The organism is Neobacillus cucumis (assembly GCF_016908975.1).
Classification (GTDB): domain Bacteria; phylum Bacillota; class Bacilli; order Bacillales; family Cytobacillaceae; genus Neobacillus; species Neobacillus cucumis.
Window position 1 is genome coordinate 114,914 of record NZ_JAFBEX010000007.1, and the last position, 57,671, is coordinate 172,584.

Consider the following 57,671-nt stretch of genomic DNA (forward strand, 5'->3'; position numbering starts at 1 on the left):
TGATTTTTGAAAAGAAACCCTCATAGTTTCAGCAACTTGATGAAAAGTTGGGTGTGTTAATACATGATCTACTGCTTCACGAAGTTGATTTTCACTCAAGTTTTGCATTTGCAATTTAATTCCGGCTCCGATATTGGCCACTTGACTAGCTATGATCGGCTGATCCGCGCTTTGTGGGATGACAATTAACGGTACCCCGTAGTAGAGACCTTCATTGGTACTATTCATCCCACCATGTGTGATAAATAACTTCGTGTATTTCAACACCTCAGTTTGTGGAACATAATTTTTCACCATGAAGTTTTTAGGAATTTCCCCCAACTCTGATATTTGAGTTTTTTCTCCAATGGACATGACAACAGTATGATCCGTGTTCTCAAAAGCCTTAAAACAAAGCTTATAAAAATCAATTGCTTGATTAAAGACTGTCCCTAATGAAATGTAAATTAGGCTTTTACCCTTGATAGCAGTAACGTCGAAGTTTTCTTTGGTTGATCGTGTAGAAATGGATGGACCTACAAATTTGTAAGTTTCATCAAATGTTTCTCCAAACGGTTGAAACTCCTTACTTGTATAAATTATTGTAAGTGGTGCAGGGTTACAAAAAACTTCATAGGGAGAACCAATCTCAACTTCATATGTCTCTTTTATTTTTTTTATCAGTTTTTGAAATTCATCCGTTATCGATTTAAGCATTTCTGTTGGGATATTTTGTGATAGCTGTTCCAATGTGTTCTCAAATGATGCCTTTGTCTGTGCAAAAGAAGTACAAGAATTAATGGCTGGAAGTTTCAGTATTTGTGCAAGTAAACGCCCACATCCAAACATCGAATCGTGGATGATATAATCAAAATGTTCCCCTTCGATTTGCTCTAGAACACTAGGAATCATTATATCAGCCGTTCGCAAAAGACCGTTAATTCGTTCGAGTAAATAATTTCTTCCACCTGAAATAAAAGCTTTTATAAATTTTTCACCATCAAATGTTCGAACCGTAGCGCCTGTTTTCTCCATCCGTTCTCGAAAAGCTTCTATCGTAAAATACACTACCTCTTCTCCACGCGAAATAAGCTCATGTACAACAGCAATCGTAGGGTTGACATGTCCTTCAGAACCCCCATTAATAAATAAAACACGTGCCATGATAAACACTCCTAAAGTAAAAAATTCTCTAGATTAGTAACAGTTTTATCATAGACCAATATTTAGAAGTTTCCAACTTTTAATAACACTCACTCCTTTTTCCTAAACCGAGTTACCAGCGAAAGTGAAATAAACGGAGATTTTCCGGTTAAATGTAGCATGGAGCTCGTTTCGGAGTAAATAAGCGGAGGATTTCCGGTTATGCAAGGCAAAATTCCTTGTTTGCGCATTTTTCGAGTCAATAGGCGGAATCTCTCCGTCTATCTAAGCTGTTTTTTATTATAATTATTAATTAAGCGAAATTTTTCCGTCTATTTATTAGATCGGGTGCTTAACCTGATCCCCCAACCGATAAGTGCGGCCCCACTCGATCCTTGATGCCGGAATCAGCAGCTAAAGATCAATAAAATGGGTACTCAAAACGGCACTGCAAACGACCCACTTTTTTTATTGTACAATACTTATTGTCCATTAAAATAATGATGTTAAATCCTATGTCAAAGTGAATGAAATTTCGTAGAAAATCTTGATAAATAAAGCAAAAGACGTATGCCAATTCATACGTCAATTCTTGTGTCTTTTAATAAGAAAGCACCCGAAAACGGAACCCTTTAACAGCTACTTAGGATAGATTTTTTTCAAGCATATTGATTGGTCATGATTTAACCATTTCCATTTACCGCTTTTGCATCATTTGCTTTCCAATAATAATCAGCAAGTATGTCTGAAAAAACATCGACTGTATTATCGAGTTCATTCAAGTTATTATCCACCCCGCCAATTTCGATCAGCATGGCTTTACTGGAAATGTCTTGATTATATACCCCATTCCCTTCCTTATATGTTTTAAGGAAGACACCTCTACTAACTCCCGGATATTTTTTTTCTAGCTCATTGTTCAAGGCTTTCGCCACTTCGAGATTGTCTAAATAATTTTTGTTTTCTCGACCTACTACAAAATAAAGCCTTGCGTAATTGACACCATTAATCGTTTTCGTCGTGAGTTGTTTTCGCGCTGAGTCACGGTGAATATCGATAAAGTACTTTAATTCCTTATCTTTGGTCGCCGCCGCTTCAACGATTTGCCTCGATTCGGTATAGGCTTGTGTTGATTGCCATCCTTTCTTGAGTAACTCTTGCGTCATATTTGTTTTATCGTGGTCAACCCCAATTCCTTTACGCATTAAATTCGTAGCTAATCGATCTCCTAAGCCTATGACATTTACTCTTTCGTCAGAGCTGATAGCGTCGTTCGGGTTTGTCGCATCTTTTAAAAGGGGCAGATAAGATTCCCAACTATGGGTGTGATAAATAAATACGGTTTTATGTTCAGGGTTGGTTACAGGTTTATTGTTGTTAGTCGTTTGATTCTGTTTTAATGAGTCCTCAGAAGCTTTGCGGGCATTTTGTAAAACCTCATTGGGAGGAGCAGATTCAGATGGAAGATTCGTTATGTTCGTCCCTTCACCAGCAATGACGATCTCCGTGTCATACGCTCCTAAACCAGGAATTTCATTTCCTAAAAACGTTCTTGCATCTGTGGGTTTAATCGTGGTTCCTATTTGGAATGCTAGATTGGTCATTTTTGAAAAGGTGATAACCGACTTGTCCATCTCTGGAAAAAAGGTATGATTCTCAGATTTGAAAAATTGTAGAAAGAGTTTTTCACTACTTAATATCCCTATGGAATTATTCATTTTTAATGAGGAAATACTCATTTTCGAGAAAATCACCAATGAAATAATTAAAAACATAAAGATAACCATTAGAATAGATTGATAAGTAAGTTTTAGCGTAATGATTTTTGTCGATTTCATTGAAAACCTCCTTACCTCATTTATATGAGCTAAAAAAGGTTTTATGGCAAAATCCTTGGTTAATCTATTATTCTTTAATATTTTGCCACTTATGCCACGGATTGATAAAAAAAAGCTCTAAACTCTATTAGAATAGTAGAGTTCAGAGCTTGTTTATTTTACCCTATAAACTTAGTTTTAAGATAAGAATATACCCCGTCTTCATCACATGTGAAATCTGTTACGTCATCTGCCACTTCTTTAATACTATCAGGTGCATTTTTCATGGCAACCGCATAATTTACCAGACGGAACATCGGCAAATCATTATCGCTATCTCCGATGGCCATAGTTTCTGACTCAGTCAAACCAAAGTGCTTTAACATTTGCTGGATTCCTGTCGCTTTGTTTACGTTCGCCACCATTAATTCAACGTTATGCTCAGTTGAGATGGATGTCGTAAAGTCGATTTCTTTCTTTAATTGATCCAATTCTTCTTTCCAGCGATTGATCTGTTCCTTCGTTCTCGCAAAGAAATAGAATTTAGAAAATGCATCTCCCACCACTTCGTCCGCCCATGAGATTTTTTGGGCAATCGATTCCTTACGAGAATCCCATTCATTGATGCCCACACTTTCGGGCTTTGGATCTCTTATTTCATCTTCAACATATGATTGATCCTGTTTTAATGTGATGCGAGGAGAGCCATACGGAAATAGCTCATAATAAACTTGGTTCTCCCTGGCCATTTTAATAACGGTTTCCACAAGCTCCCGCGAAAGAGAATGTTTAAAAATCACATCATTGCCTACGTATCCCACCATTCCATTGGAGGCTACAACCCCATCTACTTGAAAGCCGGGAGGTGTAAGCTCCTCTATTTCCTCATATGCACGACCAGTAGCAATGAAAACTTTGATGCCGCGTTTTCTCACTTCTTCAATGATTTCCTTCGTATATGTACTTACCTTATTTTGATGGTTTAAGATGGTACCATCCATGTCTAAAAAGATTGCTTTTGTTTTTGTAATCACATCTGTTCCCCCTGTAAGTAATAAGAATTCATTTAGTAAGTATACACTTTATTTGTATTTCCCTCTATACTGCTATCTTCCTACCTCAATCTTCCGTTGGATTCCGATATTTTGAGAGTAGTAGATGGTGATTGGCTTATTTTTCTGGTGTTTTGGCTCATTATCGAGGGACTTTGGCTCATTTCGGGCATGCATTGGCTGATTTTCCCCCATTATTGGCTCATTTTTCAGCCACATTGGCTTTTTTTCCAATCACGCCCAATTTCATCCGCGATAAATCAAATAATAAAAAGAAGTCCCCTTCTTTTACGAAAGAGACCTCCATATTGGTAACAGGCACCTTTTGGTATTATTTACCAGTTAAAGCAGTATACGCATTCGCTTCTCCGAATCCATAGAGTTCATCATGTCCTGGTTTACCATAATCAAGTGCGGTTTTTTCGATTAGGGCCTCGACTTGAGATGGTGTATAATCAGGATGAGCCGCCTTAATGACTCCAGCGATACCAGCTACTTTTGGCGCTGCCATCGATGTTCCATGTAAGTAGGCGTAGCCATCATTTTTTTGCATCGTAAAATATGGTTCTAGGTATCTAGGCCACGTTGACAGCGCTCGATAGGTGAAATCACGTTTATTTAAATCTTCTGTTGCCGCATAGACTGGTCCATTATCTCCTCCAGGAGCCGCTACATCGATAAAGCCATTTCCATAATTTGAATAGAAAGCAAGCTGATCAGTTGACCATTTATTCGAGGACGAAACGTTAATGACTCCAGGCGTACTGCCAGGCACCTCAACCGTAACACCGCTATATTTGATTCCCAAATCTGCATATGAAGCATTCATATAATCCGTAAGTGCCTTTTTATCTGCATAATTAAGCGATTCATTTCCTGCAGACACTACAACGGTTACATTTTTATTAACGGCATATTGAACAGCCTTTTTCCAAAGGAGTACGTCTGATATATCACTATAACGAGTGCCTTCATAGTAATATTTCAAACTATCATATCCCCCAATGGACATGTTAATGACATCGACCCCATCGTTGGCCGCTTGAACCATCGCCGCTACGATAGGTCCTGTTGGAGCACTGCCGCTGGCATCAAAAATACGGTAGGCACGGATTCCTAAGTCAGGACCGACCCCTTTCACTTTGCCATTGCCGGCGATCGAACCGGCTACATGTGTTCCGTGGCCGTTCGTATCTGTGACATTACTGGCAATCCCTTTCTCCTCTGGCACATCCCCATAATAACCACCAGCAGGAACAAAGTTTTTACCCCCGATAAAGTTCGCTTTCAAATCTGGATGTCCTGCATCGATACCTGAGTCAATGATTCCGACTACCGCCTTATGTTTAACCCCGCTCGCTGTTATGGTACCACCCGTTTCAAGGGCGTATGACTTCCCTCCATTTGTTAAATGTTGAATATCCCATTGAGAACTCCAATATGTACCATTGGGGTCCTGTTTTAGGGCAACAGGCTGACCATCAGCCCCCTCTGGGTTGTCATCTTCCAGTTTATATGATTTCTCTAAATTGGCAGCTACTATAGAAGTGGAGTTCAGCTTGTCTAGAAAGCTAGGATTTGCAGAGCGTACCTCTACTGCCCCAATCTCAGGAATCGTTCTTACTACTGTTCCTCCTGCATTTTTTATTTCCGTTTGATAGTTTGCTGGCAATGACTGCTTATAAGCAATCAGATAGTTTTTGCTTACAGCTTGTGTAGAGCTAGTCTGTGTTTGAGCCGATGTGTGAAGACTAGTTGAAAAAGATAATAGTGACATAGCTAAAACACTACTGGCTGCCACCGCCATTCCTCTTTTCTTCTTCATGAGAAAAACCTCCTCTATTTATATTTCTTAACATTCCTAATTTTAAGACTACTAATAAAGAAAGAAAATAAATACTTCTCTCTATAAAACGACATAAAGTTGCCGGACTTGATTAATCTTGTCAGAATCATGTAAATAAGGACTATGACTGTCAAAATAACAGTCAAATAAGACTAGATTTTCAAAAAATTACTATTTATACAAATTCAATCAATATTAAAAAAATCGTCTAGCAAAAGTCTAGACGATTTTTTGATATATACTTATAAAACATCTCTTTTAAACGCACTTTTAATCAGCTTAATCTCCCCATTTTTCGGGATTAATTCACTGATATTTTCATATTTTTCTATAGAGTGACTTTGCTCCTCCACCACATACTCCTTAAAGGAGCAGCAAAAGAGCTTACGTGCTACTCTACCTTTTTCACCAATTAAGTTAAACCAACTTTGTCCAACATAAAAAGGATTGGTTAGTAATTTATCAACAATATAAGCAATTCGATCCTTTTCTTCCCCCGGATTAATTTTTGTTTTTGAAGAAAGGGCCAAGATAAAATAGTTTTTAAACCGATCTAATTCTAATAATTGCAAATGGTAGTTTTCATGCTGTTTTTGATTGAAATCCCTTAGGACGGTTTTGATGCTTTTTTCAATATCAATTTCAAATTTATTCGCATCCTTCCAGGTCGATAAACGGGAATCAAAAATGGACAGTGTTAAGATATAAAAAGCAGCATAGTTTTTGGGATCATATGCTTCATTTAGATGCCGTTTTTCATCTACCGGTTCAACAATAAACTTTTTATAGTCCGCAAAGAAATTTTCAATCATTTTGCATACCTTCCTTCATACCTTGATAGAATGGATGATTAAAATATGGCATTTCTTTATCTATCTAACAGCTATTTGCATGATGAAAAAACATTCAGGGAGATTTACTCATTACCTTTTTTCTATGGTTTTACTCGTAATCTAAATAATCTGACTTCTTTAATTCAGTGATTGGTTGTTTTATATAATATATTCCTCTTTAATACCAAAAATCCTGCTTTTTCTTCCAAAAATCCACAGTATTCAACGTTTTTGATGAAAAAGTCCTATAACCGTTATTGAAACTTGTCGTAACCTGGTTTTTTAATTGTGCTAAAGATGCCAGATGACACGATTCTATCTGTTGATTTCCCTAATCACTCGTACCATTTTGCCATAAAAAAATCAGGATAAACTCCTGATCTTTCATTCTTCCTATTTACTATATAAAAGGATTGAATCAACCTTTTCCTTTTAAAACAACTCTTTTATAGCAGGGTCCTTTTTTTCTAGTTCTTCAAAATTCTTGTTAAAACGGTTTGCTAATTCCAATGCTTGTTGATCATAGGCTTCTTTATTCGTCCAAGTGTTTCTAGGAATTAATAAGTCATTTGGGACTCTCGGACAACAATCCGGAATTAATAACCCAAAAATTGGATCAGGTGTATAGTTAAATTTATCCAATTCTCCTGTAATTGCATCTGTGATCATTGCACGAGTGTAGTTTAAATCCATCCGTTTGCCCACCCCATAAGGACCGCCACTCCATCCCGTGTTCACTAAAAATACATCGGTTTCATATTTGTCAATTTTTTCTCCCAAAAGTTTTGCGTAAACACTTGCTCGTAATGGCAGAAAAGGAGCCCCATAACAGGTGGAGAAAGTAGCTTCTGGTTTTGTTATTCCTCTTTCAGTACCCGCAAGTTTGCTAGTATAACCGGACAAAAAGTGATACATTGCCTGTGTTTTTGTAAGTTTTGCAATTGGCGGTAGTACTCCAAAAGCATCCGCTGTTAAAAAGATGATGACGTTAGGATGCCCGGCAACACTAGGAATTAACGCGTTTTCCATATATTCAATCGGATAGGCAGCTCTGGTATTTTCAGTTAAACTATGATCATAATAGTCAGGCTCTCTCGTATTCTCTTCAATCATGACATTTTCGAGAACAGTCCCAAATCGGACACTACGATAAATCTGCGGTTCTTTTTGTTCTGAAAGATCGATACATTTTGCATAACATCCTCCTTCCATATTAAAAATACCAGCTTCACTCCAACCGTGTTCATCATCTCCAATTAAAAGTCGTTTGGGATCAGCAGAAAGGGTCGTTTTTCCAGTGCCGGATAATCCAAAGAAGAGTGCTACATTGCCTTTCATATCCGTATTGGCGGAACAATGCATAGTGAGAACATTTTTGGGAGGTAAGAGCGTATTCATAACAGTAAAAATGGACTTTTTCATTTCTCCAGCGTATTCAGTACCGCCGATTAACACAAGTCGTTTTTCAAAGTGGATAATGATGAACGTTTCGGACTTCGTTCCATGTATCGCCGGAATCGCATGAAATCCTGGGGCAGAAACAATCGTAAAGGGTTTTGTATCAGTATTCATGATGTCTTCCACTGGTCGAATAAATAGTTGGTGAGCAAATAAATTATGCCATGCATATTCATTAACAACCGTTATTGGCAGTGAATATAGATCCTCTGCCCCCGCATAGCCGTTAAATAAAAACAGTTCTTTATCACTTAAATAATCAAGAACGTCCTGATAAAGATTGAAAAATTTGTCCTGGTCAAAAGGCTGGTTCACATTTCCCCATGCTATTTTATCAGCAATAGTTGGCTCATAAACAATGTATTTATCTTTAGGAGACCGACCGGTATATCTTCCTGTCGTTACTTGCAGTGCTCCAGTGTTAGTGAGTTTGCCCTCTCCTCTTTTAATCGCAGCCTCTACCAGTTCTGGAACAGTCAAATTTCGGTAAACCTGAGCACTAGTTAAAATATCCTGAATAGATTTTAAACTTTTAATCCCCATATTGATCACACCTTTTTAAAAATTTGTTTGTGATGTATTTCACATTATTTACACCTTTATTTTAGCAAAAGAGCGGATGATTAAACATCAAATCCATCCGACTCATTTAGGTTGAATAATACATCATTCGATCAAATCACTTATCTGTTTTTAGCTCTCCCCCTTTATTATGATGGGAAACTTCCAATTTATGTCGAAAAATAAGGTAAAAAAGACTGAAAAATATGTAAATATTATGAATTCTAGTTCTGGTGGATTGATGATGTGCACCAAACCTTTTTAAGACTCAAAGTACATAAAAAAATCCATCCTAATACTTCGCTTAGGATAGATTTTATCGTGATTGCTGGCAAGTCAATGCCCAGCAAACTTTATTTCGACCTGTTCTTTTTGCTTCATATAAAGCTTCATCCGCCTGATGGACCAAATCCATTGGTGATTCTTCTATTCGAGAATTTGTGACCACTCCGATTGAAATGGTCACTTTTAATTGTGTTTGATCAGGTAAAATATAAGTACTTTTTTCTACCGAGATTCGGACCCGTTCAGCGATTTGAATCGCTTCTTCTAGGTTGGTATTCAAAAGTAAAACCGAAAACTCTTCCCCGCCATTACGATATACTTTATCCTGCTTTCGCACAGAACTTTTTAATAATCCGGCAACTTCTTGTAGAATCAAATCACCTGCAGGGTGACCATATCGGTCGTTAATTTGTTTAAAGTAATCAATATCAATAAAAAGAAGCCCGATGGTGTCTTGCTTTATGTTTGGATTAGAAAAAGCTTCTGTTAAATGTAAATCAAATTGCCGTGCATTCTTAAGACCTGTTCGGTAATCATAAGTAGCTTGTAATTTATAATTATAATATAAAAAGTTGTGAAGCTTTAAGAAATGAACCAAATAAAAAGTGAATAAACCGCCAATTAGAGATAATGCCCAAAATTCTTGCAAAAACAAAGCAAAATGCTCCAAATGTCGGATTCGGTAATATAACACGATCGAATACAAAAATGTGCTTAAAATAATCATGAAAAGCCATTGATAAAAAGGAGGAATTTTTAATCTTTTAATTTCTCCTACCAATAAGCCAACCAGAATCGTAATCATTGTTATAGCCATAATCATATTATTTATTTCTGAATATAATAAACGGACGACTCCAATGATAATGGCAGCTGTAAGACTTGCCGTCGTTCCTCCTAAGAAAGCTGCTGTCACAATGGCGATATGACGTAAATCAATAAATGTTCCCTTCTGTATGCCAATACTAAATTCCATTAAAAGAACACCTAACAAACCTGTCAATATCCCCATGATGATCTTTTTTCTAAAATTCATGATCGATGGATTGTTCCTAAAAATCAACGAACCTGAAAATATAAAACTAACGAGAATACATACGTGAACAAAAATATCCTTAAACATCCTAGAACACTACACATCCCAATAATCCAATATGTTGATTCTACTATCATTCACTCCATCCACTTATTTAAAACGATTACTGGTTTAAAGGAAGCTTTTTAAGCTGCTTTTTTTTCTTGATTAACAATTGTTTAAATTCGACTTCCATTAAAATAATTGAAACCATAATGAGCATTCCTCCAACTGCTAACTTTTGCGTAAAAGGTTCAAAACCAAAAGCAATCGAAAAAATGCTTCCAAAAACGGATTCAAGCGTCATGATCAGCCCAGCAGATGTTGCTGATGTGTGTTTTTGCGCTAAAACCTGTAAAGTTTGACCTACAAATGAACAAAATACTCCCATGTATACTAATGGGATAATGGCATCAGACCAATGAACATCCGATAACTGTCCCTTCTCTACTAAAAGGCAAAACCCTAGTCCCCCTATTGCTTGGATAACTGCAAGCATAAACGCTACCACACTATAATGGGTAGTACTCGTACTATACCCAAGGTAGGCAATGGAACCTGCATAGAAAAATGCACAGATAAGGGTATATACGTCTCCTATATTAATGTTTATATCTTCGTTTGATATTCCTGTAAGAATAATCATTCCCATTAAACAAACAGCAATAGAGACCAAACTTTTTATTTGAAGCTTTTTCCCATAAAAGATCAAGGCTATAAAAGGCACAATCACTACATATGCAGCGGTTATAAAAGCATTATTTGAAGGAGTTGTATACATAACACCAATGGTTTGAGTAATAAATCCGCCAAAGTTAAGCAATCCGGCGATTAGTCCTACTTTAAAGTCGTTGAAGGTCATTTTAACTATTTTTTTATGAAAAAACAGTAGCACGCAAACAACAAAGAGAAAGCCTCGAACAAAATTTATCAACCCTGCCGATACGTTTGCATCTAATGCCATTTTCGTTACCACAAATCCTGAACCCCATAATACGGTTGTAATCAATAGCAAGATATTTGCCATCGATTTTGTCATTTTCATTTGCCAATCTCCCCTTTTGTATAACACAATAAAATCCAACTCTTCCCTCAAAGAGTTGGATTTATTTCCCCATCTACTGTTTACAACACTCAACTAAATGGAATTTTAGCAAGGTTTCACTTTTATGTACGGTTTTTATCCTTTAAATTATACACATTTTCTTAATAAAATAAAACAGAAATCTTTGATTAGAAAAATTGAAATACCTCATACAACACGGTTATTTTGCCCCTGTCAAATCAGCCTTCACTAACATTTTATATAGGAGTAGCATTCGATACTTATTATGTCAATAAAACATTAGGAAGGGAGGAATTAAGTAGAGAATGATTATTAGTTTTGATGTGGGTGGGACAGAAGTTAAGCATGGACTACTTTTAGAGGATGGAACCATTCTTAGAAAAGATCGTTACAATACGAGGAGCAAAAATTTAGAAATGTTTTTACAAGATATGATAGACACGATTGATTTGTATACAAAAGACCATACTGTAAGCGGTGTTGCAATTAGCTTGCCAGGGATTATTGATCCCAATACAGGTTATTCAAAACAAGCGGGTGCTGTAACCGCACTGGACAAACAAAATCTTAAAGAGTTGTTAGAATCGAGAATTCCCCTTCGGGTTGAAATTGAAAATGACGGAAACTGTGCGGCAATAGCTGAAAAAGTAAGTGGTAATGCCATAAATTGTACCGATTTTATTTGTCTCACCATTGGAACTGGAATTGGTGGTGGTATTTATATTAACGGGAATCTTTTACATGGTCACAGCTTCCAAAGCGGTGAATTCGGTTTTATGTTAACCCCAGCTAGTTGGGATGGCAGTGTATTGAATAACAATGCTTCAACTACTGGTTTAATTCATTCCTATAAAAAACTTAAGGGTAAAAAAGATAAAATTAGTGGAGAGACCGTTTTTTTAGAAGCTGTTAAACATAAATCGGTAAGAAAACTAATTGACGAATGGGCCAAAAACATCAGCTACGGCATCTATAACCTAGCTGCGACCTTAAACCCACAAAAAATCTTAATCGGTGGTGGAGTGACCGCCCAACCGGATCTATTAAATAAGATTAATCAACAGCTTGAGCAATTTTATTGGTGGAAAGCTATTAAAGTTCCGGTTGAACGTTGTCTTCATCAAAATGACGCAGGAATGCTTGGTGCTATGTACCATTTTATTCAAAAATCATCTGAAAAGACCTTAAACCCACCGGTCCAAATATCGACTGAGATGAATTTAGATCCATCGATCCAAATATCGACTGAGATAAATTTAGAACCACCGATTCAAATATCGGCTGAGATAAATTTAGAACCACCGATCCAAATATCGGCTGAGATGAATTTAGAACCACCGATCCAAATATCGGCTGAGATGAATTTAGAACCACCGATCCAAATATCGGCTGAGATGAATTTAGAACCACCGGCCCTTAAATTGGCCGAGAAGAATATTGACACACCGGTTCAAATATCGGCTGAGATGAATTTAGACTCACCGGTCCCTAAATTGGCTGAGGAGAATATTGACACACAGGCCCAAAAATTGCTTGAGAAGAATTTAGACCCTACGATTCCTAAATCGGCTGAGGAGAATATTGACACACAGGCCCAAAAATCGCTTGAGAAGAATTTAGACCCAACGATTCCTAAATCGGCTGAGGAGAATATTGACACACAGGCCCAAAAATCGCTTGAGAAGAATTTAGACCCAACGACCCAAATATCGGCTGAGGAGAATATTGACACACAGGCCCAAAAATCGCTTGAAAAGATTTTAGACCCAACGATCCAAATATCGGCTGAAATGAATTTAGACCTACCTATACAAGATCATAGAATTTCTGATTCCGATAAGCCACATTCCTAGTAATTCTTAAAACATGTTCTTCCCCTGGAAAATGCACCGGGTTTACTTTTGTTTTATTATACAATTCAATAACATCCATCGCATCTAAAGATAATTCCAGAATATTAATCAATCCATACATTCTTGGGGGAAGAATATAAATTGGTTTATCAGGGTTTAGGTTATCAATCATTCGTTTTACATCAAATCTTAAATGAGGACAACATACCACTATATCAAACTCGGCCATTTTTTCTTTTGCTAGACTAAATGGAGAAAATTCGATATAAAAATCGTTTTGCAGGTTATTTTCGACTATATCCTTTCCAACCTTTGTGGCTAAAGCACTGGAAGAGAAACCGCCGCCACAACATAAAAGAATTCTGATCATTTTTTTTACCTCTCTTTAAAAAATATGCGATTAAGAATCTGTATTTCTATCATACCATCAAATCACGAAAGCGGTACCAAAAAAAGAATGAAAAATCATCAGCGATTTTTGGCTTATTCTTTTTCCATCCTTTACCGTCTTAGTTAGCCTGATTCAATGAAAAAACGCCCTTGTATTTTAGGAGCATTGGGTAAACTGATAATAAAGGAGGGTGTAAAATGGATATCAATCAACAATATCAACCAGCAAAATTATCTCATTCAGAGCTAGAAGAAGTACAAACATTAGAAAATCGATTACGAACAGAAACGGATGAGGAACTAATTGTCATTGCCTATACGAAAAAGAAATCTCAAGAAAATTAACCCTTAAAAATGAAAAACTCATCCTATAGGGTGAGTTTTATTGTTTACATAATAATATTAACGTTAAGTTAAACGGCATTACCTTTTATTTTTCCATTTTTCCTAATTATTTGGTTATTTCCGATTAAAGCAATTTCAGCAAACTGATTTGATTCTCCTAATTGAACATTTGCCCCAATAAAAGAATCACTGCCGATGATGGATCGATTAATGACCGCATTCTCACCTATAAATGAATTGGGCAGAATAACGGAATTCTTAATCACTGCACCCTTACTCACCGTCACGCCATGATAAAGGACCGAATTCTCCACTTTCCCAAATACCTTACAGCCTTCTGAAACTAACGACCGGCTTAATATAGCTTTTTCATCTAAATAAAATGGTTGGTGTGACGTTTCACGCGTATAGATCCCCCACTCTTCGTGCTGCAAAATAGGATTAGTTTGATACGAAAGTAAATCCATATTTGCTTCCCAAAGGCTTTGGACGGTCCCAACATCTTTCCAATAGCCGTTAAAACGATAAGCATAAACCCGGCGGTTATCTAGAAGCATAGAAGGAATGACATCCTTACCAAAATCCTTAGATGAAAATGGATTTTTTTCTTCTTTTTCTAAATATCTTTTTAACATTTTCCAATTAAAAATATAAATCCCCATTGATGCCAGATTTGATTTCGGTTGTCTCGGCTTTTCTTCAAAATCTAACACTCTTAGGGTTTCTTTATTCACATTCATAATTCCAAACCGATTCGCTTCTCGCCATGGAACATGGATTACAGATATAGTGGCTTCCGCTTTTGTTTCTTTGTGCTGTTCAAGCATTTTATTATAATTCATTTTGTAAATGTGATCACCTGAAATAACAAGAACATAGTCTGGGTTATGGCTTTCAATATAGTCTAGGTTTTGATAGATTGCATGTGCCGTACCTTCATACCATCTTTCACCATTCTCAATTTGAAAAGGAGGAAGAATGGTAATGCCGCCGTTCTTTCGCCCTAAGTCCCATTGTCTTCCATCGCCAATATAATTTTGAAGAGTGTGAGGCTGGTATTGGGTCAACACGCCAACGGTATCAATCCCAGAATTGCTGCAATTGCTTAAGGAGAAATCAATAATTCGATATTTGCCGCCAAAAGGGACAGCCGGTTTTGCAATCGTTTTGGTTAGCTCCTTTAATCGAGAGCCTTTTCCTCCAGCTAAGAGCATGGCAATGCACTGTTTTTTTATCATAACTTCCTCCTTCGGTAAGATTTTCTATCTCACTTTATTGTTTATCTTTATTGAATTTTCATACAATCTTTTCAAATGGAAATGGGTCCGTTTAGTACTTAAGTTATAGGTACAACCTATGTTTCGACAAATGGATTGTTTTTTAGGGGGATATATGATTGGAAAAAAGAGGACCATAATTGGGTTTAATTTTCCCTATAGATACATCATAATCTAAATATTCAGAAAAACAAGATTGTCGTAAGATTTTCTAACTAAGTTATTGTGAAATATTAAGAAGGCGGTTTCAAGAAGCTTGAAACGTATTTATGCCCCGTTGTTGATTTTGCATCTGTTTATTTTCAATTAATTCTGAAATTAATTCTTAATATGAATTCAATAGAAATGTAAAAATATTAACTCGAATATATGTTACATTAATGGTAGTTCTGTTATATAATAAAAAACATCATAATATCATTTTTTATATTTAATAACTTAAACGATTAGCTGTTTTAGCCTATTTCTTTAGAATGAGGGATTATTATGTTGACACGTTACAAAAAAATGTTTAACAAAATTGCCATGGGACTTTTATCATTTATGCCTAATGAAAAAGACCTGCAACAGCTTCAGATGACCATGTCAAAATATGAAACAGAACAAAATCGACAGCTTTTTTTATGGAAGGAACAGGAAGACATTATTGGGTTGATTGGTGTTTTATTTGTTGAGAAGGATATAATGCAAGTCCTACATATTTCCGTAAACCCGTCTCATCGAGGACAAGGAATTGGGAAAAAAATGATTAAAACCTTAAAAGAACTATACCCAGATCCACATATTATTCCGGATACACATACCAAAGCGTTTTATATTAAATGTGATACGGACTCCTTGCAACCAAGTTTATCAGAGAGTCTGGCGTGAGCCTCAAATAATACATAACATAAGTAGTGGTAATCGAAAAGATTACCACTACTTTTTGCGTTCTTCCATATAAGGTATTTTTTTCTTAAGTGAATAGAACAATAAAGTTAACCTAACTTCTGGAGGAATACATATGTGGACTATTTTTTGGCAATCTCTTCTATTAGCATCTGTAGGTACTCTCATCCTTCGATTAGGAGGTCGTAAATCCATTTCACAAATGACCACTCCTCAATTAACCATCATTATCTCCTTAGGTGCGATCCTTGGAGGTGAAGTAAGTGCACAAGGGATTGGGAAAACCATTTTAGGGGCTGCCACGTTTGTTGGCTTTCTTGTAATGACGGAATGGATTACTCTTCACTGGAATCGGGCAGAAAAAGTTATAAAAGGTGAAGCGGTTCCTGTCATTTCCGAAGGAAAACTATTGGTAGATAACCTTAAAAAGCTTCGACTCTCCGTCGATGACTTAGAAAAACGACTACGAATGGCAGGAATAAGTAAATTGGAAGATGTTCAGGTTGGAACGATTGAGGATAATGGTGAGTTTGGATTTACTTTGATGCCACATGCTAGACCCCTAACCATGGGCGATTTAGAAAAGATACTAAAAGCAAATTTCCCACAAATGAATATACCTGATTCAACAAATCAGGATAACATTTTTACAGAAGTTATGACTGGTTCTCATACGAATAAAGTTCCCAATCAACTGCATTAAAGATCATGTGGTAAGAATATCTTCAGAAATAAAAAGGGACAGTTTTTCCCTGTCCCTTTCGATTCAGTTCATATAACGATATTCCCGAAGACTATTCAAATTAGAGATTTCCTTTAATAATTCCTCTCCAATATTCGTTTCTTTGACCATTTTTCGCTCTAATTCTTTATCTACCAATCTTTTCACTGATAAAACATCGGTTCCGTTTAATAAAACTTCTTCTTTGGAATTAAACTGTTTATGGGCGACCAGCTGCATCCCGTAGGAATTATATAATAAAGTGTATCCCGCGATGCCCGTTGTAGATTGATAGGCTTTAGAAAAACCACCATCAATGACAAGCATCTTTCCATTTGCTTTAATTGGATTCTCTCCTTCTATTTCTTTAACCGGTGTATGCCCATTGATAATATGACCCTGATCTGGATTAAGATTAAACTCCATCAAGATTTTTCGGCAAACATCCTCATTTTCACGTAAATAGTAATATGGGTTCTTCCTCTCTTTATGGGTTTTTTTATCCTTAATGAAATACCTCTCAAAGGTTGTCATTTCTCTTTTTCCAAAAAGTGATGAATATTCCCCTGTCCATAAATACCAAACCATATCTGTCGCAAGATCATCCGTCTCTTCCGGATGTGCAAACGCATATCGTAAATAATGTTCAAATTTATCCAGTAAATCACGGCCTGCATAGGTTTTATTTTCAATCACCAATTTTTCCATATTCCCTTCTTCATCTAAAGGAATACAGCCATGAATTAATAAATTTCCGTTATATTGTAAATAAAGACTGCCCTTCTTCATTAAAAAATTCATATGTCTTGCCAACTTCTCGGAATGCTGGACCGAAAATAACAGTCTTTCCATCACCTGCTCTTCTTCCTCTAAAAGTTGTTCGGGCTGCTCAGGATTAACCGTTGCAAAGCAGCTATTATCAAGTTGGTATGTTGTCCCATGTATGGTTATTTCGTTTTTGTCATAATCAATTTTCTCAAGTAAAAGCCTTTCTGACATATTAAAGTCTGGCCGCCTCTTGATGATTGGCATTTCCAGTTTGAACTGAATCATGGCAATGGCTTGATGAATTTTCGTAATTTGTAGTCGTTCATATTCAGATACCTTTTTATCAGCGTTTATCTTTGGTCTAAAGGCTGGATTATCTGTATAGTATTTCTCCGCAAGATTTAATAGCGGTCTAAGATTGATTCCATAGACATCTTCCAAAATATCGAGATTGTCGTATCTAGCACTGATTCGAATAATATTAGCAAGACAAACCTTTGAACCAGCAAATGCACCAAGCCATAGGACATCATGATTTCCCCACTGAATGTCAACAGAATGGTAGTTGATAAGGGTATCCATAATTTTATCAGGTTGGGGTCCACGATCATAAATATCTCCTACTACATGGAGATGGTCCACTACTAATCTCTGCGTCGTATAGGCAAGACCAATAATAAGCTTATCAGCCTGACCTAAGGAAATGATTTGCTGGACAATTTTTTTATAATAATGTTCCTTATTGGCGGATTCATCCCGTTTGTATAAGAGCTCTTCAATAATATAAACAAATTGGTTTGGCAATGCTTTACGTAATTTTGAGCGAGTATATTTAGATGAAGCATAAGAGATTAGCTTTATCAAATGCCCTATGATTTCTGTATACCATTGGTTTAAGTCTTGTTGATTCCCAAAATTATTCTTGATTAACTTTAATTTCTCTTCAGGATAATAGACCAATGTCGCAAATTCGATGATTTCTTTTTCAGATAAAACATCTTTAAAAAGATCTTTTATTTTCTCCTTTACATTCCCCGAACCATTTCTTAATACATGTTGAAAGGCTTGGAACTCTCCGTGTAAATCACTGACAAAATGTTCGGTCCCCTTTGGCAGATTTAGGATGGCTTCAAGATTAATGATTTCAGTGACGACTTTTTCTTCACAATCATACTTCTGAGATAGCAAATCTAGGTATTTTGTGTTCAAAATTATGTATCCCCTTTCAGAATCCACTATTATTTTTTCCATTTAATAGATTGAGAATTCAATACTTCTATTATAAGAGAAAAATAATATGAAAGTTATAACTATACTTAATTTTTTATTGTCTTTTTTTACAACAATATTCGACATTTTTAGTTTTTGGGGGTGCAATATTTTTTGGAAAGAGGAAAATTGTGGATTCGTACCCTCAATTGTAGGTATGAATATACTGCAGGTGGAGGTGGGAATCGTGCTAAGAATTTATATAGATGATCCCTTAGGTCGCAGTCAACTAAAGGACTGGGAAAGGACTGCTCTAGAGAAATTCTCAGCTAAAATGACTGACAAAGAAAAACCGTTTCCGTGCATCCCAGCAACTATTGGATTCTCGAAAAATCAACTTCGGTATAGCTTTATTGGGGATCCGCGGGAATCCTCAACTTTATCTGAACTTGCAGATTCGTTGAGTCGCTATACAGAAATTTCAAGGGAGATTGGCCATTACACATCGTTGATTGTTTTTTATGAAACGCCAGTGGATATGAGAGAAACGTATACCATCGATGATTATGAACAAATTTTTTGGAAGCATCTTAGTGAATTAAGCAACATGGACCAAATGGATTGGCCCAAGGATATACCCTTAGATCCCCATCACTCGGCATGGGAATTTTGTTATAATGGGGAGAAATATTTTATGTATTGTGCAACACCTGCCCATATTAATCGAAAAAGCAGACATTTTGATGAAATGATGCTTGCCATCACTCCACGCTGGGTACTACAGGAATTTAACAAGTCTTCTCTATTTGCGAAGGAAATGAGAAATCAAATTAGAAAAAGATTAACAAACTACGATTCTGCTCCCATCCACCCCGATTTAAACACCTATGGATTGGAAGATAATTTTGAGTGGAGACAATATTTTCTGCGGGATAATGAGACTTCATTGTCCAAATGCCCCTTTCATCGGGATTCTTAGTATTTGATGAATCAACGCAGGAAAACCCGCCTGCGTTTACATAGGTTTGAGGACTAGCGATTGGATTCCACCTGTTTTCTTTGTTTTTTCCGCCAACCAACAAAAAAAGAATGCCCCAAGATTCAGGACACTCTTCACAATTTAATTTTCTGCTAATTTATTAACTACTTTCTTAGCCTTTGTTTCTTCTGGATCTTCTGCTTGTTTCGCTCGTTTAATAAAGAAAGCAAGAACTAGCGCAATGCAGGCAATTCCGACTGAAACAAGGAAAGCATCATTAATTCCTTCCAACATCGCCCTCATGGCAATTTGCTGCTTCATTTCAGCAGTAAGTAGTCCATGGTTATTTTTCATCATCGGAGTAGCGAGATCGGTCGCATGTGTTTTTGTGCGATTGGACATAATCGTGATCAAGAGAGCCGAACCGATAGCACCAGATACCTGCTGTAGCGTATTGTTCATCGCCGTTCCATGTGGGTAGTAACGTGCCGGCAGCTGGTTTAGACCGTTTGTCATAACTGGCATCATAACCATGGACATACCAAACATACGTGCTGAATATAAAAGAATTAATTCAGTATAAGTCGTATCTAATGTTAATTTACTGAACATAAAGCTTGTAAAGGTAGTAATCGTTAAGCCAACAATAGCAAGAACCCTTCCGCCAAACTTATCAAATAATTTCCCTGTAATAGGACTCATGATCCCCATTAATAACGAACCAGGAAGCATTAATAAACCGGATTTAAACGGTGTAATCCCGCGAATCGTTTGCACATAAATCGGTAAAAGCAGCATCGCTGAAAACATCGCCATGGCAATAACAATGGAAATGACAGATGATAATGCAAACATCGGATATCGATATACTTTGAAATTCAACATTGGTTTTTCAAGTTTGTTTTGACGAAGAATGAATGTAACTAAGCTGATTGCTCCTACAATAATCGTTACATAGACCTGTGGGCTATCCCAGCCTTTATCCCCTGCTGAACTAAATCCATATAGCAAACCACCAAATCCAATACTTGATAACACTAAAGAAAATAGATCGAGACGAATATCCACTTTGCCTTTTTTATCTTTTAATAAGAACATAGCAATCACTAGGACGATTGCGGCAATTGGTGATACTAAGTGGAATAAAATTCTCCAGCTGTGATGCTCAATTAAATAACCTGAAAGTGTTGGTCCAACGGCTGGAGCAAAAATGAAAACTAATCCAAATAACCCCATCGCTCCTCCCCTTTTTTCAGGCGGAAAGCTTGTTAACATAACATTCATTAATAATGGCATCATGATTGCCGATCCAGATGCTTGAACCATCCTTGCCACTAATAATAATGGAAATACATGGGCAAACCCGGCAATAATGGTACCTGCCGTAAATAAACTCATCGCTGTAAGGAATAATCCTCTAACCGTATATTTTTGAATTAAAAACGCTGTTGCTGGGATCATAACCCCATTGACTAGCATATATGCAGTGGCCAGCCATTGAACTGTTGATGCATTGACATCTAAATCCTTCATAATAGAAGGCAATGCCACATTTAAAAGTGTTTCATTTAACATGGAAATAAACGCGCCAATCATCAAAATAGCGATGATTCCATAAGGCGGACGATTATATGTTGTAGGTGATTCCATCTATATTCCCCCTTGTAAACTAATGGTACATTTTTTTGTACTGTTATTCTGCATAAACATTATCATAAACCGTCGGTTCATTTTTTGCAACAAATAAATTTCAAAAAAGGATCTTTATTTGTCTAGTAGGCGAAAATAAGGTACAATATTTTTGTACTATCAGTCTAATCAGAAAATAAAGGTGATTATTATGAACGATAGAAAACAGCATGTTATTACCAAAGCACATCAATTGTTTGTCGAAAAAGGTTTCCAAGCCACTTCGATTATCGATATTCTAGATTACAGCGGTATCTCGAAAGGTACCTTCTATAATTATTTTTCCTCCAAAAATGAACTCCTGATGGCCATTTTTACATCCTTGGGTCAACAGATTGATCAGGAACGAAATAAACTGTTGATAGGACAAGACCCTGCTGATATTGAAATCTTCATTCAACAACTAGAACTACAAATGGACTTTAATCGGCGCAATAAACTGTTAACGCTTTTTGAAGAAGTATTTGTCTCCAATGATCCAACTTTAAAGCAGTATCTGAAGGGATTCCAATTAAGGCATCTTCAATGGATCTACAACCGCTTTTTAGACCTATTCAAAAAAAGTCATCATCCCTACTTGCTAGATTGTGCGATTATGTTCCTTGGGATGCTGCATCATAATATTCATTATCATTTTATGGTTCAAGAAAAGGACAGCAGCCTCAAGGCTGTGATTCGTTTTACAGTAGAACGGGTAGTAAAAATGGTGGATGAGGTGGAAAGCAGCAGAGCTCAATTATTAAATCCAGAAATTCTCAACAAATGGCTTCCAGATTGTAATAAGACCGGACTGGCCTATGAGAAAAAACTTCATCACATCGTGTCTGCTTTAAAAAAGCATATGAATGAAGGCGCAGATCAACTGGAACATGTGGAGTTATTGGACTTTATCCAAGAGGAAATTATTCATTCCAAGACACCAAGGAAATTTCTTATTAAAAGTGCGCTTTCCACTTTAATAGAAATTTCAGGCGAACATTGGCAAACAGACATTCAAAGACTACAGGAGTTCATTGAGGAATTTCTTTTAGAAAAATCATACTCTTAAAAGTGCGAATCGATTTCGCACTTTTTAGTTCTCTCATTCATCGACATGGATGACATCCGCAATGAAGATGGAGTCTTCTGAAAAGATGCAATACAGATTTGTCACATTCTCATACATACTAGTGTTATGAATTAAAAATCCCTCATAACCTTGTTTTTGAAGATTTTGACGAAATGCAGCATTAGCTTCTTCTTTATTTAAAAGAATTGCTTGGTCTTTCCAAGTAGGGTTCTTTTTTTTCGTTGCTAAATAATCACAATATTTATCTCGGTCAATCATAAATAATTCATAGTTTGCGTATTTCTTTAGGTTTTGTTCATCCATATATACTCTATAGATAAAACCTTGAACGGGCTTCTCCATTTGCACCACTTTTGGTTCGCCATCATCCCAAAATTCTGTTTTGGATTTTTCAATAATGGTTTCGGTCCCAATTGCAAATGGTCTGGCTGAATCGATGTCAGCCGTAAGCCAGATACCGATTGTATCTATATGATCAGGTAGGTTCTGAACTAAAGCCTCTTTTTTAAAGTGATCGAATTTTTTTATGGATCCGTGATAAACAATCATAAACAGCCCTCCTTTATTAGTATACCCACAGGATTGGTTAATCATTTGTGAACCAAAAACAAAAAGACCGCCTATGACGGTCTGATTTGGAAAGGAACACTGTCCCCCATTTATCGATTATGATTTTTTTGGGCTTTAATTGCCACTTTTTCAAGGCCATTTTCTCCGGCAAATTCTACATTAGCCTCTGATACACCTTTTCTATTTTTAGAAAATTTACTTTTGTTTTTTGTCATTTCTATGCACCACCTTGGTCTTTGATTGATTCCAGTAAGGATGCTAATGCAACATCCACATTTTTAGTTTGCATTGTTTTTTGACTGCTATGCTTAATCCTGAAACATAGAAAAAATGACGTATAAATTTACACGTCATTTTACTTAGTCCTATCGAACATGCATCTCGTTCGGTTGTGGACCTTTGCGTCGATTGCGGTTGATTTCATTGATGGCATTCATTTCATCTGGAGTAAGTTCAAAATCAAAAACTTCAAAGTTTTCTTTGATTCTGGCGGGCGTAACAGATTTTGGAATCACAATCGTATTGTTTTGTAAATGCCAGCGCAATACGGTTTGAGCTGGTGTCTTGCCATGCGATTCAGCAATTTTTTGAACCACTTCGTCCTGTAGGACTTCTCCACCTTGATCTAACGGGCTCCAGGCTTCCACAAAAATATTATGTTTGGCACAAAACTCTTTTAATTCCGTTTGCGCTAAGTATGGGTGGCATTCAACTTGATTTAACACAGGTACGACTTCACATTCATTTAAAAGGCGCTCCAAATGTTCGATTTCAAAGTTACAAACACCAATCGCCTTCACGCGACCCTCATGATAAAGCTTTTCTAACGCTTTATAGGTATCCACATACTGATCAAATTGTGGTGTTGGCCAATGGATCAAGTAAAGATCGATATAATCAAGCCCCAATTTTTCTAAGCTTTCATCGAAAGCACGCAATGTATTTTCATAACCTTGGTCACTATTCCACACTTTTGTCGTAATGAATAGATCTTCACTAGGGATAGAAGATTCTTTCAGCGCTTTACCTACGCCTACTTCATTTTTATAAATCATCGCTGTATCGATAGAACGGTATCCTACTTCTAAAGCGGTAGCAACCGCAGCAGTCGCTTGATCATCTTTTACCTGCCAAACTCCAAAACCAAGCTGTGGCATTTTTAGGCCGTTATTTAACGTAACATAGTTCATATTTTTTGCTCCCATCCTGTTTATTTTAGCGATTTGGAAATCCTCTAGTATATTGTCTTGGCAATTCTATTTCTTTATGAAGCACTGTTGCTGCTTCTAATGCCCAATAAGGGTTTCTAAGCATGGCTCTTCCTACGGCAACTAGATCAGCATCTTCGTTTCCAATTACAGCGTTTGCCAATTCTGGTTCATCCAATCTTCCGACTGCTATGACTGGTACATTCAATGCTTGTTTAATAGCTCTTGCTAATGGCACTTGGTAAGCCACATGTGTCCCAGGTCTGCCCGCCGCAGCGATTGGACCTTCTCCACCAGCACTTACATGGAATATATCAACGCCTGCTTTTTGGAATTCTCTTGAGAATTCGATTGCATTGTCGATTCCATACCCGCCCTCTACGTACTCTCTTCCGGAAATACGCATAATTAATGGCATATCTTCAGGCATTTCACCTTTTACAGATTCAATGACTTCTTTCCCAAACTTCGTTAATTCTTGTCCATATTCGTCTGTTCTCTTATTTGTATATGCTGATGTAAATTGATGAATCAAGTACCCATGGGCACCATGAAGTTCAATCACATCCACTCCTGCTTTGATGGCGCGCTGAGTGGCCAGGCGGAATTTTTCTACCATTTCTTTTACTTCTTCAGTTGAAAGGGCTCTTGGTGTTTTAGATTTATCATCAAAAGGAATCGCAGATGGTGCCACTGGTTCTTCGGCATCTTCCGCTTTGCGTCCGGCATGGGCAATTTGGATGCCCACTTTGGCTCCGTGCTGATGACAAGCATCTACAATCCGTTTCAGTGCGGGGATATGATCGTCTGACCATAAGCCTAAATCATAATCTGAGATGCGCCCATCTGGTTCTACATCGGTCATTTCAATAATGATTAAGCTGGCACCGCCAATTGCGCGGCTCACGTAATGCAAGTAATGCCAATCCGTAGCAATCCCATCTTTATTGGTGACTGAGTATTGACACATTGGTGGCATTACAACACGGTTTTTCAACTGCAGCCCTTTTAGCTTATATGGCGTAAATAGATGTTCCATGTGAACACTTCCTTAATGTACTTGTATAGTTTTAAATGCACATATTTCGTGATTTTACATCGTTAGCGTCTACTTCTTTTGCTCATTTAACCACGTTAATTTTGCATCCATAGACACTCTATTTATAAAATGTATGTGCATGCATATAAATTAGCATATCGTAAAATAAACCGTCAAGTAACATGATTCCACCTAAAGACAGCAAACAAAACTACTGTAAAGTTACCTAGTCCCCTTCTCGTTTAATTGGCCGATTAGTTGGTGAAGCTCTTCAACGACTGCTTTTTTGGAAAAAGTATTTTCAAGTGTTTCATGGAACGTCATCATCGCCTGTTTAAGCTTTTCTTCTCCTTCAGTTGTTAAAGAAGTAAAAATAGCCCGACGGTCGTCAGCACAAATATGCCTTCTTAATGCACCACAATCCCTTGCTTCAAAACGGCTGACGAGTCTAGACATGGCGCTTTGACTTAACCCTACCATATTCTGAAGCTGCTGTAATTTTAACTTTTTTTCAGAAGCTTCGGATAGAAATAAAAGAACGTAGAATTCATTTAACGATAATTGGTGTTTTTGTTGTAGGTTGCTTTCTAATTCATTTGAGATTTTCAATTGGAAATTTGAAAAAGATAGCCAATTAGTTATCAGTTGTTTTTGCGGAATTGATTCCATTCGTACCACCTAATAAAGGCTAGTTATGCCTTTCAAATGTATTTATTACCCTAATAGTAACAAGTAATGATTTTAGTAGTCAAATGTACTTGTTGATATCATACTAAAGTCTCACACCCTGCCCCAAGACCCCCTATAGAGGTCTTGACAATTAAGGCACTTGATTTTTCATAACTTGGTTCACCAGGTTTTGCGTTGCATCATTGGTTTCAGCTGCGGTATTTTCAATTGCTGATTGCACATAGTTTAAAGCGGACTGATTCATGTTTTTAAATGTTTGCATTTTATTTTCCGGATTGTTCTGATTTTGATATCTTTCAACCATTATGGATTCCTCCCATTTCTCATTTCAGCTTTTATTTTTTGTTTATTATTGAAAAATATCCCTATTAGAGAATCATAGTAAAATTTACTCATATTACAAAATTTTTATAATTTTTCTTTCATTTCTTAAACAACTCTTATATACTGAAACAAGTTAAATAAACATAACTAGGGGAGTCCAATAGTTTGGGCTGAGAGAGAAACACGTTTAAGTTTCTTGACCCTTCGGACCTGATCTGGATCATACCAGCGTGGGGAAGTTGACAAACATCATTTTTGATATTAACTTCTACATACATTTTGCCGGGTCCATCCATTTATGGACCCGGCTTTTTATATGTGCTTCATTCACCCCATCCATTTGTTCTGGATCTCGTCCTTTCAAGGCTCTGTTATATTTGATTGTTGATTTCCGCTCCAGGCGCTCAGCAAACCCGCGGGCGTGCAGGGGAGCCTCCTCGGCGCTAAAGCGCCTGTGGGGTCTCCCCTGCCCCGTACTCCCGCAGGAGTCGAACGCCTTCCGCTCCAATCAACAGAAGTATAAGAACCAACAATATGTCCTTTAACAGAGTCATTAAAAAAAAGGGAGAGATTAAATCATGGTATCCAACTCATTAAATGAAAAAAACATTTCCATTATGTCAAGCTTCTCAGGCAGTAAAAAAGTGTATGTAAAGGGGTCACGACCTGACATTCAGGTGCCTATGCGTGAAATTGAATTAAGCTCAACCATTAGTACCTTGGGCGAGGAAAAAAATCCACCTGTCCGAGTGTACGATACGAGCGGTCCCTATACCGATCATCATTACTCAGTTGACATTACAAAAGGTCTTCCGACTCTTAGAAACACTTGGATTCAGGAACGATCAGACGTGGAAGAATATGAAGGTCGAGAAATTAAAGCTGAAGATAATGGCTATCAAGATCTAAATGACCCTCGTGCCAATCATAAAGTCTTTCCTGGATTAAAACGGAAACCACTGCGCGCAAAAAAAGGGGAAAATGTCACACAGCTTCATTATGCGAAAAAGGGAATCATTACACCTGAAATGGAATTTATCGCGATCAGGGAAAACATGGATCCTGAATTTGTTCGCGCGGAAGTGGCAAGAGGCCGGGCCATTATCCCCTCTAACATTAACCATCCAGAAACAGAACCGATGATCATTGGTCGAAATTTTCATGTCAAAATTAATGCCAATATTGGCAACTCCGCTGTTTCCTCTTCGATTGAAGAAGAAGTGGAAAAAATGACATGGGCGACACGCTGGGGCGCCGACACCATCATGGACTTATCAACTGGGAAAAATATCCATACCACCCGTGAATGGATTATTCGAAACTCATGCGTTCCTGTTGGTACCGTTCCGATCTATCAGGCACTTGAAAAAGTAAACGGTATTGCTGAAGACCTGACCTGGGAAGTGTATCGGGATACGTTAATTGAACAAGCAGAACAAGGGGTCGATTATTTTACCATTCATGCCGGTGTCCTTCTGCGGTATGTTCCATTAACTGCAAAACGTTTAACCGGAATAGTGTCACGCGGCGGTTCGATCATGGCACAATGGTGTTTACACCATCACCAAGAAAACTTTTTATATACTCACTTTGAAGACATCTGTGAAATCATGAAATCCTACGATGTAGCTTTTTCACTAGGTGATGGTTTACGGCCGGGGTCGATTGCAGATGCAAATGATGAAGCACAATTTGCGGAGTTAGAAACACTAGGTGAGTTAACAAAAATCGCTTGGGAACATGATGTACAAGTTATGGTGGAAGGCCCAGGGCATGTACCGATGCACCTCATTAAGGAAAATATGGATAAGCAGCTAGAGATTTGTAAGGAGGCGCCCTTCTATACACTTGGACCTCTTACAACGGATATTGCTCCCGGATATGATCATATAACCTCTGCGATTGGTGCTGCAATGATTGGCTGGTTTGGTACAGCCATGCTATGTTATGTAACACCAAAAGAGCATTTAGGGCTGCCTAATCGAGATGACGTCCGTGAAGGAGTTATTACCTACAAAATTGCTGCACATGCGGCTGACTTAGCGAAGGGCCATCCTGGAGCACAAATTAGAGATAATGCGTTGTCAAAAGCAAGGTTTGAATTCCGTTGGAGAGATCAATTTAATTTATCGTTAGATCCGGAACGAGCACTTGAGTATCATGATGAAACCCTGCCTGCTGAAGGGGCCAAAACAGCCCATTTCTGCTCCATGTGCGGTCCTAAATTTTGTAGCATGAGAATCTCACATGATATTCGTAACAACTTTAACCAACTTGAAACGACCGAAGCAATCGAAAAAGGAATGCGAGAAAAAGCTGAAGAGTTTAAACAATCCGGCGGAAACATATACCAATAATCTGCAAAAAATGGACGTATGCATGTGCATACGTCCATTTTTTATTATTGTAGTTGTGGAACTTTTTTAACGGCTTTCTTTTGCATTGGTGCTTCTTCCTTTTTACCAGACTTCCGAATAAAGAAAGCTAAAATAAACGCCGCAATCGATAAATAGGTTGCAATCATAAAGGCATCATCAATCCCCATCACGGTTCCCTGCTTGATTGCCAAAGCCAAATGTGCCTTATCCGTTGGGGAAATTTTTTCTTGGTTCATGATGGACTTTACATGCGCTTCCCCTTGATTAGTCATAATCGAGACAAAAAAGGCCATACCAACTGCTCCAGCAACCATCCTTAATGTATTGACCATAGCCGTCCCATAACGATTTAAACTTAGTCCCAAGTCATTTAAACCTGCCGTAAAGATTGGCATCATCAGGATGGACATCCCAAACATTCTAATTGTGTAGACCCATATAACGTACGAATAGGACGTATTCGTTTGTAGTTTTGTCAGGGCATACGTCGTCACAATTGTAATCGCCAACCCGATTATCGCTAACCATTTTGCACCATACCTATCAAACAGCTTGCCTGTGATAGGTGACATGACTCCCATTACAATCCCGCCCGGGAGGAGCACAAAACCTGCTTGAAGTGGCGTGAAACCATGGATATTTTGCATATAAATAGGCATTAAAATCATGCCAGAGAACATGGCCATGGTAACAATAACGTTAATAATCGTCGTTAACGTAAATAATCGATACTTAAAAATCCTGAATTCTAATATTGGATGGCCTACCTTTAATTGGCGCCACACAAATAATATTAGGCTCACACCGCCAACGATAAACAAGGTCACCACTTCAGGGTCTGTCCAGCCCTTTGTTCCACCTGTTGAAAAGCCATAAAGTAAACCGCCAAATCCAATGGTTGATAAAATCACGCCAAGGACATCTAATTTTGGACGTCTCGTTTCGGTTACATTTTTCACCAGAAAAATTGCAGCTAGAAAGTCAATTAGTGCAACAGGTGCGATGATGTAAAACATCGTATGCCAGGAATAGGTCTCAATAATCCAACCTGCCCAAGTCGGGCCAATGGCAGGAGCAAAGTTCATTGCAACGCCAAAAATTCCCATCGCAAACCCGCGGCGCTCAATCGGGAAGATGGTAAAAATCACATTCGTGATTAATGGGAAAAGAATCCCAGCGCCAATTGCTTGAATAACACGTCCTATTAAAATGATGGAAAAGGAAGGTGCAATCGCACAAATAAAGGTACCAATGGCAAAGACCCCCATGGAAAATAAAAATAATTGCCGAGTGGTATATCTCTCCATCAAGAACGCTGTAACAGGAATAACAATCCCGTTTGTTAACATGAAAATCGTACTTAACCAGTTTGCGGTAGCGGCTGAAATATCAAAAGACTCCATAATTCTTGGCAACGCCACATTAATGACCGTTTGATTTAAAAATGCCACAAAGGCCCCCGCTAATAACACCGCAAAAATAGGTGTTGTTCGAATCGATCGACTAGTTGTTTCTGTATTACCCAATTAAAAAATCCTCCCTTAGTATAGTAATTATAGTATGTGAATAAAAGGGAAAAATGAATCACGGGGACGGTTCCTTTGATTCCCGAATCAAGGGGACGGTTCTTCCGCTTCCCAGGAAGCAGGAGAACCGTCCCCTTGCTCCTTCTTAAAATTCTTCGTAGGTAGCTGGATCTTGGTTGTTTATTCTTCCATCTGGGCGTGTTAGACCTGAAATGAGGTTCATTTCTGTTTCGTTTAGTGAAAAGTCAAAAATCGAGATATTTTCCAGTTGTCGCTCATAGGAAGCAGATTTCGGTATGGAGATTGCCCCTAATTGAAAATGCCATCGCAAAATCACTTGTGAGATGGATTTATTATGCTGTTCAGCAATCTGCTTAAGAGTCTCATTTTCTAACACTTCATTTGCTCGAGCTAAAGGACTCCATGATTCCGTGATAATGTGATGTTTCTCGTGCCATCTTCTTTGAGACTCCTGATTGAAATACGGGTGTAATTCGATTTGGTTCATGCTCGGTTTGACACCCGTTTCCTTTTCTAAACGCTCAATATGTTCGGGTAAAAAATTACAAACACCTATTGAACGAATCATTCCCCATTTTTGGGCGTCAATTAAGGCCTGCCATGCCTCCACATATGTGTCCTGTCTTGGATTTGGCCAATGAATGAGATAGACATCATAATAATCTAAATTTGCCCGATATAACGATTCTTGGATGGTGGTAACAGCATTGTCATAATTTTGATAACGCCCCGGCAGTTTGGAAGTAATCTTTAACTCTTCTCTTGAAACCGAACTGCGTCTAACCGCTTCCCCTACCGTACCTTCATTTTCATAATTATAAGCAGAATCTATTAATCTATAACCCATATCAATGGCACTAAGGATTGAATTGACCCCCTCATTCCCTTTCAGTTTATATGTTCCAAGTCCGACAACAGGTATTGTAAGCCCGTCATTCAAAGTTATTTCTGGAATCCCCATGCTCATTCTTCATCACTCCTTTAAGTCATAACTTAAAATTTACCATAAAAATCAATAAAATTCATTCATTTAGATTCCCGAACAAATTGCGAGAAATACTTTTTCTTCATTGTGGGTAAAATACACATTACAAACTATATCTCCACGAAAGAAGGGATTTTAAATGATTTGGACCATTATTGGTTTACTACTATTATTTTGGATCATTGGGCTAATATTTCATATTGCAGGGGGACTCATTCACCTACTACTGGTAGTTGCAGTCGTAGTATTAATTTTTAAATTTATTTCCGGCAGAGGGAAGAATAGAGCCTCATAATAAAAGGTAAGCATGGGGACGGTTCTCGTGCTTCTTTGGAAGCATGAGAACCGTCCCCATGCTTCCGACGTTTACTATTATTAAGGGTGTGGTTTCATTGAGAAAATGGATCTTCCTTAGTGTTTTGTTATTTTTTACCGTTTTGACCTTTCAAGAAAATGCTACTGCTGCTATTAAAACCCGTGAAGAATATGAAAAAACAGGGCATGTATTTTGGGAGATTAACACAAATGATAAACTGGTGGCGCTGACCTTTGATGACGGTCCCCATCCGATTTTCACACCAGAAATTCTTGATATCTTAGCAAGATATCATGCGAAAGCGACCTTTTTTGTCGCTGGGAACAAAGTGGAAAGATTTCCTGAGGTACTAAAAAGAGAAGTAAAAGAAGGGCACGAAATTGCCAATCATACTTTCCATCATGTATATGGGAATCATATCACCTCTTCAAAACTTACTCTCGAATTAGAAGAAACAGATAAAATAATTCAAAAATATATTGGCTTTAAACCCTCACTCTATCGTCCTGTTGGAGGAATTTACAATGATACGGTCATTAATACCGCCATTAAAAACGGAAAAGAAGTAGTCCTCTGGTCATGGGATCAAGATTCTCGCGATTGGACCAATCCACCTGCAAGCCAAATTTGCCGAACGATCACAAAAGGAGTAAGACCCGGAAATATCATTCTTTTTCATGATTGGCATGGCAGTGAATTTTCGAAAAAATGTTCAACCGTCAAAGCATTAGATACCGTTTTAAGTTATCTATATAAGAACGGTTATAAATCTGTGACGGTGTCTGAATTGCTGTACCACTCAGCAAAAATCATACCTGATTCTTTTCAAGTTTATCCTGTTAGAAGAAAAACGTCCCACGTGGATGTAATGATAAATAACTATTCATCACAACAAATAAACCCTATTTCCAAATAAGAAATAGGGTTTATTAGATTATTGTGCCAAAAGCTTCTTTGCCACAATATAGCCCGACCCGCCGTTCACTCCATGACCAGGCCAGGTGGCGGCACCGAGCATATAGACATTTGGTATAGCAGTTTGATGACCTGGCTGCCCTGGTAAGGGTCTAAACAGATAACTCTGCGCCAAGTCATGTGCCCCTCCGTATGGATCCCCAGGCCCTGAATTCGGATTAAATCTAGCAATCTTGTCCGGTGTAACAACATATTTACCAATAATCGCACTCGGAATATTAGGGATATGGTTACTTACGACTTCAAATACCCGTTCTGTAAATCGCTCGGTTAAATCCTTTGTCCATGTTCCCTCTCTGACATCGATTTGGCCAGCCGCATCCCCGCGCGGACGGACCGGTACTTCTAACACTTGAATACGCATGATGGCCTTTCCGGCGGGAGCACGCGTTGGATCCAAGTTCGTTGAGCAGTCGACTGTAAAGGTCGGTTTAACAGGCAAAAGATCGGCCGCCCCTTGAGCAATGGCTAACGTAAACCCATCAAGTCCGTCTGTCAGATGCGGCTGTCCGACACGGATAAATCGTTCATCCGGCCACTTCGGCGGCTCACTAAGAGCTAAGTGAATCTGCACACAGCCGCGCCCATAGCGGAACTTTTCGGCCTGGGCACGAAGCGGTGGTGATATTTCAGTATCCTTTAAGAGAGAGAGATAAAGTTGATCAGGAGTGGTGGTCGCGACAACCGCCTGACCAGCGAAAAACTTCCTTCCCTTAGCTGTCCGGACACCAACCGCTTTGCCGTTTTCCACTAAAATCCGTTCGACAAGTGTGTCTGTAAGAATTTCCCCGCCTTGATCCTTAATAAGTTGGGCTAAAGCTTGGGCCAATTTCTCACTGCCGCCTTCAGGAATCGGCATACCGCCGCCCATCAATGCCATGGTGGTTAGAGGAACCCAAATACCGCTTCCAACTTCATCCGGCGTACGCCCAAGATGTGTAACCCAGGAAGCGAGCATCGCGCGGGTTACAGGAGAATGGAGTGAACTCACTGTGTTACGAGCCGTCGTAACAAGTGACACAGCGAAAGAAGAATAACCTGCTCCACCCTCTTCATGGAGCAATCGATTGATAATCGGTGTCGCTTCAGGACTAGATAGATCCATATTAAACAAACCAAATACGTCATTCACATATGGATTTATCTGTTCAAACATGCCGGCTAATGTCGCTCCGTCTCCAGGTGAAAGCCGTTCAGCTTCTTCCATCAATGCATGAAATGCGGTCGGAAGAACCGCTGTCCGACCGTCTTCCAATGAAATACCTGTTGGCAAATCAGTATTTAAATACCGTAACCCTCTCTTCTCTAGGTCCTCTCTTAATTCAGCATAGGCAGGTCCCGTCGTAAATAGAGGATGTGCTGCTGCAAAAACATCATGTTTAAAGCCTGGAAGCGTCAGCTCCTCTGTCCGCAAGAAACCGCCTGGACGGTCATTTTTCTCTAACATTAAGACGCTCCGCCCTGCACGGGTTAAGTAAGCAGCCGCTATTAAAGCATTATGCCCACTGCCAATGAGAATCACATCAAATTTATCCATCCTATCTCTCCTTCGAAAGGCTAAGTCTACCTAAAAAGGTATATTCTAGGAGATGGATACTAAGTACTAAATCTAGTAAAAATCATCTAAAAATTGATTGACAATCCCTAATAGACTCTCAGAAACCTACTCAAAAAGCACCAGGTTTAAAAACACCTGACGCCCTTTTTTAGTACTTCTTTACATTACTTATTCTCTAAGTCTTTTCGACTTACAGCCATCGGAGGCTGCTCCATCCATTTATTTTTTATCATTAAATTCATACCATCATCAGCAAATGTCAGCATTTCTGTTATGAGTTTGGAGTATTTCATTCCTACATCCCTGCGCATAATAGTTGCTAAACTAAAACCATATTGTTCAATTCCCGCTCCAGCCATAATAGCACCATGGAACATGATGAGTTTGTCGGAAAATGGTGATTCGGTTGAATCAGATATATATGTATACCAAGGAGAAGCACTGGATAAATCCTCTTTTTCTAGAAGGGTCCGTAATTCTTTTAAAGTCTTTGTGCTTATTTCTTTCCCTCTTATTAAGTAATCCCTTAAGTCCTTTGATTTGACCACCTGTGAAAAACCAATCATTAATGTTTTTACAATTTCAAGTGTCTGGATATTAAAAAAAAGATTCGTGATTTCTAACGATGTTAGCATTCTTTTTTCGCCTAGAAACCCTTTTAAATATCCTAGCTTCTCGATCATCTCTGGATGGGATGCATCAGGAATATATGGTGCTCTAACATATAGGCCCATAGATAACAGCAGCTCTTTTGTTCTTGAATTCAACTCTGAGGATGAACTTATGCATTCTTTATAAAACTCATGAACATCCTCGCGGGCAACCATCGAAAGGGCTTTCGAGTAATACGATAATCCCAAATTGGCTAAATGATGAAGGTAAAAAAGAACAAACTCATCTGAAAACAACCTTGGTGCATTTAGGCTTACATCTTCATCATTAAAACCAATTGGAACTGGATAATTTTCTTTTGATAAGGTCTCAGCAGCAAACTTTGTATGGATCTTGGATAACTCTAATGCATATGTTAATAGTTCAGCTATTTTTTTGTCTTCACATTTTTCTAAATAGTAGGTTAAACAACAAATTGCCATACTATCAACCATATAGTTAACCCATATAAAGCTTTTTTCCGAAGCAGTTAAGTGTACGCTTCCCATGTTGCACCCCTAAACAATTTTGATTGATTTAGTTTTTGTCAAACATGGTATTTTATTCAAGTCGAAAAAAGAGAGTGATACGCGTGTAACACTCCTCAAAGACTCCTATTTGTCCAAAATTAATGAAGATAATCATAGGTATTTTTTGCTAACAATAAGAAAGTAACGACAATAAACAATGCCCGGACATAACCACTTCCTTGCTTGATGGCAAATTTCGAGCCGCAAAAAGCCCCAGCAAATTGCGCCAATCCCATTGGAATTCCATAAGCAAAATTCACTTGCCCTAAAATAATAAACATAAGGAGCGCTGCAATATTACTGCCGAAGTTTAAAAATTTGGCATTCCCCGCAGCCTTTAAAAAGTCAAAGCCAATCATTAAAAAAGCAAAGATTAAAAATGAACCAGTTCCAGGACCGATAAAACCATCATAAAAACCAATCGCAAAAATAAGTAGCATAAAAATCGTTAAATGACGGAAAGATAATTTTTTATTAGTTGTTTCACTGCCCCAATTCTTTTTGAAAATAGAATAAATGGCCACTGCCGCGAGCATGACAAGCATTAACGGCTTCAGGACTTCCGGGTCCAATAAATGAACAGTCCAAGCGCCGATGATCGAGCCGATAAAGGTTAACGGAAATAACTTATAAACTGACTTGAAGTCAATTTTCCCAGAGCGATAAAACATAATGGTACTCGTTAATGAGCCAATGGTTCCCGCTAATTTATTAGTGGCAACCGCTGCCGCTGGCGGCAAACCTGTAAATAATAACGTCGGCAGCGCAATCAGCCCGCCTCCGCCAACTACCGAATCAATAAATGCGGCTAAAAAGCCAAATACAATTAAAATAACTAATAACGATGGATCTAAATTAAATGGCATCTATCTAACCTTCTCTCTTTTAACTATTGAAATAGTAGCTAAAGTTTTAATTCCTGTAAATAGTTATCTTAAAAAAAAGATAACGAGGGCTGCCCTTGTTACCTTTTTAAAAATTTCATTTTAGTTTTTAAATTTGGTCTCTAATTTAGCAACCTTCATATATTTTAGATAAAGATTTTATCTACTATTTAAATGAAATTAGGTGAGACCAACATGTTTGCTGTTCATTTTTTTGAAAACAAAAACCTTTTGTTAAGCCAGCTCCTAAACACTGTACCCGCTGTTGGGGAACAATTAAAAATTAAAGGACGTAAAGGAACGATTTTAGGTGTTACCAATGTAGAAGATAATAAGTATCATGTACAGGTGGAGTTAGAGAAAGTAACGAAAGGAAAAACTGCTGTAGTCGACCAATCAAAAAAGAGAAAACGCTAGTGTCTGGGTATCTAGTCGATTGATTATACGTGGAAGGACTTTAAATAAATGGATACCAGAGTATACTCATGGAGTACTCTGGTATTTTTGTTTTTTAAGGAAAAGCTTCAGTAACTCAAATACAACCCACAACCTTGTTTTCTACAGCAACCTCTTTAATTGGTCTATAAACCCGAGAACCTCTTCCTCTTTTGTCGCCCATGAAGTCACCAACCGAATCGCTGAGTAGTCAGTATCAACCTTCTCCCAAATATGGAACGAATACTTATTCGCAAGCTCAGCAATTACTGAATTAGGCAAAATCGGAAAAAGCTGATTAGAGGGAGAATGCGTTAGGAACCTAACGTTTGCATTGGTCAAAGCACCCCTAAGAATCCCGGACATCTTATTGGCATGCAAAGCCAAATCAAAAAACAAATTGTCTTTAAACAATTCAAAAAATTGAATCCCTAATAATCTACCCTTCGCCAATAGGGCTCCTTTTTGCTTGATATGATAGCGAAAATCTTCCTTCAGCGAGCCTCGGCAAATGACTAAAGCCTCACCCAACAATGCCCCATTCTTCGTTCCGCCAATATAAAATGCATCAACAAGCTCAGGTAAATCACTTAATGTAAGATCATTTTCGTCAGAGCAAAGTGCAGAACCAAGTCGTGCCCCATCCATATATAAGATTAGATTATTCTCACGACAAAAATGGCTTAACAATTGCAACTCATCTTTTTTATAAATAGAGCCGATTTCTGTGGAATTTGATATGTAGACCAGCTTAGGTTTTACCATATGTTCATCCGGATGACCCTCTAAAATGGCTTTCACACCGGCAGGCGTAAGCTTTCCATGTTTCGATTCAACAGAGAGAATCTTATGACCCGTTGCCTCGATTGCTCCTGTTTCATGACCCAGAATATGTCCAGTGCCAGCTGATATAGCAGCTTCATGAGGTCTTAAAAAAGCCGAAATAGCAATTAAATTTGTTTGTGTCCCCCCTGTTAAAAGGTGAATATCTACATCGGTCCGACCCAATTTATTCTTTATATGCTCTATTGCTTTTAACGAATAATAATCCTCTCCGTAACCTTCCTCTTGAACCAAATTGGACTCCATCAATGCCTTTAAGATGAGTGGATGTGCTCCTTCACTGTAATCATTTTTAAAGCTGTACATTTTCGTTCCCCCGTTATTATCTTGATAATTACATTCCATTTTCAATCGTTCATCATCCGTCAATTTTTATTCTGTTTCCCATCCCCTGCTTTCCAATTCAATATTTACCTCCGTCTGTCATCGAATACTTCAACCAAAATAGGTGACGATATATTTGTAACACATTATTTTAAGGGAGTGAAGTTTTTGAAAAAAGGTTTAGTGACTTTCGTGCTGGCTTCTACCCTTATCGGGTTAACAGGTTGTAATACTACAACCAAAAACGATCTTAGAAATGACGTAAACAATGACCTCACAACACGTAATGTCCGAAATAATATGGACAACCGTTTAAATGTACAAAATGTAAGGGACAACAATAACTTACGGGTTTCAAATCGTGCTGGAAGAAGTGTTGAAAAACTGAAAGAAGTAGACTTAGCGCATGTTATTATTCGCGACAATGATGCATATGTGGCCGTTCGTTTACAAAATAACCGTAACCAAACCGGGACAACTGGTACAACGGGAACAACCAACATTACGGGAACAAATACTACAAGAAACAATCTTGCTACAAATAATTACAATTCGACCTCTTATAATTCACTCGGAACAGCCAAACATGGGAATTATCCGAATAACACAGGGGTAACAGGGGTTGACAATACAGGAACAGGTATTGGCAATAACGTTAATGCAGGACAAGGAGTTAACACGCGAGGCACAGTAGATATCCGTGGAACTGGCACCGGGTCTACTGTTGACAATAGTGGATTTACTGGTACAAATAACGGGACAACGGGAACATATGACGGAACCACCCGTTCCAACTATCATCACGTCTCTTCAGCACTGGACAAGAAGATTCAAAAACAGGTCCATGTGGCTGAAAAGTCAATCAATCGTGTCTATATATCGTACGATCGAACTTTCTTCAATCAAATGACCAATTATTCAAACGATCTATCTACCGGTCGGAATAAAAACGGCGTTTGGAACGATTTCACCAATTCAGTCAACAACATTTTTAGATAATGGATTCAGAAGCATTGCCAGTTATGAGAGTGCAATGCTTCTTTCCTGCCAAGCCCCGTTTAATTTTTAATTAAATCATCTTTATCATCAGCTTGAGGAGGCTCTTCTAACCAGCCGTATTGAATCATGATATTCGCACCGTCTTCTGCATATAGAGCGATTTCCGGTAATAGTGATGCATACTTTAAAGCCAAGTCTCTTCTTGGACTTGCTGCCATTGCCAAACCATAGTTTCCAATACCCGCTGCAATCATCGCAGAGGTATGAAACATCAATAATTTATCTGAGAAAATCGGTGCTGTCGTATCGAAGACATTGGAATCCCAGCTCATTGGTGCAGGAAGATCGTTTCGAGTAAGATATTGACCAAATATCTCCAAATGTTTTTGGGCAATTTGTTTCCCTCTTAGCATGTATTGCTTTACGTCCTCGTTCTTAGCAATTTGACCAAAACCCATAATGAGAGCTTTCCCTATGCTATTCGTTTGGATATTTAAAAACAAGTGTGAGACCTCAATAGAGGTTAAGGCTCTTTTCTTTCCAAAAAATCCTGCTAAAAATTGTTGCTTCTCGACAAAGCTCACTTTATCCGGTATTGAGATAAATGGAGGTCGAATATATGTACCTTGTTGTAGCATCAATTGGCGTGTTAAGTCCTGCAATTTAACTGCCTCTTTTAAGATGGTTTTATGAAATGAGACGACATCTTCACGGGTACCTAACCCAATGGCTCCACTGCTCGCTGCCATTGCAAGCATTGACATTTGTCTTAAATACATTACAACGAACGTATCTGAAAACAACTTGGGGGCATCTGGTACAACGTCTTTATCAGTAAATCCATTCGGTACAGGGAAATTTTCCTTTTTAAAAAAGTCCTCAAGAAATGCAATATTGTGTTTGGCAACGGATAAGGCTAATTCAACAATTGGCCTGACTTCGGAATCTTTTGTTTTTTCAAGAAAGTGGGTGTTCACACAAATAGAAGCAGTATCATTAATATATTGTGCCCATAAACCCGACATTTCTGTAGCTGTTAGACCTATTTCTGACTGATTTTCCAATTTAAACAACCCCACAACTACATGTTTCACTCTCCAAGATAGTCTTTCCAATGAAAGGAAATCTTATGAATAATGCATGCCATGTCCAACCTATTCAAAAAGAGCAGACGATCATCTGCTCCCTCAACGGTTGCGTCTTTTTAATTCATAAATATGACGCTTGATTTCTTTTTCAATTGTTTTGAAAAAACTTTCTAAACCCTTGTTAACACCGGAATCTAACATCCTCTTTCCTGCTAAACTCAGTGCCCCAGTAATTTGTCCATTAGCCTTACAGGTTAACAGAGTGGACCCTTGGCTTTCTTTTAGCTTAAGGATCGCATTTCCGTTTAGTTGTCCCATACTGCCATTCCCATTAATAAAGAGCCGTAAGATGGTTGGTTCTTTTTCTTCATCCAATCGGATATCCATTGTAAATATGTCTTGCATTGGTCCAATGTGGATCTCGACTTCGGCTTTATAGACACCTTTTGACAACTCGGTAAAGGACCTGCATCCGGGCAGTGCATTTTGCAGTATTTTTTCATTTTTGATAAATTTCCAGACCAAGTTTCTCGGCAAACCAAAGCGATATTCATATTCGATTTCCACTGTTTCTCCTCCCGTATCCAGCAGATGATTTATCTTATTCATCTCTGGGCGAAGAGGTGAAGTAATCTTTATTCCAGAACAAAAGCGCGCAATCGCCTTGAACAGCCCCGACAAGCATAAGACACTCAGGGAAAGAAGGCGTTCTTTGCCTTCATTCCCTGAGCGACTGTAGACCATCGAGAGGCTAGGCGCTGGTGCTGGACAATTCTCGAAGTCAAAATTTATACTTTTCAATCTTTTTAAAAAAAGCACACCCATTTGGAGGGCACTGCAAAAGTCGGAAAATATCTAAAAAAAGGGTGAGCACCTACCAATGGTAGTGTTTCACCCTTTTTCTGCGCCTCTAATATTGTGATTCAAAAATTAAATCTTGTGTATTGCAGTACCCTCATAATCGGAGCGGCTTCTCTATTTTCCTATGTTAATATAAGCTGAAAATTACATATAAGTATGTTGAATCGACAAATCCGTTAAACCGATGTTTCCATATTCTCTTTCTAATTCGCTCAGGGTCATCTCATAAAGATGCTTATTTTTAATTTTAAACACCCCTGATTTAATTAGTTCATCAATCAAAATTTGTCTTTGCTCCTGGACAGCTCCCTGAAGTAATTCGCTCACCCTAGAAACCTCCATTCATAGACTTTTATTTTCTGCCTTCAGGTACTATTATAAATAGTCCTATTTTAGAATATTGTCGAAAAGAAACTTAACCAATAATTTTATCTGATTTTAATGAACGTTACAATTTTACAATATGTACATATTGTTTTTTTAAAATTATGTTATATTGGTTAAATTTTGATGGTTATCAAAATAATTGTTATACTCATTTTATAATTAGACTTCCCGAAAGACCAAGGTGAATATTCATGAAACGTTTTGCAAATTTAGATGGTGTGGAAAATAATAAAACATTTAAAGACATGCGAAAATGGCAAAAGGAAAGAAAATCAAAGGTAAAAGATTTATCCGTCAACATTGAACAAGCACCACTGAAAAGGATAAAAGAACTGAATGAAAACAGGAGCCAGACATCCTATACCTGGATTGGCCATTCAACCTTTTTGATCCAATTAAACGGCGTTAATATCATAACCGACCCCGTTTGGGCCAAGCGGATGGGTTTTCAGAAAAGACTAACAGAGCCGGGCATCGCCATTGCCGACTTGCCAGAGATTGATATGGTCGTGATTTCACATGGTCACTATGACCATTTAGATTTTCCGACATTAAAGAAATTAAAAGGCACCCCACATTATTTTGTTCCGGCTGGCTTAAAGTCACTTTTTATAAAAAAGGGCTATCAAAAGGTATCAGAACTAAACTGGTGGGAAACGACTGATTATAACGGTATTACCCTTCATTTCGTCCCAGCTCAGCACTGGACAAGGAGAACATTAAATGATATGAATACATCTCATTGGGGAGGGTGGATTTTTCAAACAAAACAAGAAACCCTATATTTTGTAGGGGATACCGGCTATTTTAACGGCTTTAAACAAATTGCCGAACGCTTTGAAATTGATACGGTCTTTATGCCAATTGGAGCATATGAACCAGAGTGGTTTATGGCGGTTTCTCATATTTCACCTGAGGATAGTGTCAAAGCTTTCCTAGAGTTAAAAGCAAACACGTTCGTTCCCATGCATTATGGTGCCTATCGGTTAGCCGATGATACGGGACCGGAAGCGTTAGAACGTTTATACCGTACCTGGGAAAAAGAACAGCTTCCCAAGGACCAATTGAAAATTCTTTTACTTGGTGAGACGGTTATGTAAAATGATACTGGATTGGAAATCAACTCCTACATATTTCAGTTATCTTTTTTGTTATAATGGAATATTAAGGAGTGAATTCAGATGAAAATTTTTAAAACCTTGCTATGCTTGGTGTTACTTATTGGAATTGGTACTTCGGTCTGGATTTATTATCCACACTATCAACTTTACCAAATGAAAAAACACACCGTAAAAGCAAGTCAAACAGACCAAAAGATCTCTTATCTTAACTATTTTAAAAACATAAAAGCTGATACCTTACATCATTTAGCCATTGGCGATTCTGTTATTCGCGGTGTCGGTGCCGACCAAACTGATAACATGGTCACGCAATTTTCTAACAAACTTGGGGAACAAGCCCATAAAAAAATAGTGTTTGACAACCAAGGTGTCAACGGGATAACGAGCAGTGAATTAAACCAACTGGTTCAATCGGGGAAATTCGATCACTCGATCAAGCAGGCGGATATCATCACAATCAACGTTGGTGGAAATGATATTATTCATGCTGCCAAGGGAGTTGATCTCCAATCAGTATTTCAAACCTATGATCAGCTGCAGACTACTTTTACTAAAAATTTAACGGAAATTACGTCAAGAGTAACCAAACTAAATCCTAATGCCACAATCGTTTTATTAGAACTCTATAATCCGTTATCTCCCAAAAACCAAATGTATTCTTTAGCGGATCAATTACTTCCAAAATGGAATGTTCATATTTATGAAGTCGCCGATCAACTTCCATCTTCGATTGTGGTTGAAACGTCAAAAGTGATTAATGAAAATCATCTACAAAATTTATCGTCTGATGGTGTTCATCCAAACCTATCAGGTTATACAGCGATTTCCGAGCAAATGATTTATCAATTTAAGCATCAATATCGTAAAATATCAGCATAAAAAAACGAAGGATCGGCTCCTTCGTTTTTTTTTGATGCGAACGGTTTCAAGGTCAAATAAAGTTTTTATTTATTCTTTTAATCCGGATTTCACTCCGAGTACGTCGTCTTTTCAATCGATTTATCCGTTCTTTTTCATAAAAATAATGAACAATAAAGTAAGATATTACGCCAAGGATAATGCCAAAAATGGTCATCCCGATTAAAGCATGAACCCCACCATGAATCAAACTGACTAGGCTATGAAAATCTCCGTGCAGCAGTCGATTGAAAGAAAAGGAACCGTTATCCCCCAGTTTTACCTTCATCGGTAAGATCAATTTCCCTAATTTTCTGGCAAAAGGCAGTAAAAGCACAGGCAATAAAGTAAGTTTTCCAATCACATTTCCAATAATCGAAGCTGGTAAAGATCCTTTAGCCAAGCGGACGATTGGTACAAATAAGATATATATAAGTGAGGCAGATGAAATCACTAACATTTCTAGCCCAAATCCAATCGCAAATCCTAATGAAACCTTTTTAGCCCCTCCCGGTGAACGGAGAAGTTTTAAAAAGTTTAACTTAAAAGCACGTCCTAAACGCTGGAAGAAATTGTACTTATTTTGTTTTATGCTCATAAGTTAACCTCCCTACCCAATACAACAAATATTATAGTTTAATTATATTCCAAAATTCACAAATAAACCATAAGTACTACATAGGTTATTGCTGGTTTTTCATTAAATTTTCCTTAAAATATTATTTGAGTACAAGATTAAGGTGAAAAATTACCTAGTCCTTCACAAATTGAGGATTTTCCACTTAAATAAAGTGATAATATTATAGTATGCAACAACCAACAAAGGAGTTACCACAAATGTTTAAAGCCCTCATTGTTAATAAGCAAGAAGAACAATTTTCTGTAGAAGTGCAAAATTTATCACTGACCGACCTGCCTGAAGGTGAAGTATTAATTAGAGTCCATTATTCTAGTGTCAATTATAAAGATAGTTTGGCAAGTATTCCGAATGGCAATATTGTCACGCGCTATCCATTCGTTCCAGGAATCGATTTAGCTGGTACAGTCGTTTCATCAAGTGACTCCCGTTTCCAAGAAGGGGATGAGGTCATTGCCACTAGTTATGAAATTGGGGTTTCCCATTTCGGCGGATATAGTGAGTATACCCGTATTCCTGCCAAATGGATCGTTCCTCTTCCATCTGGTCTAACTCTCAAAGAAGCCATGGTCATTGGCACTGCAGGTCTTACTGCTGCATTATCGGTCCAACGCTTAATAGAAAATAATGTTTCACCTGACAAAGGTAAGGTTCTCGTTACAGGAGCAACTGGTGGAGTAGGCAGTTTTGCCGTATCTATTCTCGCAAAACTTGGCTACGAGGTGGAAGCAAGTACGGGAAAAGAAAGCGAACAAGATTATTTAAAAAAACTTGGAGCAATAAACGTCATTTCCCGTGATGAGGTTTATGATGGAAAAATTAGAGCTCTAGGTAAACAAAAATGGTTTGCGGCTGTCGATCCCGTTGGTGGTGAGCCTCTTGCTTCCTTACTTAGTCAAATCGAATACGGCGGTTCTGTCTCAGCAAGCGGGTTAACGGCTGGGACGAAGCTCCCAACAACCGTGTTCCCATTTATTCTTAGGGGTGTCAATTTATTGGGAATTGACTCGGTTTATTGTCCAATGGAGGTACGATTAAAAATTTGGGATCGTCTCGCTTCAGATTTTAAACCAGCAAACCTAGTTGAGCTTATTCAGGAGGAAGTGACACTTGAGCAGCTTCCTGAGGTACTTCCTACTCTCTTAAAGGGTCAGGCACGAGGTAGAATGATTGTAAATTTAATTTAGACTTTGGTTTTCGCTGATAAAATGGAAAAATCGCCGGAATGTGTCTCGAAATCGCTGATAAGTTCATCAATATCGCTGATAAGACCCAAAAAACCGCCGATATAGTGAATTTTCAACACCGAAACCTAAAGAAAGACTGCTCTTATTCGCAAAGGAGCAGCTTTCTTTCATGATTCAACGATACTTGGGCAGAATATGATTTTCAATGGGTAGATGTTGCTCCTCTATCCCCTCAATCACCAATTTTGCGATTTGCGTAGCACCATATTCCTGAAAATGAGTAGGATCCTCTACTCCTTGAGGATAATTTGGATATTCACCAGCTTTCAGCCATAAAAATAATTTTTTGGTTTTTACAGCTCCTAGCTGTTGGTATAATGTTTTACTTTTGGACGCTAAATCGATCACTGGGACATTCTCCTCTTTAGCAAGTGCCTTCATGGCGGCTGGATAACGGCCATGGGTATCCAATGCCCTGCCACTACTTGAAAAACTCATCCGTTGAACGGGTGTGATTAGAACCGGAATGGCTCCTTTTTTCCTCGCTCCGACAATATACTGTTTTAAATAGCTTTTATAGGTTGTGTCTGGATTTGTGTAGAGGTTTGGATAGTTCACTTTTTCATCATTGTGACCAAACTGGATGAACAGATAATCTCCTTTTTGGATGCTGTTTAAAATCGAATTCAATCTGCCTTCTTGAATGAAACTCTTCGAACTTCTCCGCCGTTTAGCAAAATTCCGGATTGTTACTTCTTTGTCCAGCATGGTCGGAAGAACCTGCCCCCAGCCGGAACGTGGAAATAATGAATTAGGATAATTGGAGACCGTTGAATCACCTGCGAGATAGATGGTGACAGGCTTTGATGGGGCTTCCTCTGCCATCACCAGCTTTGGTTTCGTTTCTAGTCGATTCATATTTGTATATACTACAAACCCCGCTAGGATAACCATCAAAGAGATGAATGCGAGTTTAATTTTTAACCTTTTTTTCAAACTTTGTTCCCCCTATTAAAAAAACAACTCATTTAAGCTTATTGTTCCTGTTACATACCCAATCAATCCATTTTCACACCTTTTAGAGATGATGTACAGTATTTTTTTTAAGCTAAGGCTCTGTTAAATTTGGGGTTGATTTCCGCGAGCGTGCCGGGGAGCCTCCTACTCCCGCAGGAGTCGAGCGCCTTCCGCTCCAATCAACAGGGTACAAAAAAACAACAATTTCGTTTAACAGAGCCTAAGCTACAACAAAAAGAGAGACAGATTGCCTGCCTCTCTTTTTGTTCCTTTTTATTCGTGGAAATTGGTACCGTCAGTAGTTGCTCTTACAATACCAGCGCGGATAACAAAATCACCGAAGTGCTCGTCTTCCTGTCTTTCTTTCGCATAGCGCGGAAGAATCACACGTAATTCCTTAAGGATTTCTTCTTCTCCGATATTTTCACGGTACATTTTGCTAAGACGGGTGCCGTCGTGAGCTGCACCAAGGTACATATTATATTTACCAACCGCTTTACCGATAAAACCGATTTCTCCAAGCGCGTGTCGTGCACAACCGTTTGGACATCCAGTCATTCTAATGGTAATTTCTTTTTCTCGTAAGCCGTTTTCATCAACAATCTCTTCAATCTTTGTAATTAGAGTTGGTAAATAGCGTTCTGCTTCTGCCATCGCTAAACCACATGTAGGAAGAGCGACACACGCCATTGAGCTGCGGCGAAGAGCAGAATAATGCTTACCGTCTGTTAAGCCATATTTTTCAATCAATTCATTGATTTTCTTCTTTTTCTGGCTCGAAACATTCGCAATAATCACATTTTGGTTACCGGTCAAGTGGAAATCACCCGTATGGACCTTGGCAATTTCACGTAAGCCCGTTTTTAATTGATAATCTGGGTAGTCCGCCACACGGCCGTTTTCAATAAAAAGGGTAAAGTTCCATTTTCCTTGAACCCCTTTAACCCATCCGTAACGGTCGCCGTTATGATCGAATTTGAATTCTCTAGCTTCGTCTAGACTCCAGCCAAGGCGGTTTTCAAGCTCAGCCTTAACGTTTTCCAGACCAAGACGATCAACTGTGTACTTAAAGCGGGCATTTTTACGTACGGAACGATTGCCATAATCGCGTTGGATTGTAATTGTTTTTTCCGCTACCTCATAAAGTTGGTGCGGTTTAACGAAACCGATCACTTTTGCCAACTGAGGATATGTTGCCGTATCACCATGTGACATCCCCATACCGCCGCCAATTGCTACGTTAAAGCCAACTAGTTTGCCATCTTCTACAATCGCGATAAAGCCAAGGTCTTGTGAGAAGACATCAATGTCATTGTGTGGTGGCACCGCAATACCAATTTTGAACTTACGTGGCAAGTAAGTTGGACCATACATTGGTTCTATTTCTTCGAATTCAGGAGTGCCAGCTACTTTTTCTTCATCCAACCAAACTTCGTAGTAGGCTCTTGTTTTCGGAAGAAGATCATCACTTAATTTTTTAGACCATTCATACACTTCGGCATGGATCTCGGATTGATACGGATTCGAAGCACACATAACGTTACGGTTTACGTCACCGCATGCTGCGATTGTATCCATAAGTGCTGAGTTAATTTCTTGAATGGTACTCTTCATATTCCATTTTAAAATTCCATGCATTTGCCATGTCTCACGTGTGGTTAGCTTAAGCGTGCCGTTACCATATTTATCAGCTAGTTCATCCATTACTAGCCATTGGTTCGGTGCTGCTACTCCCCCAGGAAGGCGAACACGAAGCATGAATTGATAAGCTGGTTCTAACTTTTGCTTAGCACGCTCGTTGCGAAGGTCACGGTCGTCCTGCAAGTAGCTGCCGTGGTGCTTCATTAGACGGTTATCATCGTCAGGAATACCGGCACTCATTCGGTCCACCATTACTTCTTTCAACGTACCACGCAGATAATTGCTTCGTACCTTAATATCCTCAACATCACTTGGTGGTCCATCTGGTGCTTTTAAAATTTGATTAACCATGTTGAAATAAATCTCCTTCCACAAAAATCAATATACATCGCGCTGGTAACGTTTTTGCTGCTGCATGTCGGCAAGATAAGCTTCTGCTTCTTCACGGCTTAGGCTGCCTTCTTTTTCAATGATGTCGATGATTGTTTGATGGACATCATGTGCCATGTGTTTCTCATCACCACAAATATATACAGCGGCACCTTCTTGCAGCCATTGGAACAATTCCTTGCTGTTTTCAAGCATACGGTGTTGGACATATACCTTTTGGTCAGTGTCTCTTGAAAACGCAACATCCATTTTTGTTAATGTTCCGTTTTGCAGCCATTTTTGCCATTCAACTTGGTAAAGGAAATCTGTCACGTAATGCTGATCACCGAAGAACATCCAGGCTTTTCCTTCTGCCCCTGTTTCTTCGCGTTCCTGCATAAAGGAACGGAACGGTGCTACACCCGTACCAGGTCCAACCATAATGATTGGTGTTTCAGGGTTTTGTGGCAGTTTAAAGTTTTCGTTTTGCTGAACGTAAACATTGAGGATGTCCCCTGGGTTAGTCCGGTCAGCAACTAATGTCGAACATACGCCTTTTCGGTCGCGTCCATGTGCTTCGTAACGTACGGTACCAATCGTTAAATGAACTTCATCAGGATTAGCAGCTAAGCTTGACGCAATGGAGTAAAGACGACTTGGTATTTTTCGTAAAATGGATACAAACTCTTGTGCCGTTACATTCCATGGTGCATAGTCGCGAACTAAATCTAGTACATCACGTCCATGCAGGTATGCTTTTACCTCTTCTTCTTTACCAGGTGCAAGAAGGTCTTGTAACTCTTTATTACCTGTTAGCTCTGCTGCTTTTTGAAGAAGTGGTTTTGTAAGAACTGTAATTTCATAATAGGAAACAAGCGCATCGTTTAAAGTACGAACGTCCCCTTGTTTCACGGTTACTTTTTCGTCAGGATTCAGGTTTAATTCCTTAATTAAGAGATCCACTAGTTCTGAATCATTATCAGGATAAACGCCAAGAGCATCACCTGGTTCAAAAGTCAGACCGGAATCTTCAAGTGAAAGTTCCAGATGGTGTGTCTCTTTATTGGAGCCGCGCCCGTTAAGATTGATATTTTCAAGAACCTCCGCTTTGAATGGGTTCGTTCTTGAGTAAACAGATTCAGCTGCTTGGTTTACTGCTACCGCTTGAGCAGATGCTTGGGCTGATCCAGAAGCCTCACCTAAACTTGAAAGAACACCTTCAAGCCATTCTGCAGCAGGCTCATCAAAATCGACATCACAGTCAAAACGTGGATATAGTCGTGTACCGCCAAGTTCTTCAAGACGTGCATCGAAATCTTTTCCTGTTTGACAGAAAAATTCGTATGAGCTGTCACCAAGAGCTAAAACGGAAAAATGTAACTCATCTAGTTTTGGTGCCCTTTTGCTGTTTAGGAACTCATGGAAGCTAATCGCATTATCAGGCGGCTCCCCTTCTCCGTGAGTGCTGGCAATGATAAGAAGATTTTGAAGCTTTTTAAGATTGTTAGCTTTAAAATCGCTCATAGCGCTGACAGTTACTTGATAGCCCTTCGCTTCAAGAGTTTGTGCTGATTTTTTCGCTAATCCTCGTGCGTTTCCTGTTTGGGAACCGTAAAGGATTGTTACCTCTTTTGAGATTTTTGCATTTTCTGTTGGAAGCTGTGTCAATTGGGCTGGTGCCGTTCCGAGTTGGGAACCGGCAAGATAGCCGCTAAGCCACACTTTTTGTGTTTCAGACAAAGTTGGCAGGAGTCTATTAAGGAGCTCCACTTGCTCCTGTGTAAACGGGCTGTTTAATACCTGAAGTTGCAACAATACCACCTCACATGGAATAAAAAATATTATTTTGCAAAAAGATTGAAAACATTCTCTCTAATAATCTAGCATGCCATTTTTTTATGATTCAGACAACTATTATCTAAAAAAAAACAAAGAATATTTAATAGAATTCATTCACTAGGTGAAAATTACCAGATTTAAAGTAGAATTGAGCATGGAATATCGCTTCCTATGATCAATTCTCGCGCTCTGTTGCCCGCGCAACCACCATATCCTCAATCACCCGATGGCTGCTTAAGATACCTGTATGATAAATCTCTCGCCCTAGCTTCGACCACTTTCGAATCTCAGCGGTTACTTCTGCAATCAATAACCCAGAGAATAATAAATAAGGAATCACAATGACCCTGCCCTCTGCTGTTTCCATCACTGTACGTAATCCTTCTTTAAAACGAGGTTCCGCCGCTGCTAAATAGGAGACTGAAACACCTTTGATCCCGAGGCGCTCCTTCAAGCCTGCGGCAATCAAATCGAAATCAGCGAGCGTATCCGGGTCACTGCTTCCCCTTCCGACAATTAAAACCTGATCCTGCTGGACAACTGTTCCAACAGTCTCTCTAACCAGCTCAGCCACAGCATCCAGGATGGCACCTTGAACACCGAAAGGATCCTTGACATTGATAGAAATATCAGGGTAAGCCATGCTTAAGCTGTCAAGGACATTGGGGATATCCTGTTTGATATGGCCGGCAGCCAATAAAAACAAGGGAACTACTGTTATTTCCGTTGCCCCTTTTTGCACACACAAACTGAAACCTACTTCAATCGATGGCTCGGTCAGCTCTAGAAAACTAATCTCCTGTATCGGCACAGTCACACGCTCACTCACTCGGGCAATAAAGGCTTTTGCCTCATCTGCACCTTTTTTCGAGCGTGTTCCATGACCAATGTATAAAATGGCTTTCATCTACATCCCTCCAAAGACTACCCCTGGACAACTGGCAATTTAGGAACAATTTCCTCTTGAAACCAGTTTAACCGATGATGAAGCTTTACAACCTCCCCAATCACAATCATGCTTGGATTAGAGATTGTAGCTTCCTTCACAAGTTCCACTATGGTCTCAAGCGTCCCTACGACTGTTTGTTGATCGCTTAGGGTTCCCCAGTGCACAAGTGCAATCGGTGTCTCAGGTAATTTACCAGCATCGATTAACTGCTTGGTAATGGTTGGGAGATGGGAAACACCCATATAAATACACAGCGTATCCACACCATTTGCCAGGTGATACCATTGATGTTCAGCTGCCTCGTCGCTCGCCTGGTGACCCGTGATAAAGGCAAAACTTTTGCTTAATCCACGATGGGTGACAGGAATTCCGGCATAAGCCGAAGCGGCAATCCCGGAAGTTATCCCGGGAACCACTTCAAACGGAACCTCATGCTTCACACACTCTTCCGCTTCCTCGCCGCCGCGCCCAAACACAAATGGATCGCCGCCCTTTAACCGAACAACCTGATACCCTTTTTTAGCGTATTTGACTAAAAAATGATTAATCGTTTCTTGCTTCATCGTATGATAATGTGGGAGCTTACCGCAGTAAACTAGCTGTGCCCCTTCTTTTGCAAGTTTGAGTAGTTCAGGATTTACGAGCCTATCATAGAGGATGACATCGGCTTCCTGCAGGCATCGTAATCCTTTGACCGTTATCAAATCTGGATCTCCAGGACCTGCACCTACTAAATAAACCTTGCCAGCCATGGCTGCTCACCCTTTCCTATCTAGATGATGTTCTTTTCTTGTAAGTATGCAAAAATTTGTTGAACGGCTTCACCCACTGTTAATTTGTCAGAGCGAATCGTAATTTCTGGGCGCTCTGGAGCTTCATATGGTGAATCAATTCCAGTAAAATCTTTAATTTCTCCGCGGCGTGCTTTTTCATAAAGTTTCTTTGGATCACGCGCTTCACATTGTTCAAGCGGGCAGTCAATAAAGACTTCAATAAACTCGCCCTCTTCAAACAATGCCCGAACCTGATCGCGGTCAGAACGGAATGGCGAAATAAACGCTGTTGTTACGATTGCTCCGCTATCGACAAATAGTTTAGCAACTTCACCAATACGGCGAATATTTTCAGTACGATCGTAATCTGAAAAGCCCAAATCCTTATTTAAACCATGGCGGATATTATCGCCATCTAGGACATATTCATTGATCCCTTGACGGTATAATTCACTTGAGACCGCATTCGCAATCGTGGATTTACCTGAACCAGAAAGTCCAGTAAACCATAGAACGGCACTGCCGTGACCATTTTGAGAACGGCGGTCTTCTTTTGAGACTGTAGTTGAATGCCAAGTAATATTGGTTGCTTTAGACATTGTTGCATTTCCTCCTTAAACTGTTGCGGTTTCTTCTTTCATTCCTTCGATTAATACTTCGACAACTTCTTTACGGCTGAAAGTTGCAGGAGGAAGTACACCGGCACGAAGCATTTCTCTAACTTTTGTTCCTGAAAGGATGACGCGATCTTCTTTAGTGTGCGGGCAAGTTTTATCTGAAGCCATGCCTTCACATTTTGTGCAATAGAAGCTATGTTCAAAGAATAATGGTTTAATGCCAAGCTCGCCTTCTTCAAAATTACTGAAGATGTACTGTGCATCATATGTTCCGTAGTAGTTGCCTACACCCGCATGGTCACGACCAACGATGAAGTGTGTGCAGCCAAAGTTCTTACGAGCAATTGCATGGAAAATCGCTTCCCTTGGGCCAGCATAACGCATTGCCGCAGGATATACACCAAGTTGAACGCGTTCAGCAGGATAGTAATTATCAAGCAATACACGATAGCTTTTTAAACGAACTTCTGCTGAAATATCATCTGATTTTGTTTCTCCAACAAGCGGATTAACAAATAATCCATCAACAGTTTCTAAAGCTGCTTTTTGAATATACTCATGTGCACGGTGGATTGGGTTTCTCGTTTGGAAACCAACAATGGTTTTCCAACCTTTTGCTTCAAAGATCTCACGTGTTTCTTTTGGTTCATACCATACATCAGCGAATACGCCTTTTTCTGATTTTTTAACTAGTACAATATCACCTGCTACATAGACAGGTCCTCTTTCATAAAGACGTTTTACACCTGGGTGAGCTACTTCGTCAGTTTTGTAAACTTCAATGGCTTCTTTATCTAAATCTGGCTCATACCATTCAGATACCTTGATCACACCATAAACCTCGTTTTGAAAAACTAACTTGATTTCTTCGCCTACTTTTAGTGTTGCAGCTGTTTCGTATGAAACAGGCAATGTAACTGGAATCGACCAGATGGTGTTGTCGGCCAAACGCATGTTAGCCACTACATTTTCATAATCAGCTTTACCAAGGAAACCGGTAAGCGGGCTGAAAAGACCTACACCAATCAACTCAAGGTCACTCAAGGCGATTGCATCAATTTCAATTTCTTTTTCGATGGTTGTTAGATCATAAGTTGGATTAAAAGCTTGAATTAGTTTTCCTCCATGAGGTGCTGGTAAAAATGACACGTTTAATCAAGTCCTTTCTTTTTTTGAAAATAAAATATATATATCAATAAAAATGTAAAACTAGCAAACTTAGTCTATCGCAATTTTTTGTATATGGAAATATACCCGATTGTTTTTATCCACGACTTGGAATCAAGAATACCTTCATCGCAGAGTGATGGATATTAACGGGTATGTAAGCCGCATTCTGTCTTGCCGCTTCCAGACCAGCGTCCTGCACGTGAATCTTCACCATCTCCTACAGGCTTAGTGCAAGGGAAACAGCCGATACTTGGATAATTTTGGTCATGTAAAGTGTTATATGGAAGATCTTTTTTCTTAATGTAATCCCAGACCTCATCCCAAGTCCAATGAATTAATGGGCAAATTTTAATATTCTCGAATTTATCATCTTTATTAAGGAATTCCGTATTGACCCTTGTTGGTGACTGATCACGGCGGAGACCGGAAATCCATGCTTGTTTGGCTGTCAAGGTCTCTCTTAATGGGATTACCTTACGGATATTGCAGCACTGGTTGGCATCTCGAAGCCATAAAGCTGAGCCATATTCTGCTGCTTGCTCATCAAGCGTTACTTTTGGTTGTTTCCGCTCAATTTTTAGGGATGGGAAACGAGCTTCGATTTTATCGATGACTTCGTATGTTTCTGGAAAATGTAGTCCTGTATCTAAGAACACAATCCGTGCATCGGGTTTTACCTGTTGGATTATATCTATTAATACTATTGCCTCTGCGCCGAAGCTTGATGCATACACAATTTCATCATCAGCATAGTTGTTGTATGCCCACTCTAATACGGAGCGTGCCCCTTTTGTTTCATCGTCGAATGAAAATGTGTCAGAAATTTGTTGCCAATTTTGATAGGTTACAGCAGCTGTCATGCGACATACCTCCTTTTTTCATAAAAAAAACGTCTTCCTGGCTGGCTGACGTGGAAACAGCCTCCAGACTTCTGGTCAGCGGATTTTATTTTTTTGATTAAGACGAACCTTTTCATTTTTCTCTATTTGTACAATTTTGCCATCTTGAACCACCAGAGTTATGGAACCAAATTGTAAGGAAACCAACATGTTCTCTAAATGTGTGATCAGTTCTTCCCTTTCCGCAGCGTTCAGATGATTCGCCTCCTTTATACAAAAAACGCCTTTCCCTGTTTTAAGAAAGGCGCTCACAAAAGTCGAGTAAACACCTTATCTCCCAAAATGAAAACCATTTTGCTGGAATTGGCACCTTGCTTGGCAGGTTGCCGGGCTTCATCGGGCCAGTCCCTAAGCCTCTCTCGATAAGAATTTGATTGATGAAATTAATCCTACCATACCAATAGGTTTTATGTAAATAAAAAAACATAAAATTTTAAAAATTATCTAATTCATTATACAGTAAAAAATTTTTTATGGAAACTGATGCCCTTTTTTGAACATCTGCATTTACTGTATTGTGGAAGGAGGAGGATCGTGATGACAGAATTAAATTTTCATCATGTTGCCCATGAACTATTGAAGAAAGAAGTGGAAGTGGTTACCCTTCAAGGGGATTTTACTGGAAGACTTCTCGAAGTTGGTCATGACATAATTGTGATCGAATCGAGAGGTAGAGTTCGTCCGCGTGTATTGGCGATTAGAATCGAAACGATTGTCGCCATTTTCCGTGTAGAAAATATTATTCCAAGAGGTCCATTTGGTTTTAATCAAGGACCATTCGAGGAATCTACAGACCATCATCATGAGAGCAGTAGCAGCAGCAGTCATTAAGGACGTAAGAGAAAGCAGATGTTGCTTTCTCTTTTTGTTTGAGGCTAAACAAGGGGTTGTTCACTTTAATTTTAATACGTTAACATGGTAAAATAGTTGAATGGTAAATATCATGTCCCCATACAATGGAGAACGTAATGAAAAATTTAATAGACAGAAGGGTTTCTTTTGAAAAAATCAGCAATGAATCTAGACCATAAATTAATTCGCATTTCGCTTACGATGTTGGCGGCTTTTTTGGGTGGACTTTTGTTCAGTTTCTTACATACACCGATTCCCTGGCTCCTCGGTCCCATGGCTGCGGTTTTAATGGGTGCCAGGTTTGGCAAGATTGCTTTTTATTGGCCAGTATGGATCCGGGATACTGGTTTAATTATCGTTGGCTATTCAATTGGGTTATCATTTACCCAAGAGGCGCTTTTGCAAATTATCGCGAAACTTCCGTCGATGCTTCTGATGACGACGCTGCTTGTGTTTTTTTGTGCAGGTATTGCCTGGATTGTTTCGAAACTAACGGGGGTGGATTATCCAACTGTTCTAACCGGGAGTATTCCTGGTGGGCTTTCGCAAATGATTATTTTTGCGGAAGAGATGAAAGGAATTGATATTACGACCGTGACTTTTCTGCAGGTAGCGCGGTTAATGATGATTATCTTCGTCGTTCCCTTTCTAATATTAGGTCCGTTGTTTAACCATTCGAGTAGTGGTACCGGGGCGGATATGGTCGATCAAGCAGGACAATTATCGGGACCCGTCTTTCCGAATTTGGTTTTGTTGGCGATTATTTGTGTGGTGTGTGCTTTCTTGGCGCGGAAATTTAAATTTCCCACACCCAATTTATTAGGTCCAATCCTTGGGACAGCCATTGCCGGGATTGCCGGTCTACATGGACCTGTCTTGCCTTCATCTGTTTTAGATATTTCACAGTTTATGATTGGTTCCTATATTGGTTTATTATTGAAGCCAGAGAAACTAGAGCATAAAGCAAAAGTCATCAGTCTTGCGTTTTTGAGCGGTCTTTTGATGATTGCCGGGTCGGTCGGCTTAGGGCTATTGCTCATTTATTTTTACCACATTACCCCATCGACTAGTTTACTAAGCTTGGCGCCAGGAGGAATGGACCAGATGGCCCTTCTTGCCCATGAAGTCCATGCTGATTTATCAATGGTCACAGGTTTCCAATTATTCCGGCTCTTTTTCATTTATTTTGTCGTTCCACCAATGCTGAGACTATTCTTTAAGGTGGGATCGAGAAAGATTAAAAGAACCGCATAGTTCGTAATAATAGACGCCATTCTCTCAAGAGAATGGCGTCTTCTTGGTGTCTGGCACCATTTGGAATATTTCCCCCATAAAAACCGGTCAAAGCTAGTTAATGGTACCTGTCACCGTTTCATTAAATTTTTGCTTTTGTATGTGAATAAGTCTCATCGAGAGGGCGATTCCTGCGGCGAGGAGGCCGATGGTTAGGCCGATCCAGTAGCCTCTTGCTCCTAAGTTGGTGAAATTAGCTAACAAGTAACCGGTTGGCAAACAGATGAGCCAGTAGGCCACAAGTGTCATGATAAAGGCAATGTTTACGTCTTTATACCCTCTTAATGCCGCTTGGGCTGTTGCCTGGATGGCATCGGAAATTTGAAAGAACAGCGCAAAGATTAAAAAGTTGGCCGTCAAATTTATAACGGCTTCTTCTGTTGAATAAAGTCCTGCCACCTGATAGCGAAAAGCAACCACAATTAAACCGGTCCCGATGGCAATTAACACCGCGATGGCAACCCCTAACCAACTATATTGTTTCGCATCTTTGTATCTCTTAGCGCCCACTTCAAACCCGACAAGTACAGTAAGCGCTGTTGAAATACTAATGGGGATCATGTATATGAATGAAACAACATTTAAGGCAGACTGATATGCCGCTATGGTTGTCACATTAAACTTACTCAACAAAATGGTTACAATTGCAAACACCGTGGTCTCAAAGAAAACAGAAAGCCCCATCGGCACCCCGATTTTTAAAATCTCCTGACAATATTCCCACGAAAATTCCTTCAGATTGGGAAAAACGGAATAAGAAGAAAAAGGTTCATGTTTTTTAATCACATACACCGTCATCGCAAGGAATACCCAATCCGTAATCGCTGTGGCATAGCCTGCCCCTGCCCCACCAAGCTCAGGAAAACCAAATTTCCCGAAGATCAGGACATAATTCAACACTAAGTTAATAGGCAATGATAAAAGCATAATAATCATAATGACACGGGTTTTACCTAAGGCATAAATAAACGAACGAAGCACATTAAAAATAAACAGCGGAAGCAATCCAAAACTAAGTCCCACTAAGTAATCAAAGGCAGTGTCTTGAACTTTAGGTGAAAGTTTCATGAAATTTAGAATGGGGTTTAACAAAAAATATCCTAGAATAACAACTATCATGGTAATTAAAACAGAAAGGTAGATTCCATTTTTTACCACAAACGAAACTTCCTCTTTCTTTTTTTGTCCAAAACGCTGGGCCGCAATCGGTGATACTGCAAGGAAAATCCCACTAATTCCGTTGAAAACAGGGCTCCAAATAGACGTGCCAATCGCCACCCCGGCTAAATCCGAACTATTATATCTTCCGGACATAATCGTATTAAAGACAACCATTGAAAACATACCAAGTTGGGTAATTAATATGGGTAGTAATAGGACAATGATTTGTTTTGTCTTTTCCTTAAGTGTAAAAGTTTGGTTCATATACTATACTCCTATAAAAATAAAAATCCGAATTTCATTATACCTTATTTTGGTTGAAATTTCCGCAAAAAAATAAGACTTCTAAAGAAG

The 57,671-nt window shown here is 38.8% G+C and carries 55 protein-coding genes and 2 riboswitches (1 of these 57 cut by a window edge); of the genes, 16 read left to right on the forward strand and 39 right to left on the reverse strand.

All coding sequences use genetic code 11. The features are described 5' to 3' along the window. The 9 genes from JOC76_RS10930 to JOC76_RS10970 all read right to left on the reverse strand — a co-directional run. Positions 1 to 1,143 carry the 5' portion of a macrolide family glycosyltransferase gene (locus JOC76_RS10930; protein WP_205177647.1) on the reverse strand. 60 nt of this gene lie to the left of the window's left edge, so 1,143 of the gene's 1,203 nt are visible here — the first part of the coding sequence; the start codon lies at positions 1,141 to 1,143; its stop codon lies beyond the left edge, outside the window. Positions 1,144 to 1,805: 662 nt separating this feature from the next. After that, positions 1,806 to 2,960, reverse strand: a complete 1,155-nt coding sequence (gene spoIIP, locus JOC76_RS10935) for a stage II sporulation protein P (protein WP_205177648.1) — start codon at positions 2,958 to 2,960, stop codon at positions 1,806 to 1,808. A gap of 158 nt (positions 2,961 to 3,118) precedes the next feature. After that, entirely contained in the window at positions 3,119 to 3,973 is an 855-nt protein-coding gene (locus JOC76_RS10940) for a Cof-type HAD-IIB family hydrolase (RefSeq protein ID WP_205177649.1), read from the reverse strand. 72 nt (positions 3,974 to 4,045) lie between these two features. Beyond that, positions 4,046 to 4,225 (reverse strand): hypothetical protein, encoded by a 180-nt coding sequence (locus tag JOC76_RS10945; protein ID WP_205177650.1) that lies wholly within the window; start codon positions 4,223 to 4,225, stop codon positions 4,046 to 4,048. 97 nt (positions 4,226 to 4,322) lie between these two features. Continuing rightward, on the reverse strand, positions 4,323 to 5,816 hold the full coding sequence (locus JOC76_RS10950) for a S8 family serine peptidase (protein ID WP_205177651.1): 1,494 nt from the start codon (positions 5,814 to 5,816) through the stop codon (positions 4,323 to 4,325). Between the two features lie 263 nt (positions 5,817 to 6,079). After that, complete coding sequence (locus tag JOC76_RS10955; RefSeq protein ID WP_205177652.1) at positions 6,080 to 6,649, reverse strand: hypothetical protein; 570 nt, start codon at positions 6,647 to 6,649, stop codon at positions 6,080 to 6,082. Positions 6,650 to 7,102: 453 nt separating this feature from the next. After that, complete coding sequence (gene pckA / locus JOC76_RS10960) at positions 7,103 to 8,671, reverse strand: phosphoenolpyruvate carboxykinase (ATP) (RefSeq protein WP_205177653.1); 1,569 nt, start codon at positions 8,669 to 8,671, stop codon at positions 7,103 to 7,105. Between the two features lie 334 nt (positions 8,672 to 9,005). Beyond that, on the reverse strand, positions 9,006 to 10,010 hold the full coding sequence (locus JOC76_RS10965) for a diguanylate cyclase (protein WP_205177654.1): 1,005 nt from the start codon (positions 10,008 to 10,010) through the stop codon (positions 9,006 to 9,008). A gap of 163 nt (positions 10,011 to 10,173) precedes the next feature. After that, positions 10,174 to 11,094: a DMT family transporter gene (locus tag JOC76_RS10970; protein ID WP_205177655.1), complete on the reverse strand. Its 921-nt coding sequence runs from the start codon at positions 11,092 to 11,094 to the stop codon at positions 10,174 to 10,176. Positions 11,095 to 11,420: 326 nt separating this feature from the next. Here JOC76_RS10970 and JOC76_RS29970 point away from each other — a divergent pair, with 326 nt between their 5' ends. Continuing rightward, positions 11,421 to 12,968 (forward strand): ROK family protein, encoded by a 1,548-nt coding sequence (locus tag JOC76_RS29970; protein WP_239557677.1) that lies wholly within the window; start codon positions 11,421 to 11,423, stop codon positions 12,966 to 12,968. On the opposite strand, the gene JOC76_RS10985 is transcribed toward JOC76_RS29970, so the two are convergent. Then, a complete protein-coding gene (locus tag JOC76_RS10985) occupies positions 12,922 to 13,338 on the reverse strand; it encodes a PTS sugar transporter subunit IIB (RefSeq protein WP_205177656.1) in 417 nt (138 codons plus the stop codon). The two genes, JOC76_RS29970 and JOC76_RS10985, sit on opposite strands and share 47 nt — an antisense overlap. Positions 13,339 to 13,556: 218 nt before the next feature. Between JOC76_RS10985 and JOC76_RS10990 the strand changes: the two genes are divergently transcribed. Then, positions 13,557 to 13,703 (forward strand): hypothetical protein, encoded by a 147-nt coding sequence (locus JOC76_RS10990; protein WP_205177657.1) that lies wholly within the window; start codon positions 13,557 to 13,559, stop codon positions 13,701 to 13,703. A 68-nt stretch (positions 13,704 to 13,771) separates the two neighbouring features. Here the strand turns inward: JOC76_RS10990 and JOC76_RS10995 are convergent, their stop codons facing one another. Further along, complete coding sequence (locus JOC76_RS10995; RefSeq protein WP_205177658.1) at positions 13,772 to 14,941, reverse strand: glucose-1-phosphate adenylyltransferase; 1,170 nt, start codon at positions 14,939 to 14,941, stop codon at positions 13,772 to 13,774. A gap of 525 nt (positions 14,942 to 15,466) precedes the next feature. On the opposite strand from JOC76_RS10995, the gene JOC76_RS11000 reads away from it, so the two are divergent. Then, on the forward strand, positions 15,467 to 15,850 hold the full coding sequence (locus JOC76_RS11000) for a GNAT family N-acetyltransferase (protein WP_205177659.1): 384 nt from the start codon (positions 15,467 to 15,469) through the stop codon (positions 15,848 to 15,850). Positions 15,851 to 15,983: 133 nt separating this feature from the next. Further along, positions 15,984 to 16,571, forward strand: a complete 588-nt coding sequence (locus tag JOC76_RS11005; protein ID WP_205177660.1) for a DUF421 domain-containing protein — start codon at positions 15,984 to 15,986, stop codon at positions 16,569 to 16,571. A gap of 63 nt (positions 16,572 to 16,634) precedes the next feature. Here JOC76_RS11005 and fbp read toward each other — a convergent pair whose 3' ends face one another. Beyond that, positions 16,635 to 18,566 (reverse strand): fructose-1,6-bisphosphatase, encoded by a 1,932-nt coding sequence (fbp, locus tag JOC76_RS11010; RefSeq protein ID WP_205177661.1) that lies wholly within the window; start codon positions 18,564 to 18,566, stop codon positions 16,635 to 16,637. A gap of 247 nt (positions 18,567 to 18,813) precedes the next feature. Between fbp and JOC76_RS11015 the strand changes: the two genes are divergently transcribed. Further along, the gene (locus tag JOC76_RS11015) at positions 18,814 to 19,545 is read left to right on the forward strand and encodes a YqcI/YcgG family protein (protein WP_307784710.1); all 732 of its coding nucleotides are present in this window, start codon (positions 18,814 to 18,816) and stop codon (positions 19,543 to 19,545) included. 141 nt (positions 19,546 to 19,686) lie between these two features. Here the strand turns inward: JOC76_RS11015 and JOC76_RS11020 are convergent, their stop codons facing one another. Beyond that, positions 19,687 to 21,195, reverse strand: coding sequence for a DHA2 family efflux MFS transporter permease subunit (locus tag JOC76_RS11020; RefSeq protein ID WP_205177663.1), 1,509 nt, complete (start codon positions 21,193 to 21,195; stop codon positions 19,687 to 19,689). Between the two features lie 190 nt (positions 21,196 to 21,385). Here JOC76_RS11020 and JOC76_RS11025 point away from each other — a divergent pair, with 190 nt between their 5' ends. Next, complete coding sequence (locus JOC76_RS11025) at positions 21,386 to 22,282, forward strand: TetR/AcrR family transcriptional regulator (protein WP_205177664.1); 897 nt, start codon at positions 21,386 to 21,388, stop codon at positions 22,280 to 22,282. A gap of 33 nt (positions 22,283 to 22,315) precedes the next feature. On the opposite strand, the gene JOC76_RS11030 is transcribed toward JOC76_RS11025, so the two are convergent. From JOC76_RS11030 to JOC76_RS11050, 6 genes are all read right to left on the reverse strand, one after another. Next, positions 22,316 to 22,852: a hypothetical protein gene (locus JOC76_RS11030; RefSeq protein WP_205177665.1), complete on the reverse strand. Its 537-nt coding sequence runs from the start codon at positions 22,850 to 22,852 to the stop codon at positions 22,316 to 22,318. A gap of 110 nt (positions 22,853 to 22,962) precedes the next feature. After that, positions 22,963 to 23,088 carry a hypothetical protein gene (locus tag JOC76_RS30470; protein ID WP_275591353.1) on the reverse strand — a complete coding sequence of 42 codons (126 nt, stop codon included), beginning with the start codon at positions 23,086 to 23,088 and terminating at the stop codon, positions 22,963 to 22,965. A 150-nt stretch (positions 23,089 to 23,238) separates the two neighbouring features. Beyond that, positions 23,239 to 24,063: an aldo/keto reductase gene (locus JOC76_RS11035; RefSeq protein WP_205177666.1), complete on the reverse strand. Its 825-nt coding sequence runs from the start codon at positions 24,061 to 24,063 to the stop codon at positions 23,239 to 23,241. Between the two features lie 25 nt (positions 24,064 to 24,088). After that, positions 24,089 to 25,120 carry an NADH:flavin oxidoreductase/NADH oxidase gene (locus JOC76_RS11040; RefSeq protein WP_205177667.1) on the reverse strand — a complete coding sequence of 344 codons (1,032 nt, stop codon included), beginning with the start codon at positions 25,118 to 25,120 and terminating at the stop codon, positions 24,089 to 24,091. Between the two features lie 222 nt (positions 25,121 to 25,342). After that, the gene (locus JOC76_RS11045) at positions 25,343 to 25,789 is read right to left on the reverse strand and encodes a MarR family winged helix-turn-helix transcriptional regulator (protein WP_205177668.1); all 447 of its coding nucleotides are present in this window, start codon (positions 25,787 to 25,789) and stop codon (positions 25,343 to 25,345) included. 151 nt (positions 25,790 to 25,940) lie between these two features. Beyond that, on the reverse strand, positions 25,941 to 26,114 hold the full coding sequence (locus JOC76_RS11050) for a hypothetical protein (protein WP_205177669.1): 174 nt from the start codon (positions 26,112 to 26,114) through the stop codon (positions 25,941 to 25,943). A gap of 159 nt (positions 26,115 to 26,273) precedes the next feature. Further along, a riboswitch (TPP riboswitch) is annotated at positions 26,274 to 26,388 on the forward strand. Positions 26,389 to 26,712: 324 nt separating this feature from the next. Here JOC76_RS11050 and thiC point away from each other — a divergent pair. Beyond that, entirely contained in the window at positions 26,713 to 28,491 is a 1,779-nt protein-coding gene (thiC, locus tag JOC76_RS11055) for a phosphomethylpyrimidine synthase ThiC (RefSeq protein WP_205177670.1), read from the forward strand. Positions 28,492 to 28,535: 44 nt separating this feature from the next. Here thiC and JOC76_RS11060 read toward each other — a convergent pair whose 3' ends face one another. Together JOC76_RS11060 and JOC76_RS11065 are read right to left on the reverse strand one after the other, a co-directional pair. Beyond that, positions 28,536 to 30,038 (reverse strand): DHA2 family efflux MFS transporter permease subunit, encoded by a 1,503-nt coding sequence (locus JOC76_RS11060; protein ID WP_205177671.1) that lies wholly within the window; start codon positions 30,036 to 30,038, stop codon positions 28,536 to 28,538. Between the two features lie 145 nt (positions 30,039 to 30,183). Then, positions 30,184 to 31,026 carry an aldo/keto reductase gene (locus JOC76_RS11065; RefSeq protein ID WP_205177672.1) on the reverse strand — a complete coding sequence of 281 codons (843 nt, stop codon included), beginning with the start codon at positions 31,024 to 31,026 and terminating at the stop codon, positions 30,184 to 30,186. Between the two features lie 157 nt (positions 31,027 to 31,183). On the opposite strand from JOC76_RS11065, the gene JOC76_RS11070 reads away from it, so the two are divergent. Together JOC76_RS11070 and JOC76_RS11075 are read left to right on the forward strand one after the other, a co-directional pair. Next, positions 31,184 to 31,339 carry a lmo0937 family membrane protein gene (locus JOC76_RS11070; RefSeq protein WP_205177673.1) on the forward strand — a complete coding sequence of 52 codons (156 nt, stop codon included), beginning with the start codon at positions 31,184 to 31,186 and terminating at the stop codon, positions 31,337 to 31,339. A 97-nt stretch (positions 31,340 to 31,436) separates the two neighbouring features. Further along, a complete protein-coding gene (locus JOC76_RS11075) occupies positions 31,437 to 32,276 on the forward strand; it encodes a polysaccharide deacetylase family protein (RefSeq protein ID WP_372441927.1) in 840 nt (279 codons plus the stop codon). 18 nt (positions 32,277 to 32,294) lie between these two features. Here the strand turns inward: JOC76_RS11075 and JOC76_RS11080 are convergent, their stop codons facing one another. From JOC76_RS11080 to JOC76_RS11090, 3 genes are all read right to left on the reverse strand, one after another. Further along, positions 32,295 to 33,872, reverse strand: a complete 1,578-nt coding sequence (locus JOC76_RS11080) for a phytoene desaturase family protein (RefSeq protein ID WP_205177675.1) — start codon at positions 33,870 to 33,872, stop codon at positions 32,295 to 32,297. Between the two features lie 185 nt (positions 33,873 to 34,057). After that, entirely contained in the window at positions 34,058 to 35,053 is a 996-nt protein-coding gene (locus JOC76_RS11085; RefSeq protein WP_205177676.1) for a DUF3231 family protein, read from the reverse strand. 119 nt (positions 35,054 to 35,172) lie between these two features. Beyond that, entirely contained in the window at positions 35,173 to 35,940 is a 768-nt protein-coding gene (locus JOC76_RS11090) for a TSUP family transporter (protein WP_205177677.1), read from the reverse strand. Positions 35,941 to 36,153: 213 nt separating this feature from the next. On the opposite strand from JOC76_RS11090, the gene JOC76_RS11095 reads away from it, so the two are divergent. Further along, complete coding sequence (locus tag JOC76_RS11095) at positions 36,154 to 36,375, forward strand: hypothetical protein (RefSeq protein ID WP_205177678.1); 222 nt, start codon at positions 36,154 to 36,156, stop codon at positions 36,373 to 36,375. A 141-nt stretch (positions 36,376 to 36,516) separates the two neighbouring features. Here JOC76_RS11095 and JOC76_RS11100 read toward each other — a convergent pair whose 3' ends face one another. Continuing rightward, the gene (locus JOC76_RS11100; protein ID WP_205177804.1) at positions 36,517 to 37,542 is read right to left on the reverse strand and encodes a threonine aldolase family protein; all 1,026 of its coding nucleotides are present in this window, start codon (positions 37,540 to 37,542) and stop codon (positions 36,517 to 36,519) included. Positions 37,543 to 37,728: 186 nt separating this feature from the next. On the opposite strand from JOC76_RS11100, the gene JOC76_RS11105 reads away from it, so the two are divergent. After that, positions 37,729 to 38,559, forward strand: a complete 831-nt coding sequence (locus tag JOC76_RS11105) for a YhcN/YlaJ family sporulation lipoprotein (protein ID WP_205177679.1) — start codon at positions 37,729 to 37,731, stop codon at positions 38,557 to 38,559. Between the two features lie 59 nt (positions 38,560 to 38,618). On the opposite strand, the gene JOC76_RS11110 is transcribed toward JOC76_RS11105, so the two are convergent. The 3 genes from JOC76_RS11110 to JOC76_RS11120 all read right to left on the reverse strand — a co-directional run bounded on the left by JOC76_RS11110 (position 38,619) and on the right by JOC76_RS11120 (position 40,835). Further along, complete coding sequence (locus JOC76_RS11110; protein ID WP_205177680.1) at positions 38,619 to 39,623, reverse strand: DUF3231 family protein; 1,005 nt, start codon at positions 39,621 to 39,623, stop codon at positions 38,619 to 38,621. Positions 39,624 to 39,746: 123 nt separating this feature from the next. Continuing rightward, positions 39,747 to 40,214, reverse strand: a complete 468-nt coding sequence (locus tag JOC76_RS11115; RefSeq protein WP_205177681.1) for an SRPBCC family protein — start codon at positions 40,212 to 40,214, stop codon at positions 39,747 to 39,749. Positions 40,215 to 40,652: 438 nt separating this feature from the next. Next, a complete protein-coding gene (locus tag JOC76_RS11120; protein WP_205177682.1) occupies positions 40,653 to 40,835 on the reverse strand; it encodes a Fur-regulated basic protein FbpA in 183 nt (60 codons plus the stop codon). Positions 40,836 to 41,086: 251 nt separating this feature from the next. Between JOC76_RS11120 and JOC76_RS11125 the strand changes: the two genes are divergently transcribed. Then, the gene (locus JOC76_RS11125) at positions 41,087 to 41,995 is read left to right on the forward strand and encodes an MBL fold metallo-hydrolase (protein WP_205177683.1); all 909 of its coding nucleotides are present in this window, start codon (positions 41,087 to 41,089) and stop codon (positions 41,993 to 41,995) included. Positions 41,996 to 42,076: 81 nt separating this feature from the next. Then, complete coding sequence (locus JOC76_RS11130; RefSeq protein WP_205177684.1) at positions 42,077 to 42,895, forward strand: GDSL-type esterase/lipase family protein; 819 nt, start codon at positions 42,077 to 42,079, stop codon at positions 42,893 to 42,895. Between the two features lie 52 nt (positions 42,896 to 42,947). On the opposite strand, the gene JOC76_RS11135 is transcribed toward JOC76_RS11130, so the two are convergent. Next, the gene (locus tag JOC76_RS11135) at positions 42,948 to 43,511 is read right to left on the reverse strand and encodes a DUF2062 domain-containing protein (RefSeq protein WP_205177685.1); all 564 of its coding nucleotides are present in this window, start codon (positions 43,509 to 43,511) and stop codon (positions 42,948 to 42,950) included. Positions 43,512 to 43,750: 239 nt separating this feature from the next. Here JOC76_RS11135 and JOC76_RS11140 point away from each other — a divergent pair, with 239 nt between their 5' ends. Beyond that, positions 43,751 to 44,737 (forward strand): NADPH:quinone oxidoreductase family protein, encoded by a 987-nt coding sequence (locus JOC76_RS11140; protein ID WP_239557678.1) that lies wholly within the window; start codon positions 43,751 to 43,753, stop codon positions 44,735 to 44,737. A gap of 174 nt (positions 44,738 to 44,911) precedes the next feature. On the opposite strand, the gene JOC76_RS11145 is transcribed toward JOC76_RS11140, so the two are convergent. The 9 genes from JOC76_RS11145 to JOC76_RS11185 form a co-directional block, all read right to left on the reverse strand. Then, entirely contained in the window at positions 44,912 to 45,655 is a 744-nt protein-coding gene (locus tag JOC76_RS11145; protein WP_205177805.1) for a rhamnogalacturonan acetylesterase, read from the reverse strand. Positions 45,656 to 46,027: 372 nt separating this feature from the next. Further along, on the reverse strand, positions 46,028 to 47,746 hold the full coding sequence (cysI, locus tag JOC76_RS11150; protein WP_205177687.1) for an assimilatory sulfite reductase (NADPH) hemoprotein subunit: 1,719 nt from the start codon (positions 47,744 to 47,746) through the stop codon (positions 46,028 to 46,030). Between the two features lie 27 nt (positions 47,747 to 47,773). Further along, positions 47,774 to 49,576 (reverse strand): assimilatory sulfite reductase (NADPH) flavoprotein subunit, encoded by a 1,803-nt coding sequence (locus JOC76_RS11155; protein ID WP_205177688.1) that lies wholly within the window; start codon positions 49,574 to 49,576, stop codon positions 47,774 to 47,776. Between the two features lie 202 nt (positions 49,577 to 49,778). Next, entirely contained in the window at positions 49,779 to 50,510 is a 732-nt protein-coding gene (locus JOC76_RS11160) for a sirohydrochlorin chelatase (RefSeq protein ID WP_205177689.1), read from the reverse strand. Positions 50,511 to 50,527: 17 nt separating this feature from the next. Further along, complete coding sequence (gene cobA, locus JOC76_RS11165) at positions 50,528 to 51,304, reverse strand: uroporphyrinogen-III C-methyltransferase (protein WP_205177690.1); 777 nt, start codon at positions 51,302 to 51,304, stop codon at positions 50,528 to 50,530. A gap of 20 nt (positions 51,305 to 51,324) precedes the next feature. Further along, complete coding sequence (gene cysC, locus JOC76_RS11170) at positions 51,325 to 51,924, reverse strand: adenylyl-sulfate kinase (RefSeq protein ID WP_205177691.1); 600 nt, start codon at positions 51,922 to 51,924, stop codon at positions 51,325 to 51,327. 15 nt (positions 51,925 to 51,939) lie between these two features. After that, positions 51,940 to 53,091, reverse strand: coding sequence for a sulfate adenylyltransferase (gene sat / locus JOC76_RS11175; RefSeq protein WP_205177692.1), 1,152 nt, complete (start codon positions 53,089 to 53,091; stop codon positions 51,940 to 51,942). Between the two features lie 164 nt (positions 53,092 to 53,255). Beyond that, complete coding sequence (locus JOC76_RS11180; protein WP_205177693.1) at positions 53,256 to 53,972, reverse strand: phosphoadenylyl-sulfate reductase; 717 nt, start codon at positions 53,970 to 53,972, stop codon at positions 53,256 to 53,258. 75 nt (positions 53,973 to 54,047) lie between these two features. Further along, complete coding sequence (locus JOC76_RS11185) at positions 54,048 to 54,182, reverse strand: YezD family protein (protein WP_205177806.1); 135 nt, start codon at positions 54,180 to 54,182, stop codon at positions 54,048 to 54,050. A 96-nt stretch (positions 54,183 to 54,278) separates the two neighbouring features. Continuing rightward, positions 54,279 to 54,380: riboswitch (SAM riboswitch) on the reverse strand. Between the two features lie 168 nt (positions 54,381 to 54,548). Here JOC76_RS11185 and JOC76_RS11190 point away from each other — a divergent pair. Next, the gene (locus JOC76_RS11190) at positions 54,549 to 54,842 is read left to right on the forward strand and encodes a hypothetical protein (protein ID WP_205177694.1); all 294 of its coding nucleotides are present in this window, start codon (positions 54,549 to 54,551) and stop codon (positions 54,840 to 54,842) included. A gap of 168 nt (positions 54,843 to 55,010) precedes the next feature. Then, a complete protein-coding gene (locus JOC76_RS11195; protein ID WP_239557679.1) occupies positions 55,011 to 56,117 on the forward strand; it encodes an AbrB family transcriptional regulator in 1,107 nt (368 codons plus the stop codon). A 93-nt stretch (positions 56,118 to 56,210) separates the two neighbouring features. On the opposite strand, the gene JOC76_RS11200 is transcribed toward JOC76_RS11195, so the two are convergent. Beyond that, complete coding sequence (locus JOC76_RS11200; protein WP_205177695.1) at positions 56,211 to 57,581, reverse strand: MATE family efflux transporter; 1,371 nt, start codon at positions 57,579 to 57,581, stop codon at positions 56,211 to 56,213. Between the last annotated feature and the right edge of the window lie 90 nt (positions 57,582 to 57,671).

Bases quoted from the DNA above. Each gene is read 5' to 3' on its own strand.
- spoIIP (WP_205177648.1), bottom strand. From the start codon at position 2,960: ATGAAATCGACAAAAATCATTACGCTAAAACTTACTTATCAATCTATT.
- JOC76_RS10950 (WP_205177651.1), bottom strand. From the start codon at position 5,816: ATGAAGAAGAAAAGAGGAATGGCGGTGGCAGCCAGTAGTGTTTTAGCT.
- JOC76_RS10955 (WP_205177652.1), bottom strand. From the start codon at position 6,649: ATGATTGAAAATTTCTTTGCGGACTATAAAAAGTTTATTGTTGAACCG.
- pckA (WP_205177653.1), bottom strand. From the start codon at position 8,671: ATGGGGATTAAAAGTTTAAAATCTATTCAGGATATTTTAACTAGTGCT.
- JOC76_RS10965 (WP_205177654.1), bottom strand. From the start codon at position 10,010: ATGAATTTTAGAAAAAAGATCATCATGGGGATATTGACAGGTTTGTTA.
- JOC76_RS10970 (WP_205177655.1), bottom strand. From the start codon at position 11,094: ATGAAAATGACAAAATCGATGGCAAATATCTTGCTATTGATTACAACC.
- JOC76_RS29970 (WP_239557677.1), top strand. From the start codon at position 11,421: ATGATTATTAGTTTTGATGTGGGTGGGACAGAAGTTAAGCATGGACTA.
- JOC76_RS10985 (WP_205177656.1), bottom strand. From the start codon at position 13,338: ATGATCAGAATTCTTTTATGTTGTGGCGGCGGTTTCTCTTCCAGTGCT.
- JOC76_RS10990 (WP_205177657.1), top strand. From the start codon at position 13,557: ATGGATATCAATCAACAATATCAACCAGCAAAATTATCTCATTCAGAG.
- JOC76_RS10995 (WP_205177658.1), bottom strand. From the start codon at position 14,941: ATGATAAAAAAACAGTGCATTGCCATGCTCTTAGCTGGAGGAAAAGGC.
- JOC76_RS11000 (WP_205177659.1), top strand. From the start codon at position 15,467: ATGTTGACACGTTACAAAAAAATGTTTAACAAAATTGCCATGGGACTT.
- JOC76_RS11005 (WP_205177660.1), top strand. From the start codon at position 15,984: ATGTGGACTATTTTTTGGCAATCTCTTCTATTAGCATCTGTAGGTACT.
- JOC76_RS11020 (WP_205177663.1), bottom strand. From the start codon at position 21,195: ATGGAATCACCTACAACATATAATCGTCCGCCTTATGGAATCATCGCT.
- JOC76_RS11025 (WP_205177664.1), top strand. From the start codon at position 21,386: ATGAACGATAGAAAACAGCATGTTATTACCAAAGCACATCAATTGTTT.
- JOC76_RS11030 (WP_205177665.1), bottom strand. From the start codon at position 22,852: ATGATTGTTTATCACGGATCCATAAAAAAATTCGATCACTTTAAAAAA.
- JOC76_RS30470 (WP_275591353.1), bottom strand. From the start codon at position 23,088: ATGACAAAAAACAAAAGTAAATTTTCTAAAAATAGAAAAGGTGTATCA.
- JOC76_RS11035 (WP_205177666.1), bottom strand. From the start codon at position 24,063: ATGAACTATGTTACGTTAAATAACGGCCTAAAAATGCCACAGCTTGGT.
- JOC76_RS11040 (WP_205177667.1), bottom strand. From the start codon at position 25,120: ATGGAACATCTATTTACGCCATATAAGCTAAAAGGGCTGCAGTTGAAA.
- JOC76_RS11045 (WP_205177668.1), bottom strand. From the start codon at position 25,789: ATGGAATCAATTCCGCAAAAACAACTGATAACTAATTGGCTATCTTTT.
- JOC76_RS11050 (WP_205177669.1), bottom strand. From the start codon at position 26,114: ATGGTTGAAAGATATCAAAATCAGAACAATCCGGAAAATAAAATGCAA.
- thiC (WP_205177670.1), top strand. From the start codon at position 26,713: ATGGTATCCAACTCATTAAATGAAAAAAACATTTCCATTATGTCAAGC.
- JOC76_RS11065 (WP_205177672.1), bottom strand. From the start codon at position 31,026: ATGAGCATGGGGATTCCAGAAATAACTTTGAATGACGGGCTTACAATA.
- JOC76_RS11070 (WP_205177673.1), top strand. From the start codon at position 31,184: ATGATTTGGACCATTATTGGTTTACTACTATTATTTTGGATCATTGGG.
- JOC76_RS11080 (WP_205177675.1), bottom strand. From the start codon at position 33,872: ATGGATAAATTTGATGTGATTCTCATTGGCAGTGGGCATAATGCTTTA.
- JOC76_RS11085 (WP_205177676.1), bottom strand. From the start codon at position 35,053: ATGGGAAGCGTACACTTAACTGCTTCGGAAAAAAGCTTTATATGGGTT.
- JOC76_RS11090 (WP_205177677.1), bottom strand. From the start codon at position 35,940: ATGCCATTTAATTTAGATCCATCGTTATTAGTTATTTTAATTGTATTT.
- JOC76_RS11095 (WP_205177678.1), top strand. From the start codon at position 36,154: ATGTTTGCTGTTCATTTTTTTGAAAACAAAAACCTTTTGTTAAGCCAG.
- JOC76_RS11100 (WP_205177804.1), bottom strand. From the start codon at position 37,542: ATGTACAGCTTTAAAAATGATTACAGTGAAGGAGCACATCCACTCATC.
- JOC76_RS11125 (WP_205177683.1), top strand. From the start codon at position 41,087: ATGAAACGTTTTGCAAATTTAGATGGTGTGGAAAATAATAAAACATTT.
- JOC76_RS11130 (WP_205177684.1), top strand. From the start codon at position 42,077: ATGAAAATTTTTAAAACCTTGCTATGCTTGGTGTTACTTATTGGAATT.
- JOC76_RS11135 (WP_205177685.1), bottom strand. From the start codon at position 43,511: ATGAGCATAAAACAAAATAAGTACAATTTCTTCCAGCGTTTAGGACGT.
- JOC76_RS11140 (WP_239557678.1), top strand. From the start codon at position 43,751: ATGTTTAAAGCCCTCATTGTTAATAAGCAAGAAGAACAATTTTCTGTA.
- JOC76_RS11145 (WP_205177805.1), bottom strand. From the start codon at position 45,655: ATGAATCGACTAGAAACGAAACCAAAGCTGGTGATGGCAGAGGAAGCC.
- cysI (WP_205177687.1), bottom strand. From the start codon at position 47,746: ATGGTTAATCAAATTTTAAAAGCACCAGATGGACCACCAAGTGATGTT.
- JOC76_RS11160 (WP_205177689.1), bottom strand. From the start codon at position 50,510: ATGAAAGCCATTTTATACATTGGTCATGGAACACGCTCGAAAAAAGGT.
- cobA (WP_205177690.1), bottom strand. From the start codon at position 51,304: ATGGCTGGCAAGGTTTATTTAGTAGGTGCAGGTCCTGGAGATCCAGAT.
- cysC (WP_205177691.1), bottom strand. From the start codon at position 51,924: ATGTCTAAAGCAACCAATATTACTTGGCATTCAACTACAGTCTCAAAA.
- JOC76_RS11180 (WP_205177693.1), bottom strand. From the start codon at position 53,972: ATGACAGCTGCTGTAACCTATCAAAATTGGCAACAAATTTCTGACACA.
- JOC76_RS11190 (WP_205177694.1), top strand. From the start codon at position 54,549: ATGACAGAATTAAATTTTCATCATGTTGCCCATGAACTATTGAAGAAA.
- JOC76_RS11200 (WP_205177695.1), bottom strand. From the start codon at position 57,581: ATGAACCAAACTTTTACACTTAAGGAAAAGACAAAACAAATCATTGTC.